Below are 55,263 nucleotides of genomic sequence, written 5' to 3'. Positions count from 1 at the left end.
GAGCCGGGCGTGCCGGGCGCTGTCGAAGGCGGACGGGTCGGAGCCGCCGGCGCCGACGTGGTCGAACAGCACCACGCGGTGGGTCGCCTCGAAGCTGGGGGTGACCAAGCGCCACATCTGCTGGTCGCAGCCGAAGCCGTGGGCCAGCACCAGGGCGGGCGCGTCACCCGCGCCGCTCACCCGCACGTTGTTCCGTCGCAGCACGTCCACGCCGCGACCTTACGGTATGCACCCGGCGCCGCTGCCGGGAACGGAGACCGGGACGCCCCGGCCTGGGCGAGGACGCGGGTCCGGTCACGGCCCCGTCCCGTCCGGCTCCCACCGCAGCAGGTCTCCCGGTTGGCAGTCGAGCGCCTCGCACAGGGCCTGGAGGGTGGTGAACCGCACGGCCTTGGCGCGTCCGTTCTTGAGCACGGCGAGGTTCGCCGGCGTGATCCCGATGCGGTCCGCGAGCGTGCCCACGGACATCTTCCGGCGCGCGAGCATGACGTCGATGTCGACGACGATGGGCATCAGATCACCTCGTCGAGCTCGGAGCGCAGACTCTCCGCCCGGGCGGCGGTCGCGACCGCCTGGGCCAGCAGCATGCGCAGCACGTACACGACCAGCGCGACGCCGGCCACGACGAGGGAGATCCCGCAGATGAACCCGACGAGGCCGGGCGCGATCACGTCGCCCGGCAACGTCCGGTTCGCCACCGAACCCACGACGGCCACGCCCAGGACGAGCACCGAGGCCGAGCCGATCGCGCCGATGACGATGTCGACGTACCGGAAGGCGCCGTGGGAGAAGACCGTCCCCTCCCGGACCATCGTCAGCAGCCGCCAGATGCACACGCCGATGACCTGCAGGGCGGCGACCCCGAGGACGACGATGACCAGGAAGGGCACGCGGACACGGGCGGGCGCCTCGTCCATCTCCAGCCATGCCAACGGAACCATGACGAGCTGGACGACCAGCGAGCCGACGAGCGCGAGCGCGATGACCACCTTGAGCGTGCGGACGGCGTACCTGCCCATGGGGGCCTCCTTCAACGGGGAACGATGGGAATCTATCGATATACGATAGGTCTTGGCAAGCAGTTCGCCATAAACCGCTTGCACACCGCGTGCGGCCGCACCGAGACTGGCGAGGTCCCCGCGGGAGGAACCCGCGTGTGAGGGGACGGACGAGACGGACCGAGCGATGACGAACCTCCGGAGCGGCACCCCGTTCCTCGCGCGCTGACGCCCACGGGCGCGGCGCTGCACACCGCTCCCGGAAGGTCCCCATGTCCCACCCCAGCTCCGTCGTCCTGCACGACCTCTCGTTCGCCTGGCCGGACGGCACCGTCGCCCTCGAGCACGTCTCCGGATCCTTCGGCCGCGGCCGCACCGGACTCGTCGGCGCGAACGGCGCCGGCAAGTCGACGCTGCTGCGCCTCGTCGCCCGCCGGCTCGCGCCCACGGGCGGCTCGCTGTCGGTCTGCGGGATCGTCGACCACCTCCCACAACGCCTCACGGCCGTGCCGGGGACGACGCTCGCCGACCTCCTCGGCGTCGCCACCACCCGGGCCGCCATCCGCGCCATCGAGGCCGGGTCGACCGACCCGGCGGACTTCGACGCCGTCGGCACCGACTGGGACGTCGAGGAGCGCGCGGCCGCCCAGCTCGGCGCACTCGGCCTGCCCCGGGACCTCGACCGTCCGGTCACCTCGCTCTCGGGCGGTGAGGCGGTGCTCGCCGCCGTCGTCGGCGTGCGCCTGCGCGGCGCGGACATCGCGCTGCTCGACGAGCCGACGAACAACCTCGACCTCGACTCCCGCCACCGGCTCTACGAGGTGGTGCGCCAGTGGCGTGGCACGCTCGTCGTCGTCAGCCACGACCTCACCCTCCTCGACCTCATGGACGAGACCGCCGAGCTGCGTGCCGGCGCACTCACCACCGTCGGCGGTCCGTACAGCGCCTACCGCGAGTGGCTCGACACGCAGCAGGAGGCGGCGCGGCAGGCGCTGCGCACCGCCGAGCAGACGCTGCGCAGGGAGAGGCGCGAGCGGGTGAAGGCCGAGGAACGCTTCGCGCACAGCGAGCGGCAGGGGCGCACGGACCGGGCCAACGCGAGGTACCCGCCCATCGTGCTCGGCGCCCGTCGCAACGCGGCCGAGCGGTCCCAGGGGGCGCGCCGTGGCGTCGCGGACGCCCGGGTGGACGCCGCGCGGACGGCGGTCGACGTCGCCGGGAGCGCCGTCCGCGACGACGACGTGATCCGGGTGGACCTGCCCGACCCGCGGGTGCCGCGGGGGCGCCGCCTCGCCGAGCTGCCGAGCAGCGACGGGCGCGCCGTCGTCCTCCAGGGACCAGAACGCGTCGCCCTCGTCGGGGCGAACGGCGTCGGCAAGACGACGCTCCTGCGCGGGCTCCTCCCGCGGCTGACGGTCCGTGTCGGCTACCTGCCGCAGCGCATCGAGCTCGACGACGGTGCCACCGTCCTCGACGCCGTGCGCGGCGCCTCGCCGGACGTTGCGCCGGGAGAGGTGCGCAACCGGCTGGCACGGCTGCTCGTCCGCGGCGACATGGTGGACCGGCAGGTGGGCGCGCTCTCCGGCGGGGAGCGGTTCAGGGTCGCGCTCGCCCGGCTCGTGCTCGCCGAGCCGCCGCCCGAGCTCCTCGTCCTCGACGAGCCCACCAACGACCTCGACCTCCCGAGCGTCGACGGGCTCGTCGCGGCCCTCACCGCCTACCGCGGCGGACTGCTCGTCGTGAGCCACGACCGTGCGTTCCTCGACCGGCTGGGCCTAGACGCCGTCGTCCGCCTCACCGCCGACGGGCGGCTGGAGCGCCTGGAGTGACGAGGGCCGCCGGACACGCAACAACTCCGCTGTCGGCGCAAAGGGAGGGTGGGGGGCGTTCAGTGGTGGGTGGGGGTCCGGATTTGGAGGACGACCACCCAGCTGAGCGCCGCGAGCGCACCGACCCCGCCGACGACGAGCCACGGCACCGGCACGGCGCCGTCGAGCAGCAGCGCCAGGGCCGCGGCCGCCTGCGCGACCGCCTGCACGGCCAGGAACCGCGGCAGCTCGTCGCGCAGCACCGCGAGCTCCACCCACCCTCGCCAGGACACGGCGTCGGTGACGGCCCCGAGCTGCAGGAGGGCGTGCGTGAGCACGGCGAGCACCGGCAGCTGCCACCAGTGCTGCCCGCTGACGGCGAGCATCCCGATGAGCACCGCAGCACCGATCGCGAGCAGCGCGCCGTGCGGACGGGCGCACACGAGCGCACCGACGGCGAGGACGACCCACCACTGGTCCGCGCCCTGTGCGACCGTCGCCCCGGCCGCCAGGCACAGCGCGAGGAGCACGAGCCTCAGGAGCACGGCGGGCGCGCTCCGGCCCGCCCGCAGCGTCGTCCCGGGCGGGTGGGGGGCGTCCCGTCGGTCGGGCCGGCGGAGCGCGGCGAGGAGCCTGCGCACGACGCTCATCGCGGTGCTCCGTGACGACGGCGGGCCAGGGTCGCGAGCTGGGCGCGTCCGCCCGCCGGCGGCGGTCCGTCGTCGGCCCACCGCACGACCTCGACGCCGCCGCGGTGGAGCGCGGTGAGCCGGTCCTCGCGGCGCAGGGACACCATCCGGTAGGCCATGAGCACGCGCACCGTCATCGCGGCGCCGCGCACCGGCGGCAGGACGTCGATGGCGACCACCCGGTGCCCGGAGTGCCGCCACGTCAGCGCCATCGTCATCGCCTCGTCGTCGAGGAACGTCGAGAGCACGACGACGAGCGCCCCCGAGGGCACCTGCGGCGCGCGGACACGCGGCCGTGGCGTGCCCTCCGGTGCGGAGAGGGCCAGGCGCCGCACGATCCGCTCGAGGTGGCGGCGGCCGCCTGCCGGCCGGACCGGGCGGCGGCGCAGGCCGAGGTCCTCCAAGCCCACCCGGTCGCCCTGCTCGAGGTAGGCGCGGGCGAGGGACGCGGCGGCCTCGCGGGCGATGTCGAGGGACGTGGCGTCGCTCCGCAGCACCTCCCGGCCACCGGCCCAGGTGGCGACGTCCGGCCCCACGTCGTCGCGTGAGTCGATGACCACGACGACGGTCGCCTCGGCCGTGGACTGGGTGCGGCGGACGTACAGGTCCTGCAGGCGCCCGCCCTGCACGCCGCGGCGGGCGCTGGTGCGCCAGTCGATGCGGCGCAGGCGGTCACCCGGTGTGAATAGGGTGATGTCGTGGAGCTCGGTGCCGTCCCCGATGCGCCGGGCGGCGTGCGGACCGACCAGCCCCTGCAGGCGGGGCGGCAGCGGCAGCTCGGCCAGCGCACGCTGACCGGGGACCACGAGGACGGTCGCCGGGCCGACGGTGACGACGTCGCCGGCGGTGAGGTGGCCGGTGCCCAGGCCGACCGCGTCGAGCCGGAAGAGCTCGCTGGCACCGGTGCGCACGCTCGTGGTCACGAGGGTGATGTCCCGCGGCCGGCCGGGGACGAGGCGGACCAGGCGCTCCTGGGACCGGGTGCCGGGGCTCGAGGACCGCAGCCGAACCGACCGGACACCGGGCGGTGGGAGCAGGCGCGCCGGCGCGTGCAGCTCGGAGCGTGCCGTCAGCTGGCGCGGGGCGAGCAGCTCGACCTCCAGCGCCCCGCCGGGCCGGCGGCTCCAGCCCCACACGCCCGCCACCAGCGGCGCCACACCCAGCGCGGCGACGTCCGCTCGTCCGGTGAGGGCACCCGCGAGCAGCACCCCCACGCCGAGCAGGACGGTCGCGGTGAGGTGGGTGAGTGGCACCCACCGGGCGGTGCGGCCACGCAGCGCGGGACGGGCGGTGCTCACCGGGCGGGCGCTGCGCGGCGGGTGCTCGCCGGGCCGGGGACGGAGTCGAGCAGGATCGTCACGACGCTCTCCGGCTGCGTGCCACCGGCCCAGGCCGCGGCGGTGAGGGTGAGGCGGTGCGCCAGGGCCGGGACGGCGACCGCCTTGACGTCCTCGGGGGTGACGAAGTCACGGCCGTCGAGGGCGGCGAGGGCACGTCCGACGAGCAGCAGTGCCTGCGAGCCGCGCGGGGAGGCACCGACCTCCACGGCGCGGTGCCCGCGCGTGGCGGCGGCCAGCGCCACGCAGTAGTCGACGACGTCGGGCTCGACGTCGACGGCCTCCACCCCGGCCTGCATCGCGAGCAGCTGCTCCGGGGTGACCACCCGGCGGACGTCGGCCCGTTCCTGGCGGCGGTCCAGCCGCCGGCGCAGGACGTCGGCCTCCGCCTCGGCGCTCGGGTAGCCCACGGCCAGGCGGACCATGAAGCGGTCGAGCTGCGCCTCGGGAAGCGGGTAGGTGCCCTCGTACTCCACCGGGTTGGACGTGGCCAGCACGTGGAAGGGGGCCGGGAGGGGGAAGCTGGTGCCCTCGACGGACACCTGGCGCTCGGCCATCGCCTCGAGGAGGGCCGACTGGGTCTTGGGGGCCGTGCGGTTGATCTCGTCGGCGAGGAACAGCCCCGTGAAGACCGGGCCGGGCCGGAAGGTGAAGCCCGCCGTCGCCGGGTCGTAGACGTAGGAGCCGGTGATGTCCGCCGGGAGCAGGTCGGGCGTGCACTGCAGCCGCCGGAAGTCCAGGCCCAGCGCCGTCGCCAGGGACCGCGCCGCGAGGGTCTTGCCGAGCCCGGGGACGTCCTCGAAGAGCACGTGGCCGCCGGCGAGGATCGCGGCCAGCGCCAGGCGCAGCGGCTGGGTCATGCCGACGACGGCGGTCCCCACCTCGCGCAGCACGTCCCCGCCCAGCGCGGCGACGTCCGCGACCGGCAGCGGAGCGGCGGCTGGGGCGGGGGAGGGCAGGTCGGTCATCGGCGGGCTCCTTCGAGGTTCTCCAGTGCGGTGAGGCAGGCGTCCAACGCCCGGACGGTCTGGGGGGCGGGCGACCGCAGCGTGCGCCAGGCACGGTCGCCGAGGGCGGCGCGGACGGCGGCGTCGTCGTCGGGTGCGATGCCGGCCGTCGTGAGACGCGTCGCGGCGACGTCGCGCAGCTGGCGCATCCCGGCGTCACCGACGCGCCCGTCCCTGGTGGTGAGCGACCAGGCGAGCTGGGACACCTCGTGGCGGTGCCCGCCGCGCCGCTCGTCCGTGAGGCGCGGCAGGGCGTGCTCGCGGCCGAGGTCCCGGTGGCCGAGCAGGGCCCCGAGCGTGACGGTGGCGCCGGCGGCGAGCGCGATGTTGACGCCGGCGAAACCGACGAGCCACATCGCGGCGGCGACGGCGGCGACCGCCACGGCCACGCCAGCCACCCTGGCCCGGCTCACCGTCCCTCCCAGGACTCGGCCAGCCGCTCCAGGCACCGTCCGGCCTCGGCGACGTCGCCCGGCGTCATGACGGCGTGGGGCGCGAAGCGGGCACGGTGGTACAGGCGCAGCAGCCGGCGGGTGGCGTCCGGGTCCGCGCTCGTCGCGTCGAGCACGGCGGTGGTGAGCTCCGTGGGGGTGTCGGACGGTGCGCGCTCGACGCCCGAGCTCGCCGCGGCGGCCTCCAGCTCGAGCCACGCGGCGATGATCGCGTCGTCCGGGTCGGCGCCGGAGGCGAGGACGGCACGGGCCGCCGCGACTCCGCGCCGGAGCGCCGGCAGGTCCGGCTCGACCTCGACCGCCTCCGCGGCGCCCACGGCGCCCGGGGAGGGGTCGTACGGCGCGTCGGTCGTGCCCCGCGCGAGGGTGGCGCGCCGGAGGACCATCCGGACGAGCACGGCGAGCAGCAGGATGCCGAGGACGACGAGGACGAGCGTGACGGGGATGCCGCTGTCGCTCGGTTCGGGCGGGACGACCTCGACGGGGTCCGCGGTCGGGGGAGCCGTCGCGGTCTGCGTCGGCACGGTGAGTGACGGGGCGGCCCGGGGCGTGACCTGCCACGGCCCGGCGAGCGCGGCACCGACCACGACGAGGAGCCCGACGGCGGCGCTGAGAAGCGGCAGCAGCTGCGGGCCGAGCCGGGACAGGGCGGGGGAGGGCCGGCCTGCCACCTCGCGCCCGTCCATGGCGCCCACCGTATCGGCTGAGCCCTTCCACGGAGGACGCTCCGGACCCGCCGTGCCGGGTGCAGCCGAGCCTCCTACCGTGTCGGCATGGACCGACGCGTACGCAGGGGCCGGCTGACCTTCGACGTCCAGGACGGCGGCAGCGGGCCCGCCGTCCTCCTCCTGCACGGCTTCCCGCAGGACGCCAGCAGCTGGCGGCACGTCGTCCCGCGGCTGCGGGCGGCCGGTCTGCGCACCGTGGCGCCCGACCAGCGCGGCTACTCCCCGGGTGCTCGCCCGGCACCGCGCCGTGCCTACCGGCTCGAGTTCCTCGTCGCCGACGCGCTGGCCGTGCTCGACGACGCCGGTGTGGAGCATGCCCACGTCGTCGGCCACGACTGGGGCGGAGCGGTGGCGTGGGCCGCGGCGTGGCGCCACCCCGAGCGCGTCGCGTCGCTCACCGCCGTCTCGACACCTCATCCCGGGGCGCTGGTGGAGGCGATGCGGCACTCCGACCAGGCGTGGCGCTCGTCGTACATGGCCCTGTTCCAGCTGCCCTGGCTGCCCGAGGCCCTGCTCCGGCGCCGGGTCGAGCGGATGCTCACCGGCTCCGGCCTCCCGGCGGACCGAGCACGGCGCTACGCGGCCCGGATGGCCGAGCCGGGCGCCGCCCGCGGCGCCCTCAACTGGTACCGCGGGCTGCCGCTGAGCCGGGAGGTGCCCCGGCCGGTCACCGTGCCGACGACGTTCGTCTGGGGTGAGCGCGACCCCTTCCTCGGCCGGGAGGCGGCGCTGCGGACACGTCGCTACGTCCGGGCGGACTACGAGTTCGTCCCGGTGCAGGACGGGCACTGGCTGCCCGAGCTCTCCGCCGACGTCGTCGCCGACGCGGTGCTGCGACGGGTGGCGGCGTCCGGCTGAGCACGGCCCGCGGCAGGCGGGTGCGTGCGTCGCTACCGTGTCCCCATGGACGGGGCACGTGCCGGCGACGAGCCGACCGGCGCGGTCGAGGTGCGCCCAGCAGTCGGGCGGTTCGAGGACCTCGCCGCGGTCATGGCGGTCAAGCCGGGTGCGGGGGGCTGCTGGTGCATGTCCTACCGCGACTCACGGGTAGACGCTCAGCCGCGGCGGTAGGTGAGGACGCGGAACCGCATCCCGTTCTCGCCGACGTGCCAGCCGCCGTCGTCGGGGTCCTGCGCGGTCACCCACCACTCCGGGCCGATGGGTGGGGCGTAGGTGTCCCCGGGGATCGTGTGGTCGATCTCGGTGACGACGAGGAGGTCGGCGTGCGTGATGGCCGCCTGGTAGACCTGGGCGCCGCCACAGATCCAGGCGTCCTCACCGGCGACGAGCTCGAGCGCCGCCGAGAGGCTGTCCACGACCTCGGCGCCCGGCGCGCGGAACCCGGGGTTGCGCGACAGGACGATGTTGCGCCGCCCGGGCAGGGGCCGGATCCTCTCCGGCAGCGACTCCCACTGGAGGCGTCCCATGACCACGGCGTCACCCGCCGTCGTGCTCCGGAAGTGGCGCAGGTCCTCGGGCAGGTGCCAGGGCAGGTCGTTGTCGCGGCCGATGACGCGGTCGTGGGCCTGGGCCCAGATCATGCCGAGCGTCATACGGCCACCGGTGCCTTGATCGCGGGATGGTGCTGGTAGTCGTGGACGACGACGTCCTCGGCCTGGTACTCGAACAGCGAGGGTGCAGGGCGCAGCTCGAGCCGCGGCATCGGGTACGGCGCCCGGGAGAGCTGCTCGCGCACCTGGTCGATGTGGTTGTCGTAGATGTGGCAGTCGCCGCCGGTCCACACGAGGTCCCCGACCTCCAGCCCGACCTGCTGGGCGACCATGTGGGCGAGCAGCGCGTAGGACGCGATGTTGAACGGCACCCCGAGGAACAGGTCGGCGCTGCGCTGGTAGAGCTGCAGGGACAGCCGGCCCTCGGCCACGTAGAACTGGAAGAAGGCGTGGCACGGGGCCAGGGCCATGTCCTCGAGGTCGGCGACGTTCCACGCCGAGACGATCATCCGGCGCGAGTCGGGGTTGCTCCGCAGGGTGTCGAGCACGCCGGCGAGCTGGTCGACGTGGCCGCCCTCGGGGGTGGGCCAGGAGCGCCACTGGTAGCCGTAGATGGGCCCGAGGTCGCCGTCGTCGTCGGCCCACTCGTCCCAGATGTGCACGCCCTTGTCCTGCAGCGGGCGCGCGTTGTGCTCACCGCGGAGGAACCACAGCAGCTCCTCGACGACCCCCCGCAGGAAGACCCGTTTGGTGGTGACGAGCGGGAACCCCGCCCGCAGGTCGAAGCGCATCTGGTGGCCGAAGACGCTGCGGGTCCCGGTCCCGGTGCGGTCCGCCTTGGGCGTGCCGTGCTCCAGCACGTGCCGCAGCAGGTCCTCGTAGGCGGTCGAGACGGACGTCGGTGAGCTCACGGCGCCATGGTAAGCCGAGGGCCGCCGGCCGGGAGCAATCCCGGCCGGCGGCCCGTGCGGTGCGGCGTGCGCGTCAGCTCGCGATCTGATCGCGCTCCGGCTGCTCGATCGAGCTCTTCGTGTGGGAGACCTCGATCTTGCGCGGCTTGGCCTCCTCGGCCACCGGGATCGTCAGCGTGAGCACGCCGTCGGCGTAGTCGGCGTCGATGCGGTCCAGGGCCAGACCGGTGCCCAGGGCGAGCTGGCGGGCGAAGGTGCCGGTCGGCCGCTCGTGGGCGAGCCACTGGATGTCCTCGTTCTCGACGCTCCGGCGCTCGGCGCGGATCGTCAGGGTGCGGTCCTCGACGTCGATGTCGATCGTCGAGGGGTCGACCCCGGGCAGGTCGATCTGGGCGGTGAAGCTCTCGCCCTGCCGGTAGAGGTCGAGCGGCATCGCGGTGGCCGCCGGCGCCTGGCGCAGCATCGAGTTGACGACGCGGTCCATCTCGCGGAACGGATCGGTGAAGAGTGCCATGGGAGTACCTCCTTGTGTGTCCGTGCGCCCCGCTCCTCCGGGCGCCCACCCACATTCTGGCACTCTCAACGGTCGAGTGCTAAGGCTGTTCACCGACCGCGAACAGTTGAGTCGAGTGGACTCAACTCACGCTCTGACCTGCGACGACATGGACGACCGGCGGTGGTCCGAAGGCGTCCCGGGCGCCGGTGACGACCTGCGTGGCCATGCGGCGGCCGACGACCCACCCAACGACGGCACCGATACCGAAGGGCGCGAGCCGACCCAGCAGGACCGCGGCACCCTTCGTCGTCGCCACCCGCACGAGGCGCCGGGACAGCCCCTTGTTCACGGCACGCACCGTGCCGAGCGGGAGGCGGGTGAGCAGGCCGCGGCCCCAGTAGAGGCTGCTCGCGCCGAGCTGGCCGCTGACCGCGCGGGCGCCGTCCTCCCCGAGGACCGAGGCGAGCAGGAGGGTGCGGCGGCGCGCGACGTCGTCGACGTCCACCCCGTGCACGTGGGCGACGGCACCGATGAACGTCGTGCTCGCCCGGAGGAAGCTGGCGATGTTCGCGCCCGTGAGGAGCGCGGCGATGCCCGTCCCCACGCCCGGGACGGCCGCGGAGAGCCCGACGAGGCCGCTGAGCGTGCTCACCCGGCGGCGGTACTGGCGCTCGAGCAGGGCGATGACGTCGGCCGGTGAGGCCTCGGGGTGGGCCCGGGTGACCTTCTCGGCGTGGGCCCGGGCGCGCCCGGCGCCGGTCGTGACCGCGCGTTCGACGAGTCGCTCGAGGGCGTTGCTCGCGGGTCCCGCCTCCTCGGCGAGGACGGTGCCCGGTTCGCTGCGGCGGGCCATCACGCCTCCCGCATGGGCTCGTGGGTGACGGCGACGTCGTAGGTCGCCCCGGCCTTGAGCGTGCGCCCCACGGTGCACTGCCTGCTCGAGGTCCGCTCCACCCGCTCGGCGAGCGTCGTGCGCTTGTCCTCGGCGAGCTCGGCGAGGTCGAGGACGAGCTCGACGTCGAGGTGGCCGTAGCGGTTCTCGCCCTCCACACCGGTGGATGAGACGCCGACGACCGCTGGGAAGTCCTCGCCGAGGCGGCTGCGCAGCACGTGGTCGGTCGACAGGACGGTGCACGCGGCGAGCGCGATCTTCAGCAGCTCACCGGGGGAGAAGACCCCCTCGGTGTCACCGCTGCCGATGCGCACCTCCGCGCCGCGTCCGTTGTAGGCGATGTACTGAGGCCCGCCCTGCCGCTCGGCCCACAGTGCGCGCGCCGGCGAGGCTGTCTCCTCCGGGGTGGGGGTCGGCTCCTCGGGTGTCGTCGTCTCACTCATGCCCCGATCGTGGCACGGTGCGCCCCGCACGGCATCGACAGCGCCCGGATGCCTGGTCCGGGGCGCTCCCGTAGCGTCCCGAGGATGAGTGACGCACCCGTCCAGCCGTCCGCCGCTCCGGTGCCGGACCGGCCCGTCGTCTTCGTCCTCTTCGGCGCCACGGGCGACCTCAGCCGCCGCATGGTGCTGCCGGGACTGGTCGAGCTGCACGCACGCGACATGCTGCCCCGCGGGTGGCGCCTCGTCGCCAGCGGCCGGCGGAGTCAGAGCGACGAGGAGTTCCGTGAGTACGTCGGATCCGCCCTCGAGGAGTTCGGCGGGGGTGCGCCGCCGGACTGGGACGAGGTGCGAGGCCACCTGACGTTCGCGGGCGGCGGCTTCACGACCGAGGACCCCGGCGAGCTGCTCGACGCGCTGGCCCGCGCGCGCGACGAGCTCGGGGGCGAGGTCCAGGTCGTCCACGTCCTCGCCGTGCCGCCGACGGTCTTCGGCCCGATGGCGGAGGCGATCGGTGAGCACGGGCTCGCCGAGGGCTCGCGGGTCGTCTTCGAGAAGCCCTACGGCACCTCGCTGGAGTCCTTCGAGGAGCTCGAGCGCACCGTCAAGGGGGTCTTCGTCGAGGAGCAGGTCTTCCGCATCGACCACTTCCTGGGCAAGGAGGCGGTGCAGAGCATGTACGCGCTGCGCTTCGCCAACGAGCTCGTCGGCGGGGCCTGGAACCGTGAGCACGTCGCCCAGGTGCAGATCGACGTCCCCGAGGACCTCGACATCGCCGACCGTGCCGAGTTCTACGACTCGACCGGCGCCGCCCTCGACATGCTCGTCACCCACCTGTTCCAGGTGGCCGCCCAGGTGGCGATGGAGCCCCCGAGCGACCTGCGTGACCCCGCCGCCCTCCTCGCGGCCCGCGAGGCGGTCATCTCCAGCTTCCGCCCGCTGGACCCGGACGAGGTCGTCCTCGGCCAGGTCGAGGGGTACCGCGAGACCGAGGGCGTGGACCCCGGCTCCCGGACGGACACCTTCGTCGCCGCGCGGCTGTGGGTCGACACCGAGCGGTGGCGCGACGTCCCCTTCGTCCTGCGGACCGGCAAGCGGATGGCGCGGAGCGCGCAGCAGGTGACCCTCGTGCTGCGCCCGCCGCGGGGACCGCTCATGGACGAGGTCGAGGCGCCGGACACGATCCAGGTCTCCATCGCCGGCGCCGGGGCGGTGTCCTTCGGCCTCAGCCTCAAGACTCCCGGACCGGTGGACTTCGGGCTCAGTCAGGCAGAGGCACGCCTCGAGCTCGGCGACGTCCCGGGCGGCGAGCCGATGTCGCCGTACGCCTCGCTCCTGCTCGACGCACTCACCGGTGACCGGTCGATGTTCACCACGGAGCAGGGGCTGCGGGCGGCCTTCCGGGCGTTCGCGCCGCTCCAGGGTGAGCGGCGCCCCGACCCGCTGCCGTACGAACCCGACGCGTGGGGCCCTGCGGAGGCGAGGAGCGTGGCCGCCCCGCACCGGTGGTTCCTCGGTCAGTAGCCCTCGGCGCCCGCCACCCTCGCGCGGCGGCGCGCACCGGGCAGGAGGGACCGGAGCTGTGCGAGCCCGCTCGCCGGGAGCAGCGCAGCGCGGAGCCGGCGACGACGTGACGTCCGGCCCCGGCACCACTCCACGACCCGACGTACGTCCTCGCGCATGGTGCTCACCGGCGGGGTGTGCGCGGAGTACCGCGCCGACTCCAGGCGGTCGGTCGCCCGCGCGAGCGCGTCGAGCGTCGTCACGTCGGGCGCGAGCTCCCGCACGTAGTGCGCCTGGAGCCCGCGCGGGGTGGCCGCGGGCGGTCCGGGCACTCCCAGGTCCGCGAGGCTGGTGAGGAGGACCCGCCACTCACCTTCGATCCGCGCGGCGGCGTCGCTGCCCCGCCGTCGGCGCCACCGTCCCCACTGCCCGGCCAGCGGGACCACCGAGAGCAGGGCGGCGATGCCGGCGAGCGCCAGTGCGGCCCGGCCGAGGGTCTCGGCGTTGCGGTCGAACCACCCCAGCTGCTGCCCCCCGCCCGTGCCGGTGCCGAGGTCGACGATCGTCGGCTCCGGGGTCGGCTCCCCGACGGTCGGGTCGGGCGCCCCCGTGGGCACGTCCTCGGCTTCGTTCGGTGTGGCGAAGAACGGGGCCGCGCCGGAGCGCGAGCCGGGGGTCGGCTCGAAGCGGGTCCAGCCGAGACCGCTGATGAACAGCTCGGGCCAGGCGTGCGCGTCGGCGGCCACGACCGTGTGGGTGCCGTCCAGCCCCTGCGAGCCCGGCAGGAAGCCGATCGCAAGCCGCGCGGGGATGTCCTGGGCGCGGGCGAGCATGACCATCGCGGTGGCGAACTGGGTGCAGTAGCCCTGCCGCGTCTCCAGGAAGTGGGAGATGGGGTCCAGCGGCTCGCCGTCGGGCCCCTCGACCGGGTCGGCGAGCGTGAGCGAGTAGCTGAACTCCGGGCCGCGGAAGTAGCGCTGGAGCTCCATCGCGATGTCGATCTGGTTGGTGCGCTCGCCCGCGAGCTCGGCCGCCAGTGCCCGGACGCGCTCCTCGGAGACGGGGTCGACGGAGAGCGGGTCGAGGACGTCGTTGCCGACGAGCCGGCGCACCGTGCCGTTCTCGTCGGTCACCTCGACCGTCCCGTCGGTGAGGTACCGGTCCCGCCGTCCGTCCGGGAGGACGGCCTCGAGCATCCGTCCCTCGGCGTCGAAGCGCAGCACCGTGCCGTCGTCGAACTGCTCGGTCGTGGCGACCGGGGAGCGGGTGGACAGCGGGACCGGGGGTGCACCGATCTCCTCGGGCAGGGTGGTGAGCGGCGCGACCTCGGTGTAGGCGGCCTCGTAGGTCCGCGGGGCGGCGTCGACGACCATGGTGTCGTTGAGCGGGTCCCACTGCCAGGAGATGTCCCCGAGGTCGACGTCGCTCGTGGGGTGCGGCAGCGCCAGCTGCGGCGCGCGCAGCCCGTTCTGCGTGACGGTGAGCGTCGCGGTCGTGGGCTCCAGCCCGTGGGCCGTGAGGAGCTCCCTGCTCCACGAGCGGTCCGGGATGGTCTGCGGCACGAGGTAGGGGTAGGACGTGGCGGCACCGAGGGGCAGCCACGACCCGTCCACGTACTCCGTGCTCGCCGTGACACGCAGCGGGGGTGGTGAGGCGTCGTCGGTGCGGTACCGGATGACCGGCGCGTTGGAGCGGTTCCCGAGGTCCTGGGCGAGGTCCAGCGTGTCGGTGAAGCTCACCGAGCCCGGTGCACCCTCCCCGGAGCGCCCGTCGAGCAGCACCGTGGGCGGCAGGTGCGGCAGCATGCCGGGGACGAGGACCGCGAGCAGCAGGCCCGTCAGGCCCATCACCCGGGCGGTGGGGCCGATGCGCCGGTAGCTGCTCCGGGCCGCGGACTGGTCGGCGGTGGTGGCCGCCGCCGCTCCGGCCGCGCTCCAGTCCTCGAGCCCGGACCGGCCCTGCTGGGCGAGCAGCACGAGCCAGGCGGCGGAGGCGATGAGGAAGTAGCGCGGGTCCAGCGGCTGCCCGGTGCCGGACGCCGTGCCCGCCGAGACGAGGAGGAGCGGGATGCCGGCGACGGCGGCGGCACGGAAGGTGACGCCGACCGCCTCGACGAGCAGGGCGAGGAGCGCGATGCCCGCGAGGACGATGAGCGTGAGGCCGGGCGTCGCGGGTGCGGGCACGGCGTAGGTCTGGATGGTGTGGATCCCGCCCCGCACCAGCGTCGTCAGCGCGACGAGCGCCGACTCCTCCTCGGGTCGTTGCGCCTGCCCCCACCAGGACAGCGCACTGACCAGCGCGAGGACCTGGGCGAGCACCACGAGCGTCCGCGGTGCCCGCGCCATCCGCACGGCGGAGCCGACGGCGACGACGAGGAGCAGCACCCCGACGAGCGGCAGTGTCCAGGGACGGCCGGAGACGAGCTCCCCGAGCGGCCAGGTGACCGCGACGACCGCCGTCACCGCGAGGAGCGACTCCACCCACCTGCCGCGCAGGAGCGCGGCGACCCAGGGGTCGGTCATGGCCGTCCCACCGCCAGTCCGGAGCGGGAGCGGTCGACGCCCTGGGTGGCCGTGGCCCACGCGTCGGCGACGGCGTCCCCGTCGGTCACCGTGCGGGTCCGCCAGCCCGCCGCCGTGAAGAGGTGCGTGAGGCCGCCGTCGCCCTCGTCGTCGGCCGAGCCGGCCTCGGCGAAGGAGGTGGTGTCGAGGACGAGGGCCACCCCGAGGCTGCCGGGGGACCGCACGCTCGGCACGCCGAGCACCGATGTCGGGTCGCGCCCGGAGACGACGGCGACGACGACCGCGCCCTCGGCCGTGAGTGTGTGAGCCTCCCGGACGGCGCCGGTCAGGTCCTCAGAGGTCGGCTCGACGATCGCCAGCGCTCGCAGCACCGAGACCAGCTGGGGCGAGGCCACCTTGCCGGCCCCCACGACGTGCACGGCGTAGCCGTCGTCGGCGAGGTGCACGGCGACCGAGGCCACGGCTCGCACGGCCCACTCGAAGGCCTCCTCCGCCCCGTCGTAGGCGGTGGCCCGCGAGTCGAGGACGAGGACAGCCCGACGGCGCGCGGGCCGGTCCTCCTGGCGCACCATGAGCTCACCGCGGTGGGCGGTGGTCGGCCAGTGCACCCGCCGGAGGTCGTCCCCGTCGCGGTAGGCCCGGATGCTCACGTCGTCCTCTCCGTGGAGGGCGACCATGTGCGGGATCTGACCCTCGCGCCCGAGCCCGCCCCCGTGGACCCGCTCCGGCCCGAGCGGCTCGATCCGGGGGAGCACAAGGAGCTGCCCTTCGCCCGCGAGGGCGAGGCTCGCCGTCGTCATGCCGAAGGGGTCGCGCCGCTCGAGGCGCAACGGTCCCAGCCGGTGGGCGCCGCGGAACGGGGAGGAGACCCGGTAGCGGACGGTGTGCCGCTCGCCGGGGTCCATCCGGGGCAGGAAGAAGCGGGGACAGCGGCCCAGGAGGGGGTCGACCTCCTCCTCGGCCACCTGCAGCGGGCTCAGCCGGTTGCCGGGGCCGCGGATGGTCAGCTCGACGTGCGCCTCCTGGTCGGGGCCGACGAGGGCCGGGTCCACCCGCCGCTGGACGCTCACCGGTGGCACCGGCCGCCACCCGACGACGACGGCGAGCAGCGGCAGACAGGCCGCGAGCACCCCGGCGCGCGTGATGTCGGGGTAGCCCAGCAGCGTCCCGAGGACGACGACCACGACCCCCAGCGCGAGGAAGACCTGTCCTCGGCCGGTGAGGCGCGGGCGTCGGCTCATCGGACCCCTGCGGGGACCGGCACCTCGCGGAGCAGGTCGGTGATGACCTGCGGTGCGGTCTCCCGGGCGAGCTGGGCGTCGTTGCTGAGGATGACGCGGTGGGCGAGGACGGGGACGGCCAGGTGCTGGACGTCGTCGGGAAGGACGTGGCTGCGGCCCGCGAGAGCCGCGTGCGCCCGGGCGGCGCGGACGAGGTGCAGCGCCGCGCGCGGGGAGATGCCCAGCCGCAGGCGCGGGTGGCGCCGGGAGGCGGTGGCGAGGTCGACGACGTACTGGAGGACGGCGGGGCTGGCGTACAGCGAGCGGACCGACTGGACGAGCCGGGCGACCGTCGCCGCGTCCGTGACGGGTGTCAGGGCGGCGAGCGGGTCGGTCTCGGAGTGGGCGCCGATCATCGCGAGCTCGGCGGTCGCGTCGGGGTAGCCCATCTGGATCCGCGCCATGAACCGGTCCCGCTGCGCCTCGGGAAGGGGGTAGGTGCCCTCCATCTCGATGGGGTTCTGCGTGGCCATGACCATGAACGGCTCCTCGAGCCGGTAGGTGGTGCCGTCCACGGTCACCTGTCCCTCCGCCATGGCCTCGAGGAGGGCGGACTGGGTCTTCGGTGAGGCACGGTTGATCTCGTCACCGACGACGATGTGCGCGAAGACCGCACCGGGCCGGAACTCGAAGGTGCGGGCGTCCTGGTTGAAGACGCTGACTCCGGTGACGTCGCTGGGCAGGAGGTCAGGGGTGAACTGGATGCGCTGGACGGTGCAGTCGATGCTGCGACCGAGGGCCTTGGCGAGCATCGTCTTGCCCACCCCGGGCACGTCCTCGACGAGGAGGTGCCCCTGGGCCAGCAGGACCGTCACGGCGGTGCGGACGACGTCCCGCTTGCCCTCGATGACGCCCGCCATGGCGTCCTCGATCCGGTTGGCGACCCGCTGCAGCTCGTCGAGTTCGTTCACCCCTTGATCCTGCCCCATCGTGCCGTGCCGTGGCGACGGATGGCGGGGGCTTTCCCCGGCTCCGGGCTACCTCCCGGCGAGGAAGTCCAGGCCGATCGAGCGCTCGACGGCGAGCACCTTGTCGACGGCATCGGTGGCGGCCTTCTCGATGGGCTTGCCGAAGAACGGGATGGAGGCGGTGACGTCGCCGGCGAAGGACTGCTCGGTGCCCTCACCCGCGGGGTGCAGCGACATCCGGCCGGTGACCCGGACCGGGGCGCCGACGATGTCGAGGGACAGGGTGCCGGTCCGGCTGCCGTCGGCCTGCGGTGCCTCCCAGGCCTCCACGAGGCGCACGTCCAGGCTCTGACCGACGAGGGACCGGAAGGACGCCGGGACCTGGTCCGTGGGCATCTGGCGCCGTGTCGTGACCGTGAAGGCGTCGCCCTCGCGCAGGATGTCGTGGGAGGACTCCAGCGCGCCGGACGCGGCGACCTTGCGCCGCACGAACTCCTCGTCGGCGAGCATCGCGGCCACGGTGTGGACGTCTGCCGGGTAGTCGATCGTCGACTCGAACCGCACGGTGCTTCCTCCAATGGCCGGGAGGCCCCAGCGTAACCGCGCCCGCCTCCGTCGGCGGCCCGGGCGATACGCTGGCGGGGTGTCGACGCTCAGCGAACTCATCCAGGACCGCTCACGGCTCGACCCGCACAGCATCGAGTGGCTCCACCAGCTCGTCGGTGACTGGCAGGTCGTCTCAGACCTCTCCTTCGCCGACCTCCTCCTGTGCACGCCGATGGGCGAGGAGGACTTCCTCATCGTGGCGCACTGCCGTCCCTCCACCGGGGCGACCGTCTACTACGAGGACGTCGTCGGGCGGCTCATCCCGGCCGGCCGGCGGCGGCTGCTGCGCCAGGCGATGGAGCGTCAGGTGCCGGTGCGGGCGACCGAGCCGCGCTGGATCGGGTCGCACGCGGTCCGTGAGGACGCCATCCCGGTGGTGCGCGACGGCAAGACCATCGCCGTCATCTCCCGGCAGGCCAACCTCGGCATCACCCGGACCTCGAGCCGGCTGGAGCTGAACTACGTCGAGGCGGCCGACGCGATCTGCGCGATGGTCTCGCGCGGGGAGTTCCCGCAGGCCGAGTCCCCGACGGGGTCGCGGCGCGGCGCCCCGCGCGTCGGGGACGGGCTCTTCCGTCTGGGGCTCGACGGCGAGGTGCTCTACGCCAGCCCCAACGCGCTGTCGTGCTTCCACCGCCTCGGGGTCATCGGTGACCTCACCGGCAAGGTCCTCATCGAGGCCGTCACCGACGTGCTCGACGGACGCAGTCCCGTCGACGAGTCCCTGCCGGTGGTGATGACCGGCAAGGCGGCGTGGCGCTCGGAGATGGAGGCGCACGGCGTCGTCGTGTCCTTCCGCGCGATCCCGATCACCGAGAACGGTCAGCGGCGCGGGGCCGTGCTGCTGTGCCGCGACGTCACCGAGGTGCGCCGCCAGGAGCTGGAGCTCCTCACCAAGGACGCGACGATCCGCGAGATCCACCACCGGGTGAAGAACAACCTCCAGACGGTGGCGGCGGTGCTGCGCCTGCAGTCGAGACGCTCGAGCAACCCCGAGGTGCGGAGCGCGCTCGACGAGGCGATCCGGCGGGTGTCGACCATCGCTCTGGTCCACGACATGCTCTCCCAGATCATCGACGAGATCGTCGACTTCGACGCGCTGTTCGTCCGGGTGCTGCGGCTGTCCGCGGACGTCGCGGCGGGGGAGGGGCACGTCCGCACCGAGGTTCGTGGCAGCTTCGGGCAGGTGCCGGCCGACGACGCCACCGCACTGGCCGTCGTCCTCACCGAGCTCGTCACCAACGCGGTGCAGCACGGCCTGGGCGACACGGGGGGCACCGTCGTCGTGACGGCCGAGCGCGACGGTCAGCAGCTCGACGTCACGGTGCGCGACGACGGCGACGGGATGGCGGAGGGCAGCGTCCTCAGCGGGCTCGGGACCCAGATCGTGTCCACGCTCGTCCGCGGCGAGCTCGGGGGCACCATCGAGTGGCTTCCCGCCCCGGACGGCGGCACCGAGGTGGCCGTCCGCGCGCACATCGCCGACGCCCGCTGAGGCGTCGTCCGGTCCTCAGTCCTCGGGGGACTCCGCGGCCCGGCGCTCGCGGCGTGCGCGCGCCCGTCCGCCGGTGCGGCTCCACACGAACCACCCGACGAACAGGGCGACACCGGCGGCGACCAGCCACTGGAGCACCCCCGTGTACCGTTCGACGACGTGCCACTGCTCCCCGAGCAGGTAGCCGGCACTGACGAGCACGGTGTTCCAGATCGCCGAGCCCGCGGCGGTGAGGCCGAGGAAGACGGGCAGGCGCATCCGCTCGATACCGGCGGGGATGGAGATGAGGCTGCGGAAGACCGGCAGCATGCGCCCGAAGAAGACGGCCTTGGTGCCGTGCCGGTGGAACCAGCGCTCGGTGGCGTCGATGTCGCTCGCGTCCATCAGCGGCAGACGCTCGGCGACCCGGCGGAGCCGGTTGATGCCGAGCCACGCGCCCAGCCCGTAGAGGGCCAGCGCGCCGACGACGGAGCCGAGGACCGTCCACAGGATGACGCCGACGAAGGAGAGGTCGCCCTGGCTGACGGTGAAGCCCGCCAGCGGGAGGACCACCTCGCTCGGGATCGGGGGGAAGAGGTTCTCCAACGCGATCGCGATGGCGGCGCCGGGGCCGCCAAGCGTCTCCATGAGGGAGATCGCGAAGTCGGTGACCCCGGCGAAGACGCCGCCGCCGTCGGAGACGGAACCGACCCCCGGTGCCGTGAGGGGCACCGGGGGCCGGTTCGGGGTGAGGCTCAAGCTCAGGAGGCGCGCCGGGCGCGAGCGGTGCGGCGCTTGAGGGCGCGGCGCTCGTCCTCGGACAGTCCTCCCCAGACGCCCGCGTCCTGACCGTTCTCCAGCGCCCACTTCAGGCACGTGTCGACGACGGGGCAGCGACGGCAGATCGCCTTGGCCTCCTCGATCTGCAGGAGTGCCGGTCCGGTGTTCCCGATCGGGAAGAAGAGCTCGGGGTCTTCGGTGAGGCAGGCGGCATCGTGGCGCCAGTCCATGGCAACTCCTTCTTGGGCGCAGCGGCGGACCAGGTGGTGGAACACAGGGAAATGACCGGGCCCGGAAATGACTGCTACCAACCCTCACACGGCCCGCCGGACCGGACAAGAGGGTCCGGGCGGTGAACCCCGGGTTAACGTGCGTGGCATTCGTCACAGGGGCCCCAGGACGTACCCTCGAGCGGTGACCACGGACCGCCCCGCCCGCCCACCGTTCCCGCTCCTCCTCGCGCTGCTGCTCGTCCTCGTGGAGGTCGGTGCCCTGGTCGCGCTGAGCGTGGGCATGCTGGTGGAGGTCCTCGGCGGGCGGACGGTCACCACCGGCGTCACCGCTGTGCTCGCGGTGATCTTCCTCGGGCTGGTCGCGCTGCTGCTCGTCGCCGTCCGTGCCCTCCACCAGGGACGCCGCTGGGGCAGGGGCCCGGTGGTCACCTGGCAGCTGCTCGTGCTGGCCATCGGGGTCTCGCAGGCCCCCACCCTCGCGTGGTGGCTGGTGGTGCTGCTGATCGCCCTGCCGGTGGCCGTGACGATCGGGCTGCTCGTGCCCGCGTCCGTCGAGTGGACGAACAGGACGACGCCGCCGCGCGCGGTGGCCTGAGCCGCTAGTGCCCGCGCGGGCTGCGCTCGGGCAGGAGCACCACCGCGTCACCGACCGGCCGTTCGCCGGCGGCGTCCGACGGCACGGTGAGCAGCTCGTCCCCGACGACCATGGCCGTCGACCCGCCGCCGTCGAGGTTGAGCGCCTCCTCGAGGCCCAGGCCGAGGGCGACGTCGGCGGCCTCGGGGATCGACAGGCCGAGTGACGCGGTGCCGCGTCCGTCCGCGGTGACGAGGACGAGGCGCCCCTCCGCGTCGACGCCGGCGAAGGTGCGGGGGTTCCGCTTGTGCACCCAGCCGTAGTAGAAGCTCGGGTTGTCGGCGTGGACCATGCCGTCCGTCGCGGGGGTCACGTGGCGGCGGCCGTCCCGGACGAGCTCGGGACCACCGTTGACGACCGACGTGTGGCGGTTGGGGCGGACCGTGCGGCCGCGCTCGTCCTCCAGCGCGGTCCGGACGTCCACCCGGGCGCCCGGCACGGCCAGCCGCCGCAGCTCCGGCACGAGGTCGCCGGTGGCCTGGACGGTGCTGCCGCCGCGCGGGACGGCGCCGCCGCGGGTCTCCCGGAGCTCGACGACGCGCCCGCGCCTGTCCAGCACCGCCTCCACGCCCGGGCCGGTCGGGGTCGTATCGGCGAACTCCTCGGTGAACACGACGACCTCGTCGGGATCGGTGCAGGTGACGTCGTGCAGCGGCAGGGACGTCGGGGTGTCGTCGAGCCCACCGCAGTTGCGGATGAGGCCGGGGACCCGGTTGACGCCGTCGACGGGGAGCCGGGTGCCGCGGGAACGCAGCTCCGCGTCCCACGAGAGCCGGGCGACGTCGGTGTGCCGGCCGTCCGAGCGCAGCACGAGCGCCGGGCGGCCGTCGACGGGCTCGCTGAGGAGCTCGCCGTCGAGGACGGACACCCCCGCTGGGTCGCCCGGGGCGCCGGCACGCGGGTCGAGGACGAAGAAGCCGCCGTTGACACCCGCGACCGCCCCGGAGAACGCGACGAGCTCGGAGGTGGTCTCGCGACGCTCGACGTCCGGGCCGAGCGAGACGGCGACCTCGCCGCGGAAGTGCCGCGGGTCGACGGTGAGGACATCGATGCGCCACGGACCGTCGTCGGCGTCGGCGTCCCACCCGGTGTAGACCGCCGAGCCGGGGTGACCGGCAGCGACGAGGCGGCCGCGGGCGTCGTCCGCCTCGGCCCTGGTGGCGAAGGACCCGACCCGGACGCGCCAGCCGAGGCTGCCGCCGGCGAAGTCGGCGACCGGCTCGGCGACGACCTCCTCGACGCGGGCGTCGAAGCCTGCGGCCCGCAGGTCGGCGGCCGTCTCCTCCGCGCTCGCCCGGTCCTTCAGCGCCGTTGGCGGCGCGTCCGGGTCCGGTGAGCTGCTGCCACCGGGGATCGACACCTCCACCGTCCAGGGGTAGGTGGTCGCCGGGTCCCCGCGGACGATCCGGGTGAGGCTCACGCCGGGCGCGACCCGTTCGGTCTCCCGGGTCTCCGGCAGGTCGGGCGCGCCCAGGGGCAGCCCGCCACGGTCGCGGTGCTGTGCGCTCGTCGCGGGCTCCGGGCCGGTCTCCGCGAGCGCGCCGAGCGGAAGAGCGAGGGATGCTGCCGCGGTCGCGGCGAGGACGGCGACGCTGCGCCGGGTGCGCGGCGCGCCGGTGGGTGACTGAGACATCGGTGCCTCCGGGTCGGGGGCCGCCAGGGGCGGCAGGACGTCGGGCCACCGTCAGTGTGGCCGCCCGCGCCTCCGCCCGCCACCGACGCCAGGACCCCGCCACGTCGGGGACGTGGCGGGGTCCTGGCGTCGTCGGCGCCGACCCCTCCAGCTCGGCGCGACGCGTCTACTCGGCCGCGAGGGCGGCCACGGGCGGGGTGCGCACGGCGCTGCGGGCGGGGAGCACGGATGCTGCCAGGCCGGCGAGCAGCGCGACGACGACGATCGCCGCCAGGTAGACCCACGGCACGGCGAGTGCGAGCTCACCGGACCGGCCCAGCATGACGGCGGTCCCTGCCCAGCCGTACAGCAGCCCCAGGACGGCCCCGATGAGGACGCCGGCCAGGGCGAGGAACACGCCCTCGACCGCCAGCATCCGGCGCAGCTGGCCGCGGGTCAGGCCCATGGCCCGCAGCAGGGCCGACTCGCGGCGCCGTTCGATGACCGACAGCGACAGGGTGTTGGCCACCCCGATGAGGGCGATGACGACCGCGACTGCGAGCAGCCCGACGACGATCGCGAGGAGGGTGTTGATGACCTGCTCGAACACCTCCCGCTGCGCGGCCGGCCCGTCGACGTACGGGGTCTCGTACATGGCCTCCGGGTTGTCGGCCGTGGTGGTGGCCTGCGCCTCGGTGAGCCGGTCGGCGACCGCGGTGATCGTCGCGCCGTGGTCGGCCCCAGACAGGCGCGCCCACAGCTCCGTGACCGGCGCCTCGGGGTCGATCGCCTCGCGCAGGGCGAGCGGGGCGTAGGCCGTGTACCCCGAGCCGAAGAACTCGACCGTGAGCTCGGCGTCGCCCACCGTCACGGTCTCGCCGTCCGTCACGCCGGTGTCCCGGGCCCAGGCGCTGCCGACGAGCAGGGTGCCGGCCTCGAGGCCGTCCAGCAGCGAGCTGTCGAGCATGACGTCCTGTGCGGCCTGGACGTCGACGAGGCTGATGCCCGTCTCCACCGTCCCGGCCGAGGTGTCGACGGTGGCCTGTGCCTCGTGGACCTCGGTGGTCTCGGCGACGTGCTCCGTGCGCTCGACGACGTCGAGCTGGGCGGGCGTGAGCTCACCGGGCCGTTGCGTCTGCGGGTCCCAGGCGCTGGACGTGACGACCAGGTCCACCGGGAACTCGCTGCGGAGGAGGGCGTCGAGGCTCGCCCGGGCGCTGACCGCACCGGTCGACATGAGGGCGACGAGGGTGACACCGATGACGAGAGCCGTCGCGGTCGCGGCGGTCCGCCGCGGGTTGCGGGCGGCGTTGGCCGTCGCGATCCGGGCCGGGGTGCCACCGCCGAGGCGCTGCGCGACCGCACCCAGGGCACGGACGACCGTCGGCACGACGAAGACCATGCCGAGCATGACGCCGGCGAAGGACACGAAGCCGCCGCCGATCCCCAGCGCGAGGCCACCGAGCACCGCCGACTCGTCGTCGATGGCCTGGCTGCCTGCGAGGAACGGGGCCGCCGCGACCATGGTGCCGCCGACGACGAGCAGGAGGAGCGAGGCGACGACGCGCAGGCGGGAGGCACCCCGCGGGTCGGGCGGCTGAGGCGGCCGCAGCGCGGCGAGCGGGGAGACGACGGTGGCCGCGCGGGCGGGGGACATGGCGGCGAGGACCGTGACGAGCGCGCCGGTGAGGACGGGGACGAGCACGGCGGTGGCGGTGATCGTGACGTTCTCCGGGACCGCGAAGGACAGGTCCTGTGCCGCGAGGACCCACAGCGCACCCTGCGCGAGCGCGGTCCCGAGCACGAGGCCGCCGAGGCCCGCGACGACACCGAGGATGAGCGCCTCGGTGAGCACCGAGCGTCGGATCTGGCGCTTGGTGGCCCCGACGGCACGCAGCAGCGCCAGCGTGTGGGTGCGCTGGGCGACGAGCACCTGGAAGGTGTTGGTGATGACGATCGCGGCGACGAACATGGCCAGCGCCCCGAAGGCGAGGACGACGGCGGTGAGGACGTAGGCCTGACCGGTGAGGTCCTGCAGCATCTGCTGGGCGTAGGCCTCGCCAGTGCGGACGTCGGCCGAGGGCAGCACCTGCGACACGGCGTCGGACACGGACTCGGGGGACGCGCCGTCGGCGGCCCGCACGAGCACCTCGTCGAAGGCCAGCTCGCGGCCCGCCTGCTCGACCCAGGCGTCCCGCTGGGACGGGGTGACGAGCGTGCTGACGCCGTCCCCGACGAGCGCCGAGGGGTTCTGCAGCAGACCGACGACGGTGACCTCGTCCTCGAAGAAGGCCTCGCTCTCCTCCTTTCCGGGAGGCGGGGGCAGGTAGACGTCGCCGGAGATCGTCAGCGAGTCACCGATCCCGACCTCCAGCCGCTCGGCGGAGGAGGCACTGAGCGCGACCTCTCCCCGGGCGGTCGGCAGCACGCCCTCCATGACGGTGGCGGCGGACAGGCCCGGCGACCCGACGGACTGGACCCCGGACCAGTCCTGGCGCCCGCCCGCCACGAGCGACCCGGAGATCGAGACCCGTCCGTCGGCGACCGAGACGTCGGGCAGGGCGCGCACCTCGTCGAGCTGCTCGGGGGTGAGGAGGTCCTCGCCGGACCTGACGACGACGTCCGCGTCGCCGATGCCGGCGGTGACCGCGCTGTAGGTGGTGTCACGGATGACGGCGGTGCCCAGCAGCGTGGCGGCGATGAAGGCCGTGCCGAGCATGATCGCCAGCCCGGCCGCGACGAGGCGTCCGGTGCTGCGGCGCATCTGGGTGAGGGTGAGGCGCAGCATCAGACGTTCACCGTGCGCAGCGCGTCGAGGCCGGCGAGGACCGACTCGGGGGTGGGGTTGGCGATCGTGCCGGCGATGCGGCCGTCGGCGAGGAGCACGACGCTGTCGGCGTAGGACGCGGCAGTCGGGTCGTGGGTGACCATGACGACGGTCTGGCCGAGCTCGCGCACGCTCGTGCGGAGGAAGGAGAGCACCTCGGCGCCGGAGCGGGAGTCGAGGTTGCCGGTGGGCTCGTCGGCGAAGACGACCTCGGGACGGGTGATGAGGGCGCGGGCGATCGCCACCCGCTGCTGCTGACCGCCGGACATCTCGCTGGGCCGGTGGGTGAGGCGGTCGCGCAGACCGAGCGTGTCCACCAGGGTGTCGAGCCACGCCTGGTCGGCGGTCTGTCCCGCGAGCTCGCACGGCAGCGTGATGTTCTGCAGTGCCGTGAACATCGGCAGCAGGTTGAAGGACTGGAAGACGAACCCGACCCGCTCCCGGCGCAGAAGCGTGAGCTCGGTGTCACCCAGCGAGGTCAGCTCGGTGTCCCCGAGGACCACCTGCCCACCGGTGGCGGTGTCGAGGCCCGCGAGCAGGTGCATGAGCGTCGACTTGCCCGAACCGGAGGGGCCCATGATCGCGGTGAACTCACCGGCGGTGAAGGCGACGTCGACGCCGCGCAGGGCGTGCACGGCGACGTCGCCGTTGCCGTAGACCTTGCTCAGGCCGCGGGCGTGGACCGCGGACGTTCGGGTCGCGGTGGGGGAAGTGGTCACGGAGGTTCCTTCTGGTCGTTGCGGCGGGGCCGCGTCGTCATGATGCTTCGACGCTACGGACCGGCGACCGGGTGCCGCGTCGTGCCGGGGGACCGTTCCGGTGTCATCCCGTGGTCGTACACGGGGAGGGGGCCGTACGACCCAGCGGGCGCCGGTGCCCGCGTCGGGGCGCTACGCGCCGGGGCTGACGAGGCCGGTCTCGTAGGCGATGACGACGGCCTGGACGCGGTCCCGGGCACCGAGCTTGGACAGCACCCGGCCGACATGGGTCTTGACGGTTGCCTCGGCGACGTAGAGGTCGGCGGCGATCTCGGTGTTGTTCCTGCCACGCGCCATGAGGAGGAGCACTTCGCGCTCACGGTCGGTGAGCGTGTCGAGCACGGCGGGCGGCGCCTTCTGCTCGTCCGGCAGGATCTGGGACAGGTGCTCGATGAGCCGCTTGGTCGAGGACGGTGCGATGACGCCGTCGCCGGCGTGGACCGTGCGGATGGCCGCGAGCATGTCCTCCGGCGGCACGTCCTTGAGGAGGAACCCGCTGGCCCCCGCCTTGATGGCGCGCATGACGTACTCGTCGAGGTCGAAGGTCGTGAGGATGACGACCTTCGCCGTCGATCCCGACCGGGTGAGCTGCTCGGTCGCGGTGAGACCGTCCATGCCGGACATCCGCACGTCCATGAGCACGACGTCGGCCGCGAAGGAGTCGAGCATGCGCAGCGCCTGGGCGCCGTCGGCGGCCTCGGCCACGACCTCCATGTCCGGCTGGGAGTTGATGACGAGCGCGAAGCCGGCACGGACGAGCTGCTGGTCGTCGACCAGGGCGACCCGGATGGGGGTGTCTGCCGGGGAGGTGGTCACGGGGCTCCGTTCTCGGGGGGCTGGGGCCATGATGCCGGAGTGACGGGAGCCGCCGGACCACCGGACGGCACGATGCCGGTGGGGACGTGCGTGCCCGGCAGCGGGATCTCGGCGCGGACGTGGAACCCGCCTCCCGGTTTGGCGGCCGCCTCGAGGGTGCCGGCGAAGAGCCGGACCCGCTCCTGCATCCCGAGCAGGCCGTGGCCGGCACCGTCGCTCGTCGCCGCGGCGCCCCGGCCGGTGTCGTCGACCTGGACGACGATCCGCTGGGGGGCCCACTGGATGAGGACGGTCGCGCTCGCGGACGGGCCACCGTGCTTGAGCACGTTGGTCAGCGCCTCCTGGCAGATCCGGTAGACGGTGAGTCCGAGCCCGGGTGGGAGCGTCCGCGCGGTGCCGACGCGGACGAGGGAGACGTCCAGTCCCGAGGACCGGACCTGGTCGACGAGGGTGTCGAGGTCGGCGTCGATCGGCTGGGGCGTGGTGGTCTCGGGGCTGTCGTCGCTGCCGGGTGCGCGCAGGACGCCGAGGATCTTGCGCATGTCGGCCAACGCGGCGCGGCCGGTCTCGCTGATCGTCGTCAGCGCACGGACCGCGGCGTCGGGGTCCGCCGCGGCGGCGTAGCGTCCACCGTCGGCCTGGGCGATGACGACCGAGAGCGAGTGCGCGACGACGTCGTGCATCTCGCGCGCGATCCGGGAGCGCTCGGCGGCCGTGGCGATCTGTGCCTGCTGGTCGCGCTCGATCTCCAGCCGCTGGGCACGCTCGGCGAGGGTCTCGGTGTGCGCGAGGCGGCTGCGCCGCAGCAGCCCCATCGCCCACACGAACAGGCACAGGACGCTGATGAGGCCACCGATGAAGGTGATGGGGATGAGGTTGTCGAACGAGATCCGGAAGTCGACAGGCCCCCCGCTGGCCAGCCCCGGGCCCGATGACCCGCTGATCCACACGGCCAGCAGCAGCGAGCCGAACATGGCGCTGACGAGGGCGACCCGTCCCGCCCACACCGGTCCGTACACCGTCACCGAGTAGAGCGCGACGAAGATGAGGACGTCGGCGACGATGAGCGGCGAGCCCGAGACGAAGTGGATCAGCGCGGCCGCGTAGACGACGACGGCGGACTCGACCGGGCGGGAGCGCCGCCAGTACAGCGCCGCCGGCATGACGACCGAGGCCACCATCCCGCCGAAGGTGCCGACGGCGCCGCTGGCCGTCGTCGCGCCGAGCACGAATGAGGGCAGGGCCACGAACAGGGCCAGCGCGGTTGCCATGAGCAGGTCGACGACGCGGCTGCTGTCCCGCAGTGCCGGTTCGGACCGCCGCGGGACGCCCGGGACCCCGTCGGCGCCCGGCCAGGGGACGGAGCCGGGCACCCGTGAGGGCGAGGCGCCGGGACCCTGCCACGGTGGGGTTCCGCGGTGCGGCGAGCTCTCGGGGAGCGGCGAGGTGGTGGACGGTCCCTGACCGGGCCACGGCTGCTGCTGGGACGGCAGCGGGGGCGGCGGCGGGTAGGGCCCCCACTGCTGCCCCGCCTGCCGCGCGGACCCGCCGGACGGCTCGGTCATGACGTCATTCCAGGGGCTCGATGAGGTCGGGGGAGTCGACACGGACGTTGCCCACCTTGGGGTCGACCCGGTGGAACTGGAGGCGGGGACGCTCCGGTGCGATCGCGGACAGGGCCTCGTCGGGCGCCGTGACGGCGGGGTCGAGCCACCGCGCGACCGCGGCACGGCGCAGGACGACGGGCTCGCGGTCGTGGATGCCCGCGAGCTGGCTGCGGGCGGGCTGGGTGAGGATGGTGGTCGACAGGACCCAGCGGGAGGGGTCGTCCTCGTCCTTGGCCGGGTCCCGCCAGAACGCGTACAGGCCGGCGAAGGCGAGCGGGGCTGCGTCGGCGCGGTGGATGAAGTGCGGGGTCTTCCCACCGCCCGGCTCCTTGCGCCACTCGTAGTAGCCGTCGGCCGGGACGATGCACCGCCGCGTGCGGAGGGACTTGGCGAAGGCGTTCTTCTCCGCGACGGTCTCGATGCGGGCGTTGATCATCCGGGCACCGATGCGCAGGTCGGTGGCGAAGGCGGGGACCAGCCCCCAGCGGGCGGAGTGCATCTCGCGGCGTGCCGCGCTGTCCGTGCGCTCGAGGACGACCCTCACCTGGTCGGTCGGGGCGACGTTGAAGGAGGGGTGGATCGAGGCCGCCTCCTCGGCGATCTCGGTGACGTCGAAGGCGTCGGCGAGGTCCTGCGCCTGACGGAAGGATGCATATCGGCCGCACATGGCTCCTAGCGTGCCAGGGGGCGGCGACACGGGCGTCCGCCGTGGGGTTGATAGTCGCTCTCCACCCGTGGGTGGACCCGGGCCGGCTGCGCACGACCCGGCACACCCCCGCGTCAGAAGGGTGGCTGGTCGGGGAAGCTCGAGCTTTCGCGTGCCTCCTGGGTGACGCGTCCGCCGCGGTGGCGGCGGTAGGTGTGTCCGCTCGGTGTGGTCCATCGGAAGTCGCCGCCCCCGAGGTGACGCAGCCGGAAGGCACCGCTCGTCTTGACGAGGTGGTCACGGTCGCAGAGGTCGGCGAGGTCGATGAGTGAGGTCGTCCCGGTGCCGCTCCAGGGCTCGACGTGGTCGAGCTGGCAGGTCCGTGCCGGGCTGGAGCACCCGGCCCGCACGCAGGTGCCGTCACGCAGGCGGACGAGCTCGGCGAGCGCGGCGGGCGGGCGGTAGCGGGCGCGGCCGTAGTCCACGACGGTGCCGCTGAGCGGGTCGGTGACGATGCGACGCCACGTGCCCCCGAGCGCGGCGGCGCGCGCGACGGCCGGCGAGATGGGGCCGTACCCCTCGAGCTCCGCCACCTCGGCGGGTTCTCGCTCGAGGAGCTCCAGGAGAGTGTCGTCGTCGGGCAGGGGGACCAGCTCGGCACCGGTCTGGTCCGTCGAGCAGTCCTCCGCCGCGGAGGACGGGCCGCGAACCGTGGCAGGCAGTCCCAGCTGGTGCGCGACGTCCGGCGGGAGGAGCACGGCCAGAGGCACGGTGACCCGGACCTGCGTGCGCCGCCCCCCGATCCGGCCGATGGGCATGCAGCGGCCGTGCGGGAGGAGTGGGGCGCCGCCGTCCGGCGGTCCGACCCCGGTGTCCGGGGGCGCCGTCCCGTCCGGGACCCTGGAGCCATGTCCCTCGTTCCCGGTGGTGGGTCCGCCGGGCCTGCCGTCCTGTTGGGCGGCGCCGGGGGGCGCCGCGCTCCGCCTCGGCGGCTGCTCGGCGCCCACGGCGGCCGGGTCGGTGGAGGGCGGCTGCTCGCCACCTGCGGCGGCCGGCGCGGCGCAGGTGGACTGGGACGCCTCGGCGTGCGACCGGTCCGCTGGGGACGGCGCGGCAGCCCCGTCGTCGCCGTCGGGGGCGGGCGGTGCGACGGTGCGGGAGGGGTTCGGCGGCAGTCCGACGTACCCGTTCTCGAGCGCGGCATGGCCCATGAGGGCGAGCGTGTCGGCCCGGAGCTGGTCCACGGTGCGGCGGTCACCGTTGGCGCGGGCCGTGCGAGTAGCGGCCTCCAGCGCGAGGTCGAGAGCGACGGCGTCGGTGGCCGGGAGGATTGCCAGCATCGAGGCCATGCCGTCCGGGAGCTGACGAGGGTGGTCGACCCGTCGCTTGGCGCGTGCCTGGGCGTGGAACCGGTCCGCGTGCCCGTGGCTGACGGCGATCACCGCCTTCCTGATCGCCGTCACCAGCTGGGAGTGGGTCTGGAGCCCGGCGTCGTCGAGGACGGCGTCCTGGACGAGGACGGCGATCTCGTCCGGGTAGTCCTCGAGCATCGAGACGAGGGTCGACGCCTTCTGCACGTCGATCTGTCCCGTCGCCAGGAAATGGCCCGTGAGTGCGAAGGTGCTCGCGAAGCCGCGGGCGTTGCGCACGATCCGCCGACAGGCGAAGCGGGACAGCCCCAGGCGTGGCGCGAGCTCGTCCGCGGCCATGTTCCCGGCGTCGACGTGGTCGGGGAGCGCGCCGCGGCCGGAGAGCATGGGACGCCGTGCCAGGACACCGGCGACATGGGTCAGCCTGGCGTTGGCCCAGGCGGCGAGGCGCTGGTAGGCGGCGGCCATCTCCACCAGGTAGTACTCGTCCACCTCGGTGGTGTCGACCTCCTCGAGCTCGGCGGCGAGCTGGGCGTCCGGCGCCATCGCGGCCAGCGCCTCCGGGGACAGACCCGGCCGGGCGACGAAGTCGGACGCGTCGGGCGGGGCCGCTCCCGCGAGCCCGGCGGGTGGCGGGACGTCGTCCACCAGCGCCTCGAGAGCGTCGACGAAGCGGAGGAGCTCCTCGCGGGCGGCGTCGTCGAGCGTGAGCGGGTCGGGGTCGTGGAGCCAGGCGGAGTCGGGGTCGGCGTCGTGGTCGTCGATGACGCTCATCGTCCGCACCTCCACGGATGGCTGCTGTGCCGGTCTGCTCCAAGGCTAAGTGGGACCACTGACATCGCCCCGAGCGCAACGCACGGCTCGGCCTTGACCCTGACACGCTGGCAAGGTCTTCACTGTCACGTGGAGGTGGTCGCCATGGACACGACGCGACACGACAGCAGCACCCGGCCGGCCGACGCGCTGGCGCACCCCGTGGCCTCGACGCGCCTGCGTGCCGCACTCGCCGCGGGGACGCGACCCGACCCCGCGCTGATCGACGTCCTGCTCGACCGCTGCCGCGTCGAGCCGGACTTCTTCGTGCGCGACATGCTCACCTGGGCGCTCACGAGGCACCCGGCGTCGACGACGGTGCCACGGCTCCTCGCCGAGGTGGGTTCGAACCACGCGCAGGCCCGCAGCCAGGCGCTGCACACCCTGTCGAAGGTCAAGGCCCGGACGGCGTGGCCGGCGGTCCGGGCAGCACTGCACGACACCGACGACGGGGTCGCGCGCAGCGCCTGGCGTGCCGCCGTCGTGCTGGTGCCGCCGGAGCAGGAGGCGGGGCTGGCCGTGGAGCTGACACGCGAGCTCGGTCGCGGCGACCGGGACAGCTGGCTGAGCCTCAGCCGCGCTCTCGTCGCACTGGGTGACGCCGCCCGCGCACCGCTCGAGGCGGCGTCGGACAGCACCGACCCGCGGGTGCAGGAGCACGCGGTCGCCACCGAGGAGCTGCGACGCGACCCGGACGGCGGGTTCGCCCTCGCCGAGGCGGCCCGCGTGGTCCTCACCTCGGCAGCGCCCACGATCCGGGACGAGCCGTGCTGATCGGTGAGGTCGCGCGACGCTCCGGCGTCAGCGCCCGGATGCTGCGGCACTACGAGCTCCAGGGGCTGGTGCGGCCGACCGGTCGGACGGCGGGCGGCTACCGCGAGTACTCGGAGGAGGACATCCACCGGATCTTCCACGTCGAGAGCCTCCGCGCGCTGGGTCTGTCCCTGGCCGAGGTACGACAGGCCCTCGAGGACCCCGACGTCACACCCGCGGCGGTGATCGGTGACCTCATCGAGCAGACCAGTCGGCGGCTGGCACGGGAGCGGGAGCTGCTCGGCCGCCTGCACGGGCTGGCCGCAGCCGGGCCCGCGAGCTGGGACGAGGCGTTGCGGATCGTCGCCCTCCTGCGCGGCCTGGGCGCGGAGCAGCCGGCGCTCCGGCAGCGAGCCGTCCTGGGGGCGGAGCTCGCCGCGGCGCTCCCACCCGGGGTGCTGGCCGAGGCGCTGCTCGCCGAGCCGGACCCCAACGCCGCGGGGGCGATGCGGTGGGCGCTGGCGAGGGCGGGCCACCCGGCCGACCTCGCCGTCGGGCTGGCCTCGCCCTCGGTCGAGGTGCGTCGGCGTGCCGTCACCGCGATCGCTGCGGTGGCGGGCGAGGACGCCACGTCCCTGCTCCACCGTGCGCTGAGTGACCCCGACGACCGCACCAGGTACCGGGCGGCCCTGGCGCTCGCAGCACGGGGTCGGCACGCGGCCGTCCCGGTGCTCGTCGGGATGGTCGCCGCGGGGTGCAACGACGTCGAGGCGGCTGAGTCCCTCGGACACCTGGCGACCACGGAGGAGCTCGCCGAGGAGGTCGTCGCAGCGCTCCTCGAGGAGGTCGGCGACGACGCCGAGCCGGAGGTACGTCGTCGTCTCGCCCAGGCCCTCGCCGAGATTCCCGGCGCGGCTGCCGCCCCCGTCCTCGAGGACCTCGCCGGCGACGAGGACCGCGCCGTCGCCCTCACCGCCCGCGCGGTCCTCGCGCGCCGGGAAACCGGCACGAGCTGACGTGGCGGGTGTGCCCGTGTCGGTGGTGCCAGGCATGATTCGGGTCGTGAGCACCACGAGTCACGACGACGCAGCCACCGGTCTCCCCACGAGTGCGCCCGCGCGGGACGCGGGACACGCCCCGCCCGAGGCCCGGGAGCGCTGGACGGACCTCGCCGAGCAGGTCGAGTCGGCGCAGTTCGCCTACTACGTCCGTGACGCGCCCACGATCTCCGACGCCGAGTTCGACGCCATGTTCCGCGAGCTGGAGGAGCTCGAGGAGCAGCACCCGGACCTCCGCACCCCGGACTCGCCCACCCAGCGCGTCGGAGGCACCTACTCGACCGAGTTCGACACCGTCGAGCACCGCCAGCAGATGATGAGCCTCGAGGACGTCTTCTCCCTCGAGGAGCTCGCCGAGTGGGTGGCCCGCGTCCAGGCGGAGATCGGCCGCACCGACGTGGCCTTCACCGCTGAGCTGAAGATCGACGGGCTTGCCGTCAACCTCAGCTACGAGGACGGACGCCTGGTCCGCGCGGCCACCAGGGGCGACGGCCGGGTGGGGGAGGACGTCACCCTCAACGTGCGCACGATCGACTCCGTGCCTGCCACCCTCGCCGGCAGCGACCACCCGGCCCTCATCGAGGTCCGCGGGGAGGTGTTCTTCCCGGTCGCCGCATTCGAGGAGCTCAACGCCTCCCTCGTCGCCGCCGGCAAGGCGCCCTTCGCGAACCCGCGCAACTCCGCGGCCGGCTCACTGCGGCAGAAGGACCCGCGCGTCACCGCGGCTCGCAGGCTGGACATGATCGCCCACGGCGTGGGAGCGGTCGACTGGGGTGCCGTCCCCGCCGCGGACCGGCCCACCACCCAGCACGGCATGTACGAGCGGCTCGCGGCCTGGGGCCTGCCTGTCTCGTCCGAGACCCGCCGTGTCAGCAGCCGTGCGGAGCTCGAGGAGCTCATCGCCTACCAGGGTGAGCACCGGCACGACGGTGTACACGAGATCGACGGGATCGTCGTGAAGGTCGACGACCTTTCCCTCCAGCGCCAGCTCGGTGCGACGTCCCGGGTGCCGCGCTGGGCGGTGGCCTACAAGTACCCGCCGGAGGAGGTCACCACCAAGCTGCTGGACATCCGCGTCAACGTCGGGCGCACCGGGCGCGTGACGCCCTACGGCGTCATGGAGCCCGTCGTCGTGGCCGGCTCGACCGTCGCCATGGCCACCCTCCACAACGCGAACGAGGTGAGGCGCAAGGGCGTGCGGATCGGGGACACCGTCGTGCTCCGCAAGGCGGGGGACGTCATCCCGGAGATCGTCGCGCCCGTCGTCGGCCTCCGTGACGGCAGCGAGCGCGAGTTCGTCATGCCCGCCGACTGCCCCTCGTGCGGCACGCCGCTGGCCCCCGCCAAGGAGTCCGACGTCGACCTGCGCTGCCCCAACGCCCAGCACTGCCCGGCCCAGCTGTCGGCGCGCGTGGAGTTCATCGCCTCGCGCGGCGCCCTGGACATCGAGGCGCTGGGCGAGGAGGCGGCCCTGGCCCTGACGAACCCCGACGCCCGTCGGCAGTCGGCGCTGGACGCCCTCGCGGCGGGTGGCGTGATCGAGACGGAGGAGGGCACCGTCGAGCTGGCCGAGGGCCAGCATCTTCCCGACGACGAGGACGCGCTGGCTGCGCTCGGCGTCCCGCGCCCGCAGCGCCCCGTCCTCACCTCGGAGGCAGGGCTCTTCGACCTCACCGTCGACGACCTCGCCGACGTGCGGACCTGGTACGAGATCCGCAAGGACGGCGAGCCCACCGGCAGGTGGGCGTTGCGTCGCTACTTCTGGACCGAGGACAAGCACCACCCCGCCACCCGCACGCGGGAGGCCCGCACCGAGCCCGGTGGCCCCAAGGCCAACACGGTGCGCATGATCGAGGAGCTGGAGAAGGCCAAGTCGCAGCCGCTGTGGAGGGTGCTCGTCGCCCTGTCGATCCGGCACGTGGGACCGACGGCTGCTCGTGCCCTGGCCACGGAGCTCGGCTCCGTCGAGGAGATCCGCTCCGCAACCGTCGAGAGACTCGCGGCCGTCGACGGTGTGGGTCCCACGATCGCCGAGGCGGTGAAGGACTGGTTCGCCGAGCCGGAGGCGGGCGACGAGCCGAACTGGCACCTCGACGTCGTCTCCGCGTGGGAGCGCGCGTGGGAGCGCTCGGGCCGCCGACTGGCCGACGAGCGCGACGAGTCCGTCCCCCGCACGCTCGAGGGCATGACGGTCGTCGTCACCGGCTCGCTGGAGAACTTCTCCCGCGACAGCGCCAAGGAGGCGATCATCGCCCGGGGCGGCAAGGCCTCCGGCTCGGTGTCGAAGAAGACCGACTTCGTCGTCGTCGGCGAGAACGCCGGCAGCAAGGAGGACAAGGCCCGCGAGCTCGGCCGCCCCATCCTCGACGAGGCAGGCTTCGAGGCGCTCCTCGCCGGCGGCCGGGAGGCCGTCACCCCCGACGGCGGTGCCGAGTGACCGCGCCCGCCTCCACGGTCGCCGTGCGCACCGTCGACCCCGCCGACGCCGGGGACCTGGGCCGTGTCCTGGCCGAGGCGTACGTCGCGGGGGACGTGCTGGACCCCGGGGACCGGTACGTCGGGCAGCTGCGTGACGTCGCCGGACGGCTGCCCCACGTCGTCGCCGTCCTCGCCGCCTACGACGACGCGGAGGTCCTCGGCGGCCTCACCCTCGTCGAGGCCGGCACACCCGAGGCGGAGGTGGCGGTCGCGGGCGAGCTGGAGATCCGCATGCTCGCCGTCGCGCCGCAGCACCAGGGGCGCAAGGTGTCCCTGGCACTCCTCGCCGCCGCCGAGGAGGTGGGACGAGCCGGCGGCTACGACGCGCTCGTCCTGTCCTCCCTGCCCGCCATGTCCGCGGCGCACCGGGTCTACCAGCGCTACGGCTTCGACCGGGTCGTCGAGCGGGACTGGGTGGCCGACTGGGACCCCCAGGCCCTCGCCGACGGCACCGCCCCCACCCTCAGCGTCTACCGCCTGCCCCTCAAGGAGACCTCGTGACGAGCTTCGGTCTGTCCGCCTACTTCCGCCACCTCGAGGTCGCCGAGCAGGTGTGCGCCAGCGCCCGCGAGGACGGCTTCACCGTGCTCTTCGGCTCCCTGCACGTGCCCGAGGAGCCCGAGGGCGACTTCCGGGCACGCATGCAGCGCGTCGGCGCGCTGGCCCAGGACTCCGGGCTCGGGCTGGTCGTCGACATCTCCGGGCCCTCGCTCGCGGCCGTCGGGCTCGACGTCTCGACGGCGGGGACCATGCGCGAGTGGGGCGTGACCGCCCTGCGCGTGGACTACGGGATCAGCGACGAGGACATCGTCGCGCTGTCCCGGTCCGTCCCGGTCTGGTTCAACGCCTCCACCGCGACCCCCGGCGACTTCGAACGGCTCGTCGGCATGGGCATGAGCACCGAGGGCATCGGCATCTCGCACAACTTCTACCCCAAGCCCTGGACCGGCCTGTCGGACGAGTTCCTCGCCGAGCAGACCGCGATGTTCCACGGGATGGGTCTTACGGTCCAGGCGTGGGTGCCCGGCGACGGGGTGCGCCGCATCCCGCTCGGCTTCGGGCTGCCCACCCTCGAGCGCCACCGCGACCTCCACCCGGTCGCGGCAGCGATCGACCTGCGCCGCCTCGGCGTCGACGACGTGTTCATCGGCGACCCGTCGCTGTCCGAGCGCACCCGTCGGGCCTGGCGGACGTGGGCGCTGGAGGACGTCGTCGAGCTCGAGGTCGAGCTCACGGCGCCCGTGCCGGAAGCCGTCGCCCACCGGCTCGCGGTCACCGACCGCAACCGCACCGACGACGCCGCCGCGATGGTCCGCCTGGAAGGGGCACGCGGTGCGCTCGCCGACGTCGCGGTCCCGCCGGTGGCCACCGTGGGACGGGCCCTCGGCTCGGTGACCGTCGACAACGACGCCGCGGGCCGCTACAAGGGCGAGATCGCCGTCCAGCGGCGGGACCTGCCGGCGGACGCGACCGTCAACGTCGTCGGGCACGTCGTCGCCGAGGACCGCGACCTGCTCGACCGCATCGGCCCGGGCCAGCGTGTCCGGCTGCGCCTGCGCTGACGGTCCTCAGACCGTCACGACCACCTGGACCAGCAGGATCTTGACGATGATCCCGAGCGCGAACATCGACGCGTAGCCCGAGTCCACCCGCACGTCGGTCATCCGGTTGCCCACGTAGGCGAGGATCGCCGGCTGCCCGACGAAGCCCGCCAGTGCCCCCGCCGTCCGGGCGGTGCTCTGCCCCAGCAGACGCGAGGCCCCCACGAAGGCGACCGCGGCCAGCGCCACCACCGCTGCTCCGACGAGCACCACCCGCAGCCCGAGCGGCGTGAACGCCTGCGCGGCGAACGCCTGCCCGGAGGCGAGACCCGTCGCGCCGAGGAAGAGCAGCAGCCCGAGCTGCCGGAGGGTGAGGTTCGCCGAGACGGGCAGCGTCCACACGACCGGTCCGGTCCGGTCGACCCGGCCGAGCGCCATCCCGACGACGAGCGGCCCGGCGGCCGACCCCAGCGCGAACGCCACGCCGCCGGGCAGCGGCACGGTGACGAGGCCGAGGAGCAGGCCGGCGGCGATGCCCGTCCCGAGCGACAGCGGGTCGATCTCGCTCACCTTCCGCTCGGAGTCGCCGAACAGCTCGGAGAGCTCGGTGAGGCGCCCGCGCGGGAAGACCACCCGGACACGGTCGCCGAGCTGGAGGACGAGGTCCTCGTGGGCGAGGACGTCGGTGTCGCCGCGGCGGATGCGGGTGACGACCCCGTGGAAGCGGCCCGGCACGTCGAGCTCACGGACGGTCCGCCCGGCCAGCGCCGGGTTCGACACGATGAACCGGCGGAAGTGCACCACCGAGCGGTCGTGCGCGAGGTGGCGGTGGACCCGGCGCCCGAGGTGCTCCACCGCGCGTTCGACCGCCTCGCGGCCCCCGACGACGACGACCCGGTCCCCGACCTCGAGGTGCTCGTCGGCGTCGACGACGCGGGTGCGCCCGTCGCGTTCGAGGTAGGACAGGCGGACCGTGCCGTCGACGTACCCGGGGATGTCGTGCATCGGCCCGGGTCGCTCGACCTGCGCGCTGACGTCGACGAGCTCGATCCCGGCCGCCGGCTCGGGGTCGCGTGGCGAGGGCCAGGGCCGGGAGATGACGACGGCGACGACGACGATGGTGAGGATGACGCCCATCGGGTAGGCCAGCGAGTAGCCGACGGCGGGCTCCCCGCTGCCGGCCGCTGTCGTCGCGGCGGCGAGGGCGGGGGTGGACGTGAGCGCGCCCGCGTAGGCACCGCCGGCCATCGCCGGAGGGATGCCCGCCCAGCGGGCGCCGAGCACCGCGGCCCCGGCGACGAGGCCGAGGACGCCCACGGACACCGCCATGAGCGGCAGCTGGCTGCGCAGGTCGCGGAAGAAGCTGTGGCCGGCCGACAGCCCGACGGTGTAGACGAACAGCGCCAGCCCCAGGCTCTGGATGAGTCCTAGACCCTCTCCGAGGCGTGGGTCGAGTGCGCCGACGGCCAGACCGATGAACAGGGCGCCCGCGGCGCCGAAGCGCACCGGTCCGAAGGGCACCGCCCCGAGCAGCGTGCCGACGGCGACGACGAGCAGCAGCGTGAGCAGGGGCGCCGCGGCGAGGAGGTCGAGCACGGCGGTCCTCAGAACAGCCAGCGCAGCGGGTGGAGCAGCTCCTCGCCGACCCGCGCGAGGAACGGGCGCCGCTCCCACTCCTCGATCGTGAGGCGGCGGGCGTTGGTGAGGTCGGTCGCGAAGATGTCCTCCATCTGGGCGGCGAGGTCCTTGTCGTGGATCTCCACGTTGATCTCGAAGTTGCCGAGCATCGACATGCGGTCGATGTTCGTCGTCCCGATGGTCGTCCAGCGTCCGTCGACGGTCGCGGTCTTCGCGTGGACCATCGCGCCCTGGTAGAGCCAGATCCGCACCCCGCCGCGGAGCAGCCGGTCGTAGAAGGACCGGGCCACCCAGTCGGACAGGACGTGGTTGGACACCTCGGGGATGAGGACGGACACGTCCACTCCGCGCCGTGCCGCGCTGAGCATCGAGTCGAGGAACTCGGGGTCCGGGATGAAGTAGCCCTGCGTGAGGTAGACGTGCTGCCGCGCCCGGTCCATCGCGTTGATGTAGGCGCCCCGTACCGGGAAGAGCAGCGCGGAGGGTGAGTTGCGCGCGGCCCGGATGCGCGAGTCCCACGACATGGCGCCGCGGTCCTCGAGCTCGGGGTGGTGGGGGCGCCGGTGGTCGTTCCAGAAGTCGACGAAGGCGTTGTCCAGCTCCCAGACGGCCGGGCCCGAGATCCGCAGGTGGGTGTCGCGCCACTGCGTCGCGTAGAGCTCGCCGACGTTGTACCCGCCCACGAAGCCCAGCTCGCCGTCGACGACGAGGATCTTGCGGTGGTCGCGGCCCACCTTGCGCATGTTGAGGGTGAGGATGCCCGGCCGCCACAGCGGGAACTTCAGCGTGTGGACCGTGTCGGGGAAGGTCTTGAAGGACCGTGGCACGACGAGGTTGCCGAACGAGTCGAAGACGACGAACACCTCGACACCGCGCTCGGCGGCCGCGAGCAGCTCCCGCTTGAACTCCTGGCCGACGGCGTCGTCCTTCCAGATGAAGGTCTCGAAGAAGATGTACTCGCGCGCGCCGCGGATCGCCTCCAGCATCGCCGAGTACAGGTCCTCGCCGTAGGTGTAGACCGTGAGCTCGGAGTCCGCGACGCCCACTGCTGCCGGCTCGGTCCGGGGGAAGTCACCCCCGGGAGGCTCGCGGCGCTTGCGCAGGGAGTCCACTCCCCAGACGGTGGCGGCAGCGGCCAGCTGGGCGCCGGCCAGGCCGAGGACCCCCCACGTCACCACGGTCCGCACCCGGGGACGTAACCAGCGTCGGACCGTGCTCAGCGTCATGCCCCCAACTTAGAGGAGCGGTGCCGGACGTGGGCGCTTCGCCACCGACGGGGAGCGTTAGACTCGACAGCCATGTCCACCATCTCTGCAGCCGAGGTCGCTCGCGTGGCCACGCTGGCCCGGATCGAGCTCACCGAGGACGAGGTCCAGCGCCTCGCGGGCGAGCTCGACGTCATCGCCCAGGCCGTCGCCCAGGTGAGTGAGGCCGTCGGTCCGGACGTGCCGGCCACCAGCCACCCCATCCCGCTGACCAACGTCATGCGCGAGGACGTCGTCGAGCAGCCGCTCTCCGTCGCGGACGCCATCTCCGGTGCACCGGCGAGCGAGGACGGTCAGTTCGTCGTGCCGCAGATCCTGGGGGAGGACGCATGAGCGAGCTCACCACCGCCACCGCCGCCCAGCTGTCGCAGCGCCTGCGCGCGGGCGAGGTCAGCGCCGTCGAGGTGACGCAGGCGCACCTCGAGCGCATCGCCGAGGTGGACGGCGCAGTCCACGCCTTCCTCCACGTCAACGGCGAGGAGGCGCTGGCCACGGCCCGCGACGTGGACGAGCGCCGGGCTGCCGGCGCCGAGCTGCACCCGCTCGCCGGCGTCCCGATCGCGGTCAAGGACGTCGTCGTCACCAGGGGGCAGCCCACGACCGCCGCCTCGAAGATGCTCGAGGGGTGGCTCCCGCCCTACGACGCGACGATCGTCGAGCGGCTGCGCGCCGCCGGACTGCCGATCCTCGGCAAGACGAACCTCGACGAGTTCGCCATGGGCTCCTCCACCGAGCACTCCGCCTACGGACCCACGCGCAACCCCTGGGACCTCGAGCGGATCCCCGGCGGCTCCGGCGGTGGCTCCGCCGCCGCGGTCGCCGCGTTCGAGGCGCCCCTCGCCATCGGGACCGACACGGGCGGGTCCATCCGCCAGCCGGCCGCCGTCACCGGCTCCGTGGGCGTGAAGCCGACCTACGGCGGGGTCTCCCGCTACGGCCTCATCGCGCTCGCCTCCAGCCTCGACCAGGCCGGACCGGTCGCGCGCACCGTCCTCGACTCCGCCCTGCTGCACGAGCTCATCGGTGGCCACGACCCCCGCGACTCGACCTCCCTGCCCGACCCCGTCGGCGACCTCGTCGCCGCGACGGAGGCCCAGGACCTGCGCGGTCTGCGCGTCGGTGTGGTCCGCGAGCTCCGCGGCGAGGGCTACCAGGCCGGCGTCGAGGCGAGCTTCTCCGCGTCCCTCGAGCTGCTGCGCGAGGCCGGCGCGGAGATCGTCGAGGTCTCCTGCCCGAGCTTCAGCTACGCGCTCGCCGCCTACTACCTCATCCTCCCGGCGGAGGCGTCCTCCAACCTCGCCAAGTTCGACGGCATGCGCTTCGGCCTGCGCGTCGAGCCCACCGACGGCCCGCTGACCGCCGAGCGCGTCATGGCGGCGACCCGCGGCGCCGGCTTCGGTGACGAGGTCAAGCGCCGGATCATCCTGGGCACCCACGCCCTGTCCGCGGGCTACTTCGACGCCTACTACGGCAGCGCGCAGAAGGTGCGCACGCTCATCCAGCGCGACTTCGCCGCGGCCTTCGAGCAGGCCGACGTCCTCGTCTCGCCGACGACGCCGACGACCGCCTTCCGGTTCGGGGAGAAGCTCGCCGACCCGATGGCGATGTACCTCAACGACGTCGCCACCATCCCCGCCAACCTCGCCGGCGTGCCCGGCATCTCGGTGCCGAGCGGGCTGAGTGACGACGGTCTGCCGGTCGGCTTCCAGGCCCTCGCGCCGGTCCGCGAGGACGCCCGGCTCTACCGGGTCGGGGCGGTGCTCGAGCGCATGCTCGACGAGCGCCGCGGCCACCCGCTCCTCGCGGACGCCCCGCAGCTGCCCGCCACCGTCTCCCAGGAGGCCGCCCGATGACCGCGACCACGCCCGCGCTCGTCGACTTCGACGACGCCGTCACCCGGTACGACCCCGTGATCGGGATCGAGGTCCACGTCGAGCTGGGGACCGCGTCGAAGATGTTCGACGGCGCGCCCAACGACTTCGGCGGCGCGCCCAACTCCCACACCACGCCGGTCTCCCTCGGGCTGCCCGGGACGCTGCCTGTGGTCAACCGCCTCGCGGTCGAGTACGCCATCCGGATCGGGCTGGCCCTCGGCTGCGAGATCGCCGAGACCTGCCGCTTCGCCCGGAAGAACTACTTCTACCCGGACGTCCCGAAGAACTTCCAGACCTCCCAGTACGACGAGCCGATCGCCTTCGACGGCGCCGTCGACGTCGAGCTCGAGGACGGCACCGTCGTGCCCGTCGCGATCGAGCGGGCGCACATGGAGGAGGACGCCGGCAAGAACACCCACGTCGGCGGCGCGGGAGGCCGGATCCACGGCGCCGAGCACTCGCTGGTCGACTACAACCGCGCCGGCGTGCCGCTCGTCGAGATCGTCACCCGACCGATCACGGGGACCGGGGCGCGTGCCCCCGAGGTCGCCCGCGCGTACGTCAGCTCGCTGCGGGACCTCTTCCGCGCGCTCGGGGTCTCCGAGGCCCGGATGGAGCGCGGCAACGTCCGCGCCGACATCAACGTCTCCCTCCGGCCGAGCCCCGACGCCCCGCTGGGCACGCGCACCGAGACCAAGAACGTCAACAGCTTCCGCTCCATCGAGCGCGCCGTGCGCTACGAGATCTCGCGCCAGGCCGCCGTGCTGGACGCCGGTGACACGGTGGTCCAGGAGACGCGTCACTGGCACGAGGACACCGGCACGACGTCCTCGGGCCGGGTGAAGTCCGACGCCGAGGACTACCGCTACTTCCCCGAGCCGGACCTCGTCCCGCTCGCGCCCAGCCGCGAGTGGGTCGAGGAGATCCGCCGCGGCCTGCCCGAGCTGCCCAGCCTGCGCCGTCGTCGGCTCCAGACCGAGTGGGGCTACGCGGACGCGGAGATGCGCGACGTCGTCAACGCCGGCGCCCTCGACCTCATCGAGGCGACCGTCGCTGCCGGGACCGACCCGGCGGCCGCCCGGAAGTGGTGGATGGGCGAGCTCGCCCGCACCGCCCGGGCCGACGGCGTCGAGCTGGCCGACCTGCGTGTCACGCCCGCGCAGATCGCCGAGCTCGCGGCACTCGTGGACGCCGGCCGGATCAACGACAAGCTGGCCCGCCAGGTGCTGGCCGGGGTGCTCGCGGGGGAGGGCGGCCCGGAGGAGGTCCTCGTCGCGCAGGGGCTGGAGATCGTGTCCGACGACGGCGCGCTCCTCGCCGCCGTCGACGAGGCTCTGGCCGCCAACCCCGACGTCGCGGACAAGATCCGCGGCGGCAAGGTGCAGGCCGCCGGTGCGATCGTCGGCGCCGTCATGAAGGCCACGCGCGGCCAGGCCGATGCCGCCCGCGTCCGTGAGCTCATCATGGAGCGCGTCGGCGCCTGACCGCCCCCGACCTCGCCGACAGCGGGGTTCTTTCCGGGTGCGGGTGTCAGGCGACCTGCGGGACGCCGGTGAACTCGGCGTAGGTCTCCAGCGCGCCGAGCGAGAGGTGGGCGAGCCCCGCCATGAACCGGGTCCCGGCGGCGGCCACGGCGCGCTCGAGCATGTCGGGCGCCCAGGGGAGCAGGTGGTCGCGGAGGAAGTCGGCGCCGAGCCGCACGTAGCGGGCGGCGTCCGGCTCCGAGCCCTGCTCCAGGGCGTCCAGCGCCCTCGCGCACGACTGCGCGAGGAAGTCGAGCTCCAGGCCGAGGTGGTCGTCCGGCTCGCGGTTGAGCCGCGGCGCCTGGAGGGACAGGGAGCGGTAGGTGTCACGCACCTGGAGCGTGTGCTCGTCGAAGAGCAGCCGCTCCTTCCCGCGGTGCACCGACTCGTAGGGTGCCACGCGCGCGACGGCCGTGTGACCGTACAGCCGGGCGTGGTCCGCGCGGATCGTGGCCGCGTCCTCCCCGGCCGCACGGGCGGTACGCATGAGCTCCAGCCCGGTGGTCGCGCCCGCGGTTCCGGGGAGCGGCCACTCGTCGAGCAGCTCCCAGAAGGCCGCGAGGGTCTCCTCGTCGGGTGCCTCGAGGTGGAAGCGGCCGAGGACGGAGAAGGCGACGTCGAGGGCCTCGAGCTGGGTGGTGTCGAACACGGTGGGGTCCTTACTCCGAGTGGGGGACGACGGCGGCGCACAGGGCGGCGTGCGCGGTGAGGAAGCCGCGCAGGAGGTCCGGGACGGCGCGATAGAGGTGCGTCCGGGCGTGCTGCTCGATCGCCTGGAGGATCGGCTCGACGACGAGGTCGGTGTGCTCCCGGCGGAACCGTGACGCGGCGTCCGCGGCGACGCGCGCGGACGCCGCGTCGTGCTGTCCCCACGCCCGGCCGATCCGGGTGGCGAGGTCCGCGAGGTAGGCGACCTGGTGACCGAGGTGGTCGTCGACGTCGGCGGGCACCGGCAGTCCGGCCGCCCGGTACTCCGCGGCCAGCCGGCCGCGCAGCGCGGGGGCGTCGGTGACGTCGGAGCGCCACGTCGACTCGTGCAGGGGCACGAGCCCCGGGTGACGCCGGAAGAGGGTGGCGTGGTCCCGCGGCAGGGTCTCGTAGGGGTCGGCCGCGACGGCCTCGAGCGCAGTCGTGCTGAGCGGGTCCTGCAGCGGCCAGGTCGCCCGCATCTGGGGAGCGGCGAAGTTCTCCGCCAGCGCCTGGCTGGGCGCCTCCAGCAGCAGGCGGGAGAGGACGAACCCGGCTGCCCCGATGCGGGCGCCCTGGTCGAGGAGGTCCATCAGATCCCGATGCGGATCATGGAGTCGTAGTGCAGGGAGCGGCCCATGATCTCCGCGACGAAGGCCAGCACGAAGGCCGCCGTCATGAGACCGGTGAGGAGGTGCGGCCGGTCCTTGAGCGTGTCGCCCGCGGTCCGGTAGGTGAACAGCGCCAGGACGACGGCCGCGATCCCGAGGAGGACGAGGCGGGTGACGAAGAAGGCACCGGAGAAGACCGCCGCGGACTCGGCGGCGCCCTCCGCCGCGAGTGCCGACACGTGCAGGGGGTAGGAGACGAGCACCAGCACCCCCACCGCCGCGGACGTGAGGGCCAGCCACTGGACGGTCCGGGTGGTCAGGGTCCACTCCGTGTCGGTCGTCGGGGCGTTGATGAGCGAGACCCGGGTGCGCACAGCGGTGGCGACGGCCGCGGCCCGCGATCCGCCGTCGCCGGTCGGGACCGGACCGACGCCCGGGGTGCCACCCGCGGGAGGAACGGCCTTCGCGGCCCTGGGCTGCCGGCGGTGGCGCACCATGGCGGTCGCCATGAGTGCGCAGCCGGCGGCCAGCGCCCCGAGCATGATCGTCGTGGCGAAGAAGTGGACCGGGACCACGGGGGTGTTCCAGGCGGGCACCGCGGTGAGTGAGTAGTAGATCTGGGACATCGACCAGATGAGCGCGACACCCGCGACGGCGGTCAGCCCGGCCACCACCTGGCGCAGCCGGATGGTGGCGATCGAGAACCACTGCATGAGGGCGAAGGCGAACCCGAGGCCCGCGAAGGCCATGCCGAACACGATCTCCCGCGAGAGCCAGGAGGAGTCGACGTTGCGGAAGACGTTGAGCGTGTTGGTGATGTCGTTCATATGGAGCGTGGAGGCCGCCAGGCCGAGGACCATCGCCGGCCCGATCGCGTAGACCACGGGTTCGGTGAGCCGCTCGACCGTCTGGCGGTCGTGCCGCAGCGAGGCCACCAGCTGCATGACCCCCAGCACGATGAAGGCGCCGACGCACAGCTGGGCGAGGACCGTGAAGAGGATCATCGGGAGCTCGTGGGTGTTCATCAGATCTCCTTGGGGTTCGCGATCCGCCCGGTGCCGGCGTCCCACCGCTGGGCGTCGCGGTGGGGGGTGATGACCAGGTGCGGCTCGGTGATGGACGGGTCGGGCAGCGGTGCGACCGCGTCGGTGTCGCCGTACCTGGCCCGCAGCTCCTCGATCGGGCCCCAGTCCAGCGCCCGGGAGGGGCAGGCGGAGACGCACGCGGGGTCCTGCCCGGTCTCGCGGTAGTCGTAGCAGAGGTCGCACTTGGACATGTGCCCGGTGTCGACGTTGAACTGGGGGGCGGAGTACGGGCAGGCCCACTCGCAGTAGCGGCAGCCCACGCACTTGTCCTCGTCGACGTAGACGGTGCCGTCCTCCCGCCGGGACATCGCCGTCGTCGGGCACACCTGCATGCACACCGGGTTCTCGCAGTGGTTGCACGAGATCGAGGTGTAGTAGGTGAACACGTTGGGGGTGACGGTGTGGCCGTCCACCTGCCACGAGCCGCCGGAGTACTCGACGACGCGGCGCCAGTTCACCCCGACCGGGAGGTCGTGCTTGTCCTTGCACGCGACCTGGCAGCCCTTGCAGCCGGTGCAGGCGGACTGGTCGAAGTAGAAGCCGTAGTCGGCGCCGGCCTCGGTGAATGTGTCAGTCATTGGTCCTTCACGCCTTCACGATGTTGGCGATCGTCGTGTGCACGGCGTTGCCCTTGGCGAGCGGCGACGGGTGCAGTGACGTCAGCGAGTTGACGGAGCCGGCCGTGTCGACCGGGTGGTCGGGGTTGGCGCCGGACGGTGGGGTGACAGCGGAGGCGGGTTGCGGGTCGAACCAGGCGCCCTGCGGGATGGAGACGACACCGGGCATGATCCGCTCGGTCACCTTCGCCTCGAGCCGCACGGTGCCCCGGTCGTTGTAGACGAAGACCTCGTCGCCGTTGTCGATGCCGCGGCTGGTGGCGTCCAGGACGTTGAGCCACACCTGCTGGCGGTGCGCCTCCTTGAGCCAGTCGACGTTGCCGTAGGAGGAGTGCGTGCGTGCCTTGAAGTGGTGCCCGATGACCTGCAGCGGGTACTCCTCCGAGTGGCGGGCAGCGACCGCTCCCTCCCACGTCTCGACGAACTCCGGCAGCGGCGAGAGCTTGTCGCCCGGCAGCTCGGGCCGGAAGGTCCCGAACGTCCACTTCTCGGCCATCGCGGCCAGGCGGGAGGAGTAGACCTCGATCTTGCCCGACGGCGTCGCGAGCGGGTTGGCCTCCGGGTCCGCCCGGAAGTCGGCCATCGAGATCGCCGGTCCGAGGTCCTTGCGGTAGATCCCGATCTCCTTCCACTCGTCGTAGTCCGGGAGGTCGGGGTCGTTGGCGCGGGTCGCCTCGATCGTCTCGCGCAGCCAGTCCTCCCGGCTCTTGCCCTCGGTGAACTCGGGCTCGGTGCCGAGGCGGCGGGCCATGTCGGTGCAGATGTCGAAGATGCTCCGGCACTCGTAGAGCGGCTCGATCGCCTGGGTCGAGACGATCCCGTAGGCCATCGGTCCGCCGTTCTCACCGGGGTGGACGTCGGACTCCTCGGCGGTCGAGGTGCCGGGCAGGATGTAGTCGGCGTAGCGGGCGGAGACCGTGTACTGGATGTCGCACACGACGATGAGCTCGCACTTGGACTCGTCGGACAGGATCTCCACCGAGCGGTTGTTGTCGCCGGTCTGGTTGACGATGGAGTTGCCGCCGTACTGCCAGACCATCTTGATCGGCACGTCCAGCGCCGTGTTCGTCGGGTTGCCGTCGTCGTCGACCGGGACCTTGTTGTCGCGGACGCCGGGCGCGGGCTTCTCGCACACGCCGGAGTTGAAGGTGTCCATCTCGGGACCGTGGTCGATCGCGTCCAGCCAGGAGAACACCGAGATGATCTTCTCCGAGGGGTTGATCGTCCCGGTGTTGAACGGCTTGACGAACGGCAGCGACTGGGCGCCCTCACGGGCTCCGGTGCCGCCGCCGGGGATGCCGACGTTCCCGGTGACGCAGGCGAGCAGGAAGATCGCCCGGGCGGTGTTCTCACCGTTCGCGTGACGCTGCGGGCCCCAGCCCTGGGTGATGGCGCACGGCTTGGCGCCGGCGATCTCGCGGGCCAGCTGCCGGATGCGCCGGGCGGGAAGCCCGGTGACGTCGGCCGCCCATTCGGGGGTCTTCTCCACGCCGTCGGGGCCGGTGCCCTCGACGTACGCACGGTAGGAGGAGTTCGCCGGTGCGCCCTCCGGCAGGGAGTCCTCGTCGAAGCCGACGCAGTACCTGTCGAGGAACGCCTGGTCGTGCAGGCCCTCCGCGAGCATGACGTGGATCATCCCGGCGACGAGCGCGGCGTCGGTGCCGGGGCGGACGGGGATCCACTCGTCACCGAGGAGCGCGGCGGTCTCCGAGTACCGGGGGTCGATGACGATCGTGCGCACGCCGTGAGCACGGCGGGTCATCTGCGTCACGGCGAGCTGGCCGCCGCCGGACATCCGCGTCTCGAGGGGGTTGTTCCCGAACATCACCTGCAGCTGGGCGTTGGCGGCGTCGTCGAAGGAGTTGCCGTTGACCCACGAGCCGTAGAAGTAGGGGTAGGCCTGGGTGATCTCCGTCGTCGAGTAGTCGGAGTAGTGGTCGAGGTACCCGCCCCAGGTGTTCATCAGGCGGGCGAAGGGTGTGGCGTCCGGCGGCCAGGAGCAGGCCATCGTCGAGCCGAGGACCCCGGTGCCGTAGTTGATGTAGAACGCCTCGTTGCCGTACCGGGCCTTGATCTCCTTCATCTTGTCGGTGATCTCGTCCAGCGCCTGCTCCCAGGAGATCTCCTCCCACTGCTCCTCACCGCGCCTCGTGCCCGGCTTGCGCTTCATCGGTCGCTTGAGCCGGTCGGGGTTGTAGATGCGGTGGCGCATGGAGCGCCCGCGCACGCAGGCGCGGACCTGCTGGCTGCCCAGCTCGTCGGTGCCGGTGTTGTCGGGCAGGACGCGCACGACGGTGCCGTCCTTGACCTGCAGCCGCAGCGGGCAGCGGGAGCCGCAGTTGACGGTGCAGGCGGACCACACCGTCCTGTCGGCGTCGGCCATGCCCTCCGCGGCCGCCGCCGACGGCGAGCTGCCCGGCATCCCCAGGTCGGACACGGTGGAGACGAGCGCCGCAGCCCCTCCGGTCACCGCCGACCACTTGAGGAAGGTCCGTCGTGTGGGACCGCGCCGGCTCTCGGCGGGGCGGACGGTGGTCGTGTGGCTCATGCGGTGCCTCCTGGGACGTGGACCTGTCCTCATCACATCAGCGCGATTTCCTGCGGTGCGGGACCTTCGTCCAGCGGGAGCGGGTGGCCGCGTCGTCAGGCGCCGGCCGCGGCGACGGCCGCGGGCGCACGACGACGGCGCGCCGCCCTGTCGCGGAGCGCCGAGACCCCGACCGCGAGGAAGAACAGCGCCACGAGCCCCAGCGCCTGGATGATCATCGGCACGGGGTTGGGCACGGGGTTGATGACGGCGGCGAAGGTGAAGGCGACGACGATGGCCCACCGCCAGCCGCGGAGCATCGTGCGTGCGCTGAGCACGCCGAGGAAGTTGAGCGCGACGAGGATCTCGGGCAGCAGGAAGGACAGTCCGAAGGCGAGCACGAGGTACATGTAGAAGCTGACGAAGGAGCCCGCGCTGAGCAGGGTCGCGGCGCCGTCGGGCACGAAGGAGACGAGCGCGTCGACGGCCCGGGGGACGACGAGCACGCCGCTGACCGCGCCGGCGCCGAAGAGGAGCACCCCCACGGCACCGAAGGCCAGGGCGTGGACGCGCTCGGCGCGCTTGAGCCCGGGGCTGATGAAGGCGCCGATCTGGTAGATCCACCACGGGCTCGAGACGAGCGCCCCCACCCAGAACGCCACCTTGAGCTGCAGCTCGAAGGCCGCGCCGATGGTCTGGAAGTTGAGCTGGGGGTTTCCCGCTCCCAGCTCGGTGAGCGGCCGCTGGACGTAGTCCATCACCGGCTCGTACAGGTACCAGCCCGCGACCGTGCCGACTGCCAGGCCGACGAGCACCAGGACGAGTCTCTTGCGCAGCTCCTGGAAGTGGGCTCCGACGCTCATGGCCCCCTCGGGGTTGGCGCGTCGGCGGGTGCTCATCGCTCTGGGGAGCGGGCAGGGCTCGGTGCGGCGGCGGACGGGGGCGGGACGTCGCTCGCGTGCGGCTGCACCGGCTGCGGCTGGACGACGCCCGTCGGCGCCGACTGCTGCGCAGGTGCGGTCGCGGCGGGGGACAGGTCCTCCTGCAGCTCGGCGACCTCCTTCTTGAACACCTTGAGCGACTGCCCGACGGAGCGGGCGACGTCGGGCAGTCGCTTGGCGCCGAACAGGATGATGAGCACGATGAGCAGGACGAGGATGTGGGTGGGGCGCATGTCGCTCTCCTCCGGTGAAGTCTGCCGGGGCGTCGCACCGGCGAGGGGTGCCCGCGGGCACAGTGGCAACCTATGGGGCGGTTTGGGGCTTGTGTCCGGACCTCGGTCCCGGGTCGGGGGTGGCGGGCGCGGAGCCGGGCGCCGACTGCGCGGTCCAGGCCTCCATCTCCTCGCGCACGGCCTGGCGCACGATCTCCCGCGGGTCGTACTGCCGCAGGTCGAGCCGGGACAGGTCCAGCCCGTCCAGCCCGACGTCCACGGACTCCCGCTGGGCCTCCTCACGGAGCCGTGCGCTCCACGAGCGCACGAAGCCCACGGCCTGCCGGAAGCCGCGCAGGGCCTGCGCGAGTCCCTTCGGGCCGATCGTGAGGACCACGACGACGAGGAGGATGACGAGCTCGACCGAGCTCACCCCGAACAGGTTCATGGACAGTGCTCCCCTCGACTCCTCCGAGCGTACGGTCGTCGCTTTCGCGAGCTTCGGGGCCTTGGTCCCGTCGGGTGTCAGGGAGCGGGGTCGTCCTCACGGCGCGCGGCGGCGAGCCTGGCGATGGCGGAGGGCGGCAGCGCGGAGCCGAAGACGTTGCCCTGCCGGAACCGGCACGTGGGGCACAGGGAACCGTCCGACGCCGGGTGCGGGGCACCGCACCGCTCGCACGTGGCGGTCACGACCTCGGCCAGCGTGACGACAGGGCTGTCGAGGAGGTCGGCCAGGGGGAGGGGACCGGCCGTGGAGAACGCGTCGACCGGGCACAGCCGCAGGCACTCGAGCTCCGAGCGGCAGGCCTCGCGCTGGTGGGTGAGCGTGCTCGTGGCCCCGTCGTGCTCGAGGACGAGGGCGTCGTGCGGACATGCCCGCACACAGACGCCGCACGCGGTGCAGCCGCTCACCGAGAGCGCGGCCGCCGGGCCGGCGGGGACCGCGCCACCCGCGGGCGACACCGGCGTCGCGGGACGCGCGGACACCCGTCCGCTGTCGGTGAGCAGCCGCACCGCGGCCAGCGTCCGGGCCGCGTCGTCGAGCTCGAGGTCGAGCGGTGAGCTGTCCCGTGCCCCCAGGCCGAGCACCACGCGCCGGGGCAGGGGGATCCGCCCGAGCGTGAGCACCTCCGGGTGCGACGCGCGCCGACGGGTGGGCGGGGAGAACGGCACGACGCCGTCGGTCAGGACGCTGCACCAGCTCGCGACCTGGGCGGCTGTCTCCTCCGGGTGCGTGCGGCACGGCACGACCTCGACGACGTCCACACCGGCGGCGAGCAGCTGCGCCGGGAGCCCCAGGCCGGTGTCCTTGACGCAGGCGTCGAGCCGCAGGACGAGGGACCGGCGGGCGACCGTGGGAACGACGGCGTCGTCGCAGAGCAGGACGACCCGGTCCGGGGTGTCGTGGGCCGCGAGCCAGCGAAGGAGCGGCCTCGTGGTGTCGGCCATGACTCGTCCGTCGGTCAGCGCGCCGACCACGAGGCGGCGAGCCGCTCGACGGCGGCAACCCGGTCGGCGACGACGGCGGGATCGGGCTTGGGGCTCGCGCGGCCGGCCGCGAGGCCGACGAGGAAAGCGGTGAGTGGGGCACCGGGGCGGGAGGGCCCGTGCGCGACGTCGCGCACGAGGCCGAGGAGGTCGTCCGTCACGCCGTCGAGGAGCTCGGGGTCGATGCCGAGCTCCGCGCACACCGCCTCGAGCCAGCGCCACATCTGCGCCATCCGCTCGGCCTCGCCGGTCATCAGTGGTCCTCGGCGGCGAAGACCTCGCCCGCCCACTTCCACGCCGCGATGGTGGCGGGGAACCCGCGGGTGGTGAGCCCGAGGAGGATGACCTGCTCGATCGCCTCCCGGCTCACCCCTGCCTCCAGCGCCTTGCGCACGTTGGAGCGGACCGCGCCGTCGGCCTGCGCACCCAGCGCGATACCCAGCTTGGCCAGGCGGACGGTCTGCTCGTCCAGCGGACCCGCGGCATCGACGGCTTCGGCGACCGCATCGTGACGGTCCACGACGTCGCCGAAGCGCCGACGGAAGGACTGGTAGACATCGGGCAGGTACGCGGCATCGTCGTCCATGTCGTCATCGTGGCACAACACCGCGCCTCCGACCCGGGACGGGCGGAGGTGGGCGCACACGCGAAAGCCGGCAGCTGGAGCCTTCCCAGCTGCCGGCTTCTCGTGCTCAGCGGAGCCAGCCGTTGCCGACCTTGCCTGCCCACCACTTGCCCAGGCCCCACTTGTCACCGGCGAGGGTGACGGCGGGGATGATGAGGAGCAGTGCCTCGAGGATGTGCGAGTCGAGGATCGGGTTGGTGCCGTGCTCGCCGACCCACGGGAGGGCGACGAGGTACATGAAGAGCAGGAGCGCGGTCCCACTCACGGCGGCGATCTTCAGGCCCGCGCCGGCGACCATCGCGACGCCGATGCCGAGCAGGCCGGCCATGAAGATGATGTCACCGAAGGAGTTGAGGAACAGGGACTGGAAGGTCTCCGCGAGGGGCTGCTCCGGCGGGAGGTTGCCGAGGTAGCCCTGGGCCGGGGTGCCACCGTTGATCCACGCCCGCTCGCTCGGGGTCGTGAACCCGAGCCCGAACGTCTTGTCGAGGAAGGCCCACAGGAAGATGAAGCCGATCGCGATGCGGCTCACCGCGAGCACCGACTGCGTGCCGGGCCGGGTGACGATGTCGTCCATGAACATGGCCTTACCGCTGGGAGCCGGGGTGGTGGCTCGGGCGGAGGGCGTCGTGGTGGTCATCTGAGTTCTCCTAGCGGTGAGGTGGTGCTGTTGCTGTGTGAGGCGTGTCATAGGTAATGCTGGCAGTCCGACTTGTCGGACTCTTGGGGCCAAGGTCCCGAATTTTCGGACTCTCGTCCCGGGCTCTACCCGTTTGCCTCTCCGGCGGCGCGGAGACGGGGCCGGAGGCCGATAATGGGCCGAGGCCGCGGGCGGCGCGGTCCCGGCGAGAGAAGGCGGCTCGAGATGGCACTGCCCAGTCCCAGCTACACGATCACCATGCGCGTCCAGGCGCCGGCCTCACAGGCCGCGACGAGCGAGCTGGTGGCGGCAGTGGCCGCCCAGGGCGCCTCGGTCACCGGGGTGGACATCGCGCAGTCGACCACCGACCACCTCACGGTGGACCTCACCTGCGACACCATCGACGGACCGCACAGCCAACGGGTGGTCGACGCGCTGGACGAGCTCGAGGACGTGCGGGTCCTCAAGGTCTCCGACTCGACCTTCCTCATGCACCTCGGGGGCAAGATCGAGGTCGGCCTCAAGGTGCCGCTCCGCACGCGCCGTGACCTGTCACGGGCCTACACGCCGGGGGTCGCCCGCGTGTGCCTCGCCATCGCCGAGCGCCCGGAGGACGCCCGCAGGCTGACGATCAAGCGCAACACCGTCGCGGTCGTCACCGACGGCACCGCCGTCCTCGGCCTGGGGGACATCGGACCGGCGGCCGCGCTGCCCGTCATGGAGGGCAAGGCGGCGCTCTTCAAGAAGTTCGCCGGGGTGGACGCCTGGCCCGTGTGCCTCGACACCACCGACACCGAGGAGATCATCTCGATCGTCAAGGCCCTCGCGCCGGTGTACGGCGGGGTCAACCTCGAGGACATCTCGGCGCCGCGGTGCTTCGAGATCGAGCGGCGGCTGCGGGCGGAGCTGGACATCCCGGTGTTCCACGACGACCAGCACGGGACGGCGATCGTCGTCCTGGCCGCGCTCCTCAACTCGCTCAAGGTCGTCCGGAAGACGATCGACGAGGTCCGGATCGTCGTCGCCGGAGTCGGTGCGGCGGGCTCCGCCATCATCCGCCTCCTGCACGCCCAGGGGGCGCGAAACATCGTCGGCTTCGACCGTGACGGCGCGATCCACGACGGGACCGTGACGAACGACGAGCACCACCAGTGGATCGCCGCGAACACCAACCCTGGACGTGTCACCGGCACGTTGCAGGACGGTCTGGTCGACGCCGACGTGTTCATCGGTGTCAGTGCCGGCGACATCCTCACCGGTGACGACATCGCCCGCATGGGGCAGGACGCGATCGTGTTCGCCCTCGCCAACCCGGTGCCCGAGGTGGACCCCATCGCCGCGGCGGCCCATGCCGCGGTCGTGGCCACCGGCCGCAGTGACTACCCGAACCAGATCAACAACGTGCTCGCCTTCCCCGGACTGTTCCGCGGGCTGCTCGACGCGGGAGCCACGGACGTCACCCAGGAGACGATGCGCCGGGCCGCCGTGGCGATCGCCGGGGTGGTCGGCGCGGACGAGCTCAACCCGTCCTTCGTCATCCCCGGTGTCTTCGACACGCGGGTCGCGGAGGCGGTGGCCGAGGCGGTCCGTGAGGAGGCCGAGGAGGCGCGTGCGGCAGGACGTACGCCGGCGGCGGCGGACCATGCAGCGGAGGACGCCAGGGTCACCTGGCCGGGGCGTCAGCCGAACTCCGGGGACGCGGCTGTGCGGTGACTCACAAGGCCCGCCGGCTCCTCGGCGCCGCGACGACTTTTCCGCGACATCCCACGGAAAACTCGGCGCTGTCCGAGCCTCGCTCACCGGCTTGACCCGCTGCTCGCGACCTGCCTATGATCCTCTAGCCCGCAAGGGAGGCACGGACACCAGGGACTGAAGCCCGGTGGCCGGTCCCGGCGGGACGAACCCCGAACAGAACGACGCAACGTCGTCGACCCGTTCGAGGCTCGACACCCAGACAGGACCGGCAGTCAGCGCCGCAGAAGCGAAGTTGACACGTCGAACTCAGTCGGGTAAGTTTAAGAGGTTGCCCCGGTCCGGGGCTGGTCCTGGTGGGCTGGTTCTGGCGGTGTGTGTCTGTTTCTTGAGAACTCAACAGTGTGCCA

General features: G+C 73.5%; 55 protein-coding genes (1 of these 55 only partly in view). 15 read left to right on the top strand and 40 right to left on the bottom strand.

Annotation, left to right across the window (positions count from 1 at the left end):
- From VR894_RS17625 to VR894_RS17615, 3 genes are all read right to left on the bottom strand, one after another.
- A protein-coding gene (locus VR894_RS17625; protein ID WP_324653654.1) for an alpha/beta hydrolase crosses the window boundary here: on the bottom strand, positions 1 to 210 show its start. 588 nt of this gene lie to the left of the window's left edge; 210 of the gene's 798 nt are visible here — the first part of the coding sequence; the start codon lies at positions 208 to 210; its stop codon lies beyond the left edge, outside the window.
- Between the two features lie 84 nt (positions 211 to 294).
- Positions 295 to 513: a helix-turn-helix transcriptional regulator gene (locus VR894_RS17620; RefSeq protein ID WP_324653653.1), complete on the bottom strand. Its 219-nt coding sequence runs from the start codon at positions 511 to 513 to the stop codon at positions 295 to 297.
- The gene (locus VR894_RS17615) at positions 513 to 1,019 is read right to left on the bottom strand and encodes a DUF2975 domain-containing protein (RefSeq protein WP_324653651.1); all 507 of its coding nucleotides are present in this window, start codon (positions 1,017 to 1,019) and stop codon (positions 513 to 515) included. Before VR894_RS17615 ends, VR894_RS17620 begins: the two co-directional genes overlap by 1 nt.
- 251 nt (positions 1,020 to 1,270) lie before the next feature.
- On the opposite strand from VR894_RS17615, the gene VR894_RS17610 reads away from it, so the two are divergent.
- Complete coding sequence (locus tag VR894_RS17610; protein WP_324653650.1) at positions 1,271 to 2,827, top strand: ABC-F family ATP-binding cassette domain-containing protein; 1,557 nt, start codon at positions 1,271 to 1,273, stop codon at positions 2,825 to 2,827.
- A gap of 59 nt (positions 2,828 to 2,886) precedes the next feature.
- Here the strand turns inward: VR894_RS17610 and VR894_RS17605 are convergent, their stop codons facing one another.
- From VR894_RS17605 to VR894_RS17585, 5 genes are read right to left on the bottom strand one after another with little or no spacing between them, the layout of a single operon-like run.
- A complete protein-coding gene (locus VR894_RS17605) occupies positions 2,887 to 3,456 on the bottom strand; it encodes a hypothetical protein (protein ID WP_324653649.1) in 570 nt (189 codons plus the stop codon).
- Entirely contained in the window at positions 3,453 to 4,793 is a 1,341-nt protein-coding gene (locus VR894_RS17600) for a DUF58 domain-containing protein (protein ID WP_324653647.1), read from the bottom strand. Before VR894_RS17600 ends, VR894_RS17605 begins: the two co-directional genes overlap by 4 nt.
- Entirely contained in the window at positions 4,790 to 5,800 is a 1,011-nt protein-coding gene (locus VR894_RS17595) for a MoxR family ATPase (protein WP_324653646.1), read from the bottom strand. Before VR894_RS17595 ends, VR894_RS17600 begins: the two co-directional genes overlap by 4 nt.
- Positions 5,797 to 6,252 carry a hypothetical protein gene (locus VR894_RS17590; RefSeq protein ID WP_324653644.1) on the bottom strand — a complete coding sequence of 152 codons (456 nt, stop codon included), beginning with the start codon at positions 6,250 to 6,252 and terminating at the stop codon, positions 5,797 to 5,799. The genes VR894_RS17595 and VR894_RS17590 overlap by 4 nt, the downstream gene beginning before the upstream one ends.
- Positions 6,249 to 6,977 carry a DUF4129 domain-containing protein gene (locus tag VR894_RS17585; protein WP_324653642.1) on the bottom strand — a complete coding sequence of 243 codons (729 nt, stop codon included), beginning with the start codon at positions 6,975 to 6,977 and terminating at the stop codon, positions 6,249 to 6,251. The genes VR894_RS17590 and VR894_RS17585 overlap by 4 nt, the downstream gene beginning before the upstream one ends.
- Positions 6,978 to 7,064: 87 nt before the next feature.
- Between VR894_RS17585 and VR894_RS17580 the strand changes: the two genes are divergently transcribed.
- Together VR894_RS17580 and VR894_RS17575 are read left to right on the top strand one after the other, a co-directional pair.
- Complete coding sequence (locus VR894_RS17580) at positions 7,065 to 7,877, top strand: alpha/beta fold hydrolase (RefSeq protein WP_324653640.1); 813 nt, start codon at positions 7,065 to 7,067, stop codon at positions 7,875 to 7,877.
- A gap of 45 nt (positions 7,878 to 7,922) precedes the next feature.
- Complete coding sequence (locus tag VR894_RS17575) at positions 7,923 to 8,090, top strand: hypothetical protein (RefSeq protein WP_324653638.1); 168 nt, start codon at positions 7,923 to 7,925, stop codon at positions 8,088 to 8,090.
- Here VR894_RS17575 and VR894_RS17570 read toward each other — a convergent pair.
- The 5 genes from VR894_RS17570 to VR894_RS17550 form a co-directional block, all read right to left on the bottom strand.
- Positions 8,075 to 8,560, bottom strand: coding sequence for a dihydrofolate reductase (locus tag VR894_RS17570; RefSeq protein ID WP_324653637.1), 486 nt, complete (start codon positions 8,558 to 8,560; stop codon positions 8,075 to 8,077). The two genes, VR894_RS17575 and VR894_RS17570, sit on opposite strands and share 16 nt — an antisense overlap.
- 8 nt (positions 8,561 to 8,568) lie before the next feature.
- Positions 8,569 to 9,381: a thymidylate synthase gene (locus VR894_RS17565; protein WP_324653636.1), complete on the bottom strand. Its 813-nt coding sequence runs from the start codon at positions 9,379 to 9,381 to the stop codon at positions 8,569 to 8,571.
- A 73-nt stretch (positions 9,382 to 9,454) separates the two neighbouring features.
- Positions 9,455 to 9,895 (bottom strand): Hsp20/alpha crystallin family protein, encoded by a 441-nt coding sequence (locus VR894_RS17560; protein WP_324653635.1) that lies wholly within the window; start codon positions 9,893 to 9,895, stop codon positions 9,455 to 9,457.
- A 121-nt stretch (positions 9,896 to 10,016) separates the two neighbouring features.
- Complete coding sequence (locus VR894_RS17555; protein ID WP_324653634.1) at positions 10,017 to 10,730, bottom strand: hypothetical protein; 714 nt, start codon at positions 10,728 to 10,730, stop codon at positions 10,017 to 10,019.
- The gene (locus tag VR894_RS17550) at positions 10,730 to 11,212 is read right to left on the bottom strand and encodes an OsmC family protein (protein ID WP_324653632.1); all 483 of its coding nucleotides are present in this window, start codon (positions 11,210 to 11,212) and stop codon (positions 10,730 to 10,732) included. The genes VR894_RS17555 and VR894_RS17550 overlap by 1 nt, the downstream gene beginning before the upstream one ends.
- A gap of 84 nt (positions 11,213 to 11,296) precedes the next feature.
- Between VR894_RS17550 and VR894_RS17545 the strand changes: the two genes are divergently transcribed.
- Positions 11,297 to 12,733, top strand: a complete 1,437-nt coding sequence (locus tag VR894_RS17545) for a glucose-6-phosphate dehydrogenase (protein WP_324653630.1) — start codon at positions 11,297 to 11,299, stop codon at positions 12,731 to 12,733.
- Here the strand turns inward: VR894_RS17545 and VR894_RS17540 are convergent.
- Genes VR894_RS17540 through VR894_RS17525 form a run of 4 tightly spaced genes read right to left on the bottom strand, consistent with a single transcriptional unit; the run spans position 12,727 to position 17,986 of the window.
- The gene (locus VR894_RS17540) at positions 12,727 to 15,234 is read right to left on the bottom strand and encodes a DUF3488 and transglutaminase-like domain-containing protein (protein WP_324653628.1); all 2,508 of its coding nucleotides are present in this window, start codon (positions 15,232 to 15,234) and stop codon (positions 12,727 to 12,729) included. The two genes, VR894_RS17545 and VR894_RS17540, sit on opposite strands and share 7 nt — an antisense overlap.
- Positions 15,231 to 16,475, bottom strand: coding sequence for a DUF58 domain-containing protein (locus VR894_RS17535; protein ID WP_324653627.1), 1,245 nt, complete (start codon positions 16,473 to 16,475; stop codon positions 15,231 to 15,233). Before VR894_RS17535 ends, VR894_RS17540 begins: the two co-directional genes overlap by 4 nt.
- Positions 16,472 to 17,443, bottom strand: coding sequence for an AAA family ATPase (locus tag VR894_RS17530; protein ID WP_416380868.1), 972 nt, complete (start codon positions 17,441 to 17,443; stop codon positions 16,472 to 16,474). The genes VR894_RS17535 and VR894_RS17530 overlap by 4 nt, the downstream gene beginning before the upstream one ends.
- Before the next feature lie 48 nt (positions 17,444 to 17,491).
- Positions 17,492 to 17,986, bottom strand: coding sequence for a DUF2505 domain-containing protein (locus VR894_RS17525; protein WP_324653623.1), 495 nt, complete (start codon positions 17,984 to 17,986; stop codon positions 17,492 to 17,494).
- 79 nt (positions 17,987 to 18,065) lie between these two features.
- On the opposite strand from VR894_RS17525, the gene VR894_RS17520 reads away from it, so the two are divergent.
- Positions 18,066 to 19,523, top strand: coding sequence for a sensor histidine kinase (locus tag VR894_RS17520; protein WP_324653621.1), 1,458 nt, complete (start codon positions 18,066 to 18,068; stop codon positions 19,521 to 19,523).
- A 15-nt stretch (positions 19,524 to 19,538) separates the two neighbouring features.
- Here VR894_RS17520 and VR894_RS17515 read toward each other — a convergent pair whose 3' ends face one another.
- Positions 19,539 to 20,261 (bottom strand): DedA family protein, encoded by a 723-nt coding sequence (locus VR894_RS17515; RefSeq protein ID WP_324653619.1) that lies wholly within the window; start codon positions 20,259 to 20,261, stop codon positions 19,539 to 19,541.
- Positions 20,262 to 20,263: 2 nt separating this feature from the next.
- Positions 20,264 to 20,512 carry a WhiB family transcriptional regulator gene (locus VR894_RS17510; RefSeq protein ID WP_324653617.1) on the bottom strand — a complete coding sequence of 83 codons (249 nt, stop codon included), beginning with the start codon at positions 20,510 to 20,512 and terminating at the stop codon, positions 20,264 to 20,266.
- A gap of 184 nt (positions 20,513 to 20,696) precedes the next feature.
- Between VR894_RS17510 and VR894_RS17505 the strand changes: the two genes are divergently transcribed.
- The gene (locus VR894_RS17505) at positions 20,697 to 21,110 is read left to right on the top strand and encodes a hypothetical protein (RefSeq protein ID WP_324653616.1); all 414 of its coding nucleotides are present in this window, start codon (positions 20,697 to 20,699) and stop codon (positions 21,108 to 21,110) included.
- A gap of 4 nt (positions 21,111 to 21,114) precedes the next feature.
- Here the strand turns inward: VR894_RS17505 and VR894_RS17500 are convergent, their stop codons facing one another.
- The 7 genes from VR894_RS17500 to VR894_RS17470 all read right to left on the bottom strand — a co-directional run bounded on the left by VR894_RS17500 (position 21,115) and on the right by VR894_RS17470 (position 31,559).
- Complete coding sequence (locus tag VR894_RS17500) at positions 21,115 to 22,782, bottom strand: phosphodiester glycosidase family protein (protein WP_324653615.1); 1,668 nt, start codon at positions 22,780 to 22,782, stop codon at positions 21,115 to 21,117.
- 166 nt (positions 22,783 to 22,948) lie between these two features.
- Positions 22,949 to 25,549 (bottom strand): ABC transporter permease, encoded by a 2,601-nt coding sequence (locus VR894_RS17495; protein WP_324653614.1) that lies wholly within the window; start codon positions 25,547 to 25,549, stop codon positions 22,949 to 22,951.
- Complete coding sequence (locus VR894_RS17490; protein WP_324653613.1) at positions 25,549 to 26,307, bottom strand: ABC transporter ATP-binding protein; 759 nt, start codon at positions 26,305 to 26,307, stop codon at positions 25,549 to 25,551. The genes VR894_RS17495 and VR894_RS17490 overlap by 1 nt, the downstream gene beginning before the upstream one ends.
- Positions 26,308 to 26,478: 171 nt before the next feature.
- On the bottom strand, positions 26,479 to 27,192 hold the full coding sequence (locus VR894_RS17485) for a response regulator transcription factor (RefSeq protein ID WP_324653610.1): 714 nt from the start codon (positions 27,190 to 27,192) through the stop codon (positions 26,479 to 26,481).
- Positions 27,159 to 28,727, bottom strand: coding sequence for a sensor histidine kinase (locus tag VR894_RS17480; protein WP_324653608.1), 1,569 nt, complete (start codon positions 28,725 to 28,727; stop codon positions 27,159 to 27,161). Before VR894_RS17480 ends, VR894_RS17485 begins: the two co-directional genes overlap by 34 nt.
- Positions 28,728 to 28,731: 4 nt before the next feature.
- Positions 28,732 to 29,436: an SOS response-associated peptidase gene (locus tag VR894_RS17475; RefSeq protein WP_324653606.1), complete on the bottom strand. Its 705-nt coding sequence runs from the start codon at positions 29,434 to 29,436 to the stop codon at positions 28,732 to 28,734.
- A gap of 113 nt (positions 29,437 to 29,549) precedes the next feature.
- Positions 29,550 to 31,559: a DUF222 domain-containing protein gene (locus VR894_RS17470; RefSeq protein ID WP_324653604.1), complete on the bottom strand. Its 2,010-nt coding sequence runs from the start codon at positions 31,557 to 31,559 to the stop codon at positions 29,550 to 29,552.
- 144 nt (positions 31,560 to 31,703) lie between these two features.
- Between VR894_RS17470 and VR894_RS17465 the strand changes: the two genes are divergently transcribed.
- From VR894_RS17465 to VR894_RS17445, 5 genes are read left to right on the top strand one after another with little or no spacing between them, the layout of a single operon-like run.
- A complete protein-coding gene (locus VR894_RS17465; protein ID WP_324653602.1) occupies positions 31,704 to 32,372 on the top strand; it encodes a HEAT repeat domain-containing protein in 669 nt (222 codons plus the stop codon).
- Complete coding sequence (locus tag VR894_RS17460) at positions 32,366 to 33,367, top strand: HEAT repeat domain-containing protein (RefSeq protein WP_324653601.1); 1,002 nt, start codon at positions 32,366 to 32,368, stop codon at positions 33,365 to 33,367. The genes VR894_RS17465 and VR894_RS17460 overlap by 7 nt, the downstream gene beginning before the upstream one ends.
- A 34-nt stretch (positions 33,368 to 33,401) precedes the next feature.
- Positions 33,402 to 35,846, top strand: a complete 2,445-nt coding sequence (ligA, locus tag VR894_RS17455; RefSeq protein ID WP_416380867.1) for an NAD-dependent DNA ligase LigA — start codon at positions 33,402 to 33,404, stop codon at positions 35,844 to 35,846.
- Positions 35,843 to 36,388 carry a GNAT family N-acetyltransferase gene (locus VR894_RS17450; RefSeq protein ID WP_324653598.1) on the top strand — a complete coding sequence of 182 codons (546 nt, stop codon included), beginning with the start codon at positions 35,843 to 35,845 and terminating at the stop codon, positions 36,386 to 36,388. The genes ligA and VR894_RS17450 overlap by 4 nt, the downstream gene beginning before the upstream one ends.
- Positions 36,385 to 37,449 (top strand): MupG family TIM beta-alpha barrel fold protein, encoded by a 1,065-nt coding sequence (locus VR894_RS17445; protein WP_324653596.1) that lies wholly within the window; start codon positions 36,385 to 36,387, stop codon positions 37,447 to 37,449. The genes VR894_RS17450 and VR894_RS17445 overlap by 4 nt, the downstream gene beginning before the upstream one ends.
- Positions 37,450 to 37,455: 6 nt before the next feature.
- On the opposite strand, the gene VR894_RS17440 is transcribed toward VR894_RS17445, so the two are convergent.
- Both VR894_RS17440 and VR894_RS17435 read right to left on the bottom strand, forming a co-directional pair.
- A complete protein-coding gene (locus tag VR894_RS17440; RefSeq protein WP_324653594.1) occupies positions 37,456 to 39,024 on the bottom strand; it encodes a TrkA C-terminal domain-containing protein in 1,569 nt (522 codons plus the stop codon).
- An 8-nt stretch (positions 39,025 to 39,032) separates the two neighbouring features.
- On the bottom strand, positions 39,033 to 40,292 hold the full coding sequence (locus VR894_RS17435) for a phosphatidylserine/phosphatidylglycerophosphate/cardiolipin synthase family protein (RefSeq protein ID WP_324653593.1): 1,260 nt from the start codon (positions 40,290 to 40,292) through the stop codon (positions 39,033 to 39,035).
- Positions 40,293 to 40,364: 72 nt separating this feature from the next.
- Between VR894_RS17435 and gatC the strand changes: the two genes are divergently transcribed.
- From gatC to gatB, 3 genes are read left to right on the top strand one after another with little or no spacing between them, the layout of a single operon-like run.
- Complete coding sequence (gene gatC, locus VR894_RS17430; protein ID WP_324653592.1) at positions 40,365 to 40,664, top strand: Asp-tRNA(Asn)/Glu-tRNA(Gln) amidotransferase subunit GatC; 300 nt, start codon at positions 40,365 to 40,367, stop codon at positions 40,662 to 40,664.
- Positions 40,661 to 42,184 carry an Asp-tRNA(Asn)/Glu-tRNA(Gln) amidotransferase subunit GatA gene (gene gatA, locus VR894_RS17425; RefSeq protein WP_324653591.1) on the top strand — a complete coding sequence of 508 codons (1,524 nt, stop codon included), beginning with the start codon at positions 40,661 to 40,663 and terminating at the stop codon, positions 42,182 to 42,184. The genes gatC and gatA overlap by 4 nt, the downstream gene beginning before the upstream one ends.
- Positions 42,181 to 43,689, top strand: coding sequence for an Asp-tRNA(Asn)/Glu-tRNA(Gln) amidotransferase subunit GatB (gene gatB, locus VR894_RS17420; protein WP_324653590.1), 1,509 nt, complete (start codon positions 42,181 to 42,183; stop codon positions 43,687 to 43,689). Before gatA ends, gatB begins: the two co-directional genes overlap by 4 nt.
- 46 nt (positions 43,690 to 43,735) lie before the next feature.
- Here the strand turns inward: gatB and VR894_RS17415 are convergent, their stop codons facing one another.
- From VR894_RS17415 to VR894_RS17360, 12 genes are all read right to left on the bottom strand, one after another.
- Positions 43,736 to 44,377 (bottom strand): TorD/DmsD family molecular chaperone, encoded by a 642-nt coding sequence (locus VR894_RS17415; RefSeq protein WP_324653588.1) that lies wholly within the window; start codon positions 44,375 to 44,377, stop codon positions 43,736 to 43,738.
- A gap of 10 nt (positions 44,378 to 44,387) precedes the next feature.
- Complete coding sequence (locus tag VR894_RS17410) at positions 44,388 to 45,008, bottom strand: TorD/DmsD family molecular chaperone (RefSeq protein WP_324653586.1); 621 nt, start codon at positions 45,006 to 45,008, stop codon at positions 44,388 to 44,390.
- Positions 45,008 to 46,051: a dimethyl sulfoxide reductase anchor subunit family protein gene (locus VR894_RS17405; protein WP_324653585.1), complete on the bottom strand. Its 1,044-nt coding sequence runs from the start codon at positions 46,049 to 46,051 to the stop codon at positions 45,008 to 45,010. Before VR894_RS17405 ends, VR894_RS17410 begins: the two co-directional genes overlap by 1 nt.
- Positions 46,051 to 46,689 (bottom strand): DMSO/selenate family reductase complex B subunit, encoded by a 639-nt coding sequence (locus tag VR894_RS17400; protein WP_324653583.1) that lies wholly within the window; start codon positions 46,687 to 46,689, stop codon positions 46,051 to 46,053. The genes VR894_RS17405 and VR894_RS17400 overlap by 1 nt, the downstream gene beginning before the upstream one ends.
- A gap of 7 nt (positions 46,690 to 46,696) precedes the next feature.
- A complete protein-coding gene (locus VR894_RS17395; RefSeq protein ID WP_324653580.1) occupies positions 46,697 to 49,276 on the bottom strand; it encodes a DMSO/selenate family reductase complex A subunit in 2,580 nt (859 codons plus the stop codon).
- Positions 49,277 to 49,371: 95 nt separating this feature from the next.
- Positions 49,372 to 50,154, bottom strand: a complete 783-nt coding sequence (gene tatC / locus VR894_RS17390; RefSeq protein WP_324653579.1) for a twin-arginine translocase subunit TatC — start codon at positions 50,152 to 50,154, stop codon at positions 49,372 to 49,374.
- The gene (gene tatA / locus VR894_RS17385) at positions 50,151 to 50,429 is read right to left on the bottom strand and encodes a Sec-independent protein translocase subunit TatA (protein ID WP_324653577.1); all 279 of its coding nucleotides are present in this window, start codon (positions 50,427 to 50,429) and stop codon (positions 50,151 to 50,153) included. Before tatA ends, tatC begins: the two co-directional genes overlap by 4 nt.
- A 70-nt stretch (positions 50,430 to 50,499) precedes the next feature.
- A complete protein-coding gene (locus VR894_RS17380) occupies positions 50,500 to 50,856 on the bottom strand; it encodes a hypothetical protein (protein ID WP_324653576.1) in 357 nt (118 codons plus the stop codon).
- A gap of 77 nt (positions 50,857 to 50,933) precedes the next feature.
- Complete coding sequence (locus VR894_RS17375; protein ID WP_324653574.1) at positions 50,934 to 51,857, bottom strand: DUF362 domain-containing protein; 924 nt, start codon at positions 51,855 to 51,857, stop codon at positions 50,934 to 50,936.
- Between the two features lie 14 nt (positions 51,858 to 51,871).
- Positions 51,872 to 52,150, bottom strand: coding sequence for a DUF6457 domain-containing protein (locus VR894_RS17370; RefSeq protein ID WP_324653572.1), 279 nt, complete (start codon positions 52,148 to 52,150; stop codon positions 51,872 to 51,874).
- A complete protein-coding gene (locus VR894_RS17365; RefSeq protein WP_324653570.1) occupies positions 52,150 to 52,482 on the bottom strand; it encodes a carboxymuconolactone decarboxylase family protein in 333 nt (110 codons plus the stop codon). Before VR894_RS17365 ends, VR894_RS17370 begins: the two co-directional genes overlap by 1 nt.
- Positions 52,483 to 52,588: 106 nt before the next feature.
- Positions 52,589 to 53,161, bottom strand: coding sequence for a DoxX family protein (locus VR894_RS17360; protein WP_324653568.1), 573 nt, complete (start codon positions 53,159 to 53,161; stop codon positions 52,589 to 52,591).
- A gap of 225 nt (positions 53,162 to 53,386) precedes the next feature.
- Here VR894_RS17360 and VR894_RS17355 point away from each other — a divergent pair, with 225 nt between their 5' ends.
- Complete coding sequence (locus VR894_RS17355; protein ID WP_324653566.1) at positions 53,387 to 54,874, top strand: NAD-dependent malic enzyme; 1,488 nt, start codon at positions 53,387 to 53,389, stop codon at positions 54,872 to 54,874.
- The last annotated feature ends 389 nt before the right edge of the window (positions 54,875 to 55,263 follow it).

Source organism: Georgenia sp. H159 (assembly GCF_035607575.1).
In the GTDB taxonomy this organism is placed as follows: Bacteria; Actinomycetota; Actinomycetes; order Actinomycetales; family Actinomycetaceae; genus Oceanitalea.
The sequence above is the reverse complement of the archived record's forward strand: the minus strand, read 5'-3'. Positions and strand labels throughout refer to the sequence as shown.

Bases quoted from the DNA above. Each gene is read 5' to 3' on its own strand.
- VR894_RS17405 (WP_324653585.1), bottom strand. From the start codon at position 46,051: ATGAACACCCACGAGCTCCCGATGATCCTCTTCACGGTCCTCGCCCAG.
- VR894_RS17475 (WP_324653606.1), bottom strand. From the start codon at position 29,436: ATGTGCGGCCGATATGCATCCTTCCGTCAGGCGCAGGACCTCGCCGAC.
- VR894_RS17400 (WP_324653583.1), bottom strand. From the start codon at position 46,689: ATGACTGACACATTCACCGAGGCCGGCGCCGACTACGGCTTCTACTTC.
- VR894_RS17575 (WP_324653638.1), top strand. From the start codon at position 7,923: ATGGACGGGGCACGTGCCGGCGACGAGCCGACCGGCGCGGTCGAGGTG.
- VR894_RS17555 (WP_324653634.1), bottom strand. From the start codon at position 10,730: ATGGCCCGCCGCAGCGAACCGGGCACCGTCCTCGCCGAGGAGGCGGGA.
- VR894_RS17595 (WP_324653646.1), bottom strand. From the start codon at position 5,800: ATGACCGACCTGCCCTCCCCCGCCCCAGCCGCCGCTCCGCTGCCGGTC.
- VR894_RS17395 (WP_324653580.1), bottom strand. From the start codon at position 49,276: ATGAGCCACACGACCACCGTCCGCCCCGCCGAGAGCCGGCGCGGTCCC.
- VR894_RS17620 (WP_324653653.1), bottom strand. From the start codon at position 513: ATGCCCATCGTCGTCGACATCGACGTCATGCTCGCGCGCCGGAAGATG.
- VR894_RS17605 (WP_324653649.1), bottom strand. From the start codon at position 3,456: ATGAGCGTCGTGCGCAGGCTCCTCGCCGCGCTCCGCCGGCCCGACCGA.
- VR894_RS17355 (WP_324653566.1), top strand. From the start codon at position 53,387: ATGGCACTGCCCAGTCCCAGCTACACGATCACCATGCGCGTCCAGGCG.
- gatC (WP_324653592.1), top strand. From the start codon at position 40,365: ATGTCCACCATCTCTGCAGCCGAGGTCGCTCGCGTGGCCACGCTGGCC.
- VR894_RS17545 (WP_324653630.1), top strand. From the start codon at position 11,297: ATGAGTGACGCACCCGTCCAGCCGTCCGCCGCTCCGGTGCCGGACCGG.
- VR894_RS17465 (WP_324653602.1), top strand. From the start codon at position 31,704: ATGGACACGACGCGACACGACAGCAGCACCCGGCCGGCCGACGCGCTG.
- VR894_RS17410 (WP_324653586.1), bottom strand. From the start codon at position 45,008: ATGGACCTCCTCGACCAGGGCGCCCGCATCGGGGCAGCCGGGTTCGTC.
- VR894_RS17370 (WP_324653572.1), bottom strand. From the start codon at position 52,150: ATGACCGGCGAGGCCGAGCGGATGGCGCAGATGTGGCGCTGGCTCGAG.
- VR894_RS17585 (WP_324653642.1), bottom strand. From the start codon at position 6,977: ATGGACGGGCGCGAGGTGGCAGGCCGGCCCTCCCCCGCCCTGTCCCGG.
- tatA (WP_324653577.1), bottom strand. From the start codon at position 50,429: ATGCGCCCCACCCACATCCTCGTCCTGCTCATCGTGCTCATCATCCTG.
- VR894_RS17570 (WP_324653637.1), bottom strand. From the start codon at position 8,560: ATGATCTGGGCCCAGGCCCACGACCGCGTCATCGGCCGCGACAACGAC.
- gatA (WP_324653591.1), top strand. From the start codon at position 40,661: ATGAGCGAGCTCACCACCGCCACCGCCGCCCAGCTGTCGCAGCGCCTG.
- VR894_RS17540 (WP_324653628.1), bottom strand. From the start codon at position 15,234: ATGACCGACCCCTGGGTCGCCGCGCTCCTGCGCGGCAGGTGGGTGGAG.
- VR894_RS17580 (WP_324653640.1), top strand. From the start codon at position 7,065: ATGGACCGACGCGTACGCAGGGGCCGGCTGACCTTCGACGTCCAGGAC.
- tatC (WP_324653579.1), bottom strand. From the start codon at position 50,154: ATGAGCACCCGCCGACGCGCCAACCCCGAGGGGGCCATGAGCGTCGGA.
- VR894_RS17510 (WP_324653617.1), bottom strand. From the start codon at position 20,512: ATGGACTGGCGCCACGATGCCGCCTGCCTCACCGAAGACCCCGAGCTC.
- VR894_RS17495 (WP_324653614.1), bottom strand. From the start codon at position 25,549: ATGCTGCGCCTCACCCTCACCCAGATGCGCCGCAGCACCGGACGCCTC.
- VR894_RS17485 (WP_324653610.1), bottom strand. From the start codon at position 27,192: ATGGCCCCAGCCCCCCGAGAACGGAGCCCCGTGACCACCTCCCCGGCA.
- VR894_RS17375 (WP_324653574.1), bottom strand. From the start codon at position 51,857: ATGGCCGACACCACGAGGCCGCTCCTTCGCTGGCTCGCGGCCCACGAC.
- VR894_RS17530 (WP_416380868.1), bottom strand. From the start codon at position 17,443: ATGGGGCAGGATCAAGGGGTGAACGAACTCGACGAGCTGCAGCGGGTC.
- VR894_RS17615 (WP_324653651.1), bottom strand. From the start codon at position 1,019: ATGGGCAGGTACGCCGTCCGCACGCTCAAGGTGGTCATCGCGCTCGCG.
- VR894_RS17365 (WP_324653570.1), bottom strand. From the start codon at position 52,482: ATGGACGACGATGCCGCGTACCTGCCCGATGTCTACCAGTCCTTCCGT.
- VR894_RS17535 (WP_324653627.1), bottom strand. From the start codon at position 16,475: ATGAGCCGACGCCCGCGCCTCACCGGCCGAGGACAGGTCTTCCTCGCG.
- VR894_RS17560 (WP_324653635.1), bottom strand. From the start codon at position 9,895: ATGGCACTCTTCACCGATCCGTTCCGCGAGATGGACCGCGTCGTCAAC.
- VR894_RS17610 (WP_324653650.1), top strand. From the start codon at position 1,271: ATGTCCCACCCCAGCTCCGTCGTCCTGCACGACCTCTCGTTCGCCTGG.
- VR894_RS17480 (WP_324653608.1), bottom strand. From the start codon at position 28,727: ATGACCGAGCCGTCCGGCGGGTCCGCGCGGCAGGCGGGGCAGCAGTGG.
- VR894_RS17360 (WP_324653568.1), bottom strand. From the start codon at position 53,161: ATGACCACCACGACGCCCTCCGCCCGAGCCACCACCCCGGCTCCCAGC.
- VR894_RS17550 (WP_324653632.1), bottom strand. From the start codon at position 11,212: ATGAGTGAGACGACGACACCCGAGGAGCCGACCCCCACCCCGGAGGAG.
- VR894_RS17470 (WP_324653604.1), bottom strand. From the start codon at position 31,559: ATGAGCGTCATCGACGACCACGACGCCGACCCCGACTCCGCCTGGCTC.
- VR894_RS17380 (WP_324653576.1), bottom strand. From the start codon at position 50,856: ATGAACCTGTTCGGGGTGAGCTCGGTCGAGCTCGTCATCCTCCTCGTC.
- gatB (WP_324653590.1), top strand. From the start codon at position 42,181: ATGACCGCGACCACGCCCGCGCTCGTCGACTTCGACGACGCCGTCACC.
- VR894_RS17435 (WP_324653593.1), bottom strand. From the start codon at position 40,292: ATGACGCTGAGCACGGTCCGACGCTGGTTACGTCCCCGGGTGCGGACC.
- VR894_RS17500 (WP_324653615.1), bottom strand. From the start codon at position 22,782: ATGTCTCAGTCACCCACCGGCGCGCCGCGCACCCGGCGCAGCGTCGCC.
- ligA (WP_416380867.1), top strand. From the start codon at position 33,402: ATGATTCGGGTCGTGAGCACCACGAGTCACGACGACGCAGCCACCGGT.